Source organism: Leptospira harrisiae (assembly GCF_002811945.1).
Lineage (GTDB): Bacteria > Spirochaetota > Leptospiria > Leptospirales > Leptospiraceae > Leptospira_A > Leptospira_A harrisiae.
This window is the reverse complement of sequence record NZ_NPDX01000001.1, coordinates 1696888-1754558: the sequence shown is the minus strand read 5'-3', so window position 1 is coordinate 1754558 and position 57671 is coordinate 1696888. Positions and strand designations below refer to the sequence as shown.

At 37.6% G+C, this 57671-nt stretch carries 44 protein-coding genes (2 of these 44 only partly in view); 25 read left to right on the top strand and 19 right to left on the bottom strand.

Annotated elements, in window-relative coordinates; genetic code table 11:
- Both CH364_RS08100 and CH364_RS08095 read left to right on the top strand, forming a co-directional pair.
- Positions 1–872, top strand: the 3' portion of a protein-coding gene (locus CH364_RS08100) for a glycosyl hydrolase family 18 protein (RefSeq protein WP_100743023.1). It extends 703 nt beyond the left edge of the window; only the last 872 of its 1575 coding nucleotides appear in the window; its start codon lies off the left edge, out of view; it ends in the stop codon at positions 870–872.
- Position 873: 1 nt separating this feature from the next.
- Positions 874–1914, top strand: coding sequence for an L-threonylcarbamoyladenylate synthase (locus CH364_RS08095; protein ID WP_100743022.1), 1041 nt, complete (start codon positions 874–876; stop codon positions 1912–1914).
- A gap of 2 nt (positions 1915–1916) precedes the next feature.
- On the opposite strand, the gene CH364_RS08090 is transcribed toward CH364_RS08095, so the two are convergent.
- Positions 1917–3557, bottom strand: a complete 1641-nt coding sequence (locus CH364_RS08090) for a S49 family peptidase (RefSeq protein ID WP_100743478.1) — start codon at positions 3555–3557, stop codon at positions 1917–1919.
- Between the two features lie 40 nt (positions 3558–3597).
- Between CH364_RS08090 and uvrA the strand changes: the two genes are divergently transcribed.
- Both uvrA and CH364_RS08080 read left to right on the top strand, forming a co-directional pair.
- Complete coding sequence (gene uvrA / locus CH364_RS08085; RefSeq protein ID WP_100743021.1) at positions 3598–6489, top strand: excinuclease ABC subunit UvrA; 2892 nt, start codon at positions 3598–3600, stop codon at positions 6487–6489.
- Positions 6490–6495: 6 nt separating this feature from the next.
- Positions 6496–7575 carry an acyl-CoA dehydrogenase middle domain-containing protein gene (locus tag CH364_RS08080; protein WP_100743020.1) on the top strand — a complete coding sequence of 360 codons (1080 nt, stop codon included), beginning with the start codon at positions 6496–6498 and terminating at the stop codon, positions 7573–7575.
- Here CH364_RS08080 and CH364_RS08075 read toward each other — a convergent pair.
- Genes CH364_RS08075 through CH364_RS08065 form a run of 3 tightly spaced genes read right to left on the bottom strand, consistent with a single transcriptional unit; the run spans position 7572 to position 10252 of the window.
- Entirely contained in the window at positions 7572–8528 is a 957-nt protein-coding gene (locus CH364_RS08075) for a cation diffusion facilitator family transporter (RefSeq protein WP_100743019.1), read from the bottom strand. The genes CH364_RS08080 and CH364_RS08075 overlap by 4 nt on opposite strands.
- On the bottom strand, positions 8521–9573 hold the full coding sequence (locus CH364_RS08070; protein WP_100743018.1) for an OmpA family protein: 1053 nt from the start codon (positions 9571–9573) through the stop codon (positions 8521–8523). The genes CH364_RS08075 and CH364_RS08070 overlap by 8 nt, the downstream gene beginning before the upstream one ends.
- Positions 9560–10252: a hypothetical protein gene (locus tag CH364_RS08065; RefSeq protein WP_100743017.1), complete on the bottom strand. Its 693-nt coding sequence runs from the start codon at positions 10250–10252 to the stop codon at positions 9560–9562. The genes CH364_RS08070 and CH364_RS08065 overlap by 14 nt, the downstream gene beginning before the upstream one ends.
- 65 nt (positions 10253–10317) lie before the next feature.
- Here CH364_RS08065 and mgtE point away from each other — a divergent pair, with 65 nt between their 5' ends.
- Together mgtE and CH364_RS08055 are read left to right on the top strand one after the other, a co-directional pair.
- Positions 10318–11721, top strand: coding sequence for a magnesium transporter (gene mgtE, locus CH364_RS08060; RefSeq protein ID WP_100743016.1), 1404 nt, complete (start codon positions 10318–10320; stop codon positions 11719–11721).
- Between the two features lie 62 nt (positions 11722–11783).
- Positions 11784–12419 carry an LA_2219 family laminin/E-cadherin/plasminogen-binding protein gene (locus CH364_RS08055; protein ID WP_100743477.1) on the top strand — a complete coding sequence of 212 codons (636 nt, stop codon included), beginning with the start codon at positions 11784–11786 and terminating at the stop codon, positions 12417–12419.
- A gap of 49 nt (positions 12420–12468) precedes the next feature.
- Here the strand turns inward: CH364_RS08055 and CH364_RS08050 are convergent, their stop codons facing one another.
- Together CH364_RS08050 and CH364_RS08045 are read right to left on the bottom strand one after the other, a co-directional pair.
- Positions 12469–13440, bottom strand: coding sequence for an LEA/WHy family protein (locus CH364_RS08050; protein ID WP_100743015.1), 972 nt, complete (start codon positions 13438–13440; stop codon positions 12469–12471).
- A 30-nt stretch (positions 13441–13470) separates the two neighbouring features.
- The gene (locus tag CH364_RS08045; RefSeq protein WP_100743014.1) at positions 13471–14241 is read right to left on the bottom strand and encodes an exodeoxyribonuclease III; all 771 of its coding nucleotides are present in this window, start codon (positions 14239–14241) and stop codon (positions 13471–13473) included.
- 50 nt (positions 14242–14291) lie between these two features.
- Here CH364_RS08045 and CH364_RS08040 point away from each other — a divergent pair, with 50 nt between their 5' ends.
- The 8 genes from CH364_RS08040 to CH364_RS08005 all read left to right on the top strand — a co-directional run bounded on the left by CH364_RS08040 (position 14292) and on the right by CH364_RS08005 (position 27586).
- Positions 14292–17048 carry an adenylate/guanylate cyclase domain-containing protein gene (locus CH364_RS08040; protein ID WP_100743476.1) on the top strand — a complete coding sequence of 919 codons (2757 nt, stop codon included), beginning with the start codon at positions 14292–14294 and terminating at the stop codon, positions 17046–17048.
- A gap of 5 nt (positions 17049–17053) precedes the next feature.
- Entirely contained in the window at positions 17054–19180 is a 2127-nt protein-coding gene (locus CH364_RS08035) for a FecR domain-containing protein (RefSeq protein WP_207762219.1), read from the top strand.
- Positions 19170–20351: an LIC11435 family protein gene (locus tag CH364_RS08030; RefSeq protein ID WP_100743013.1), complete on the top strand. Its 1182-nt coding sequence runs from the start codon at positions 19170–19172 to the stop codon at positions 20349–20351. The genes CH364_RS08035 and CH364_RS08030 overlap by 11 nt, the downstream gene beginning before the upstream one ends.
- 43 nt (positions 20352–20394) lie before the next feature.
- Positions 20395–21681 (top strand): histidinol dehydrogenase, encoded by a 1287-nt coding sequence (hisD, locus tag CH364_RS08025; protein ID WP_100743012.1) that lies wholly within the window; start codon positions 20395–20397, stop codon positions 21679–21681.
- 2 nt (positions 21682–21683) lie between these two features.
- Complete coding sequence (gene panC, locus CH364_RS08020; RefSeq protein WP_100743011.1) at positions 21684–22538, top strand: pantoate--beta-alanine ligase; 855 nt, start codon at positions 21684–21686, stop codon at positions 22536–22538.
- Between the two features lie 7 nt (positions 22539–22545).
- The gene (gene mfd, locus CH364_RS08015) at positions 22546–25968 is read left to right on the top strand and encodes a transcription-repair coupling factor (protein ID WP_100743010.1); all 3423 of its coding nucleotides are present in this window, start codon (positions 22546–22548) and stop codon (positions 25966–25968) included.
- Between the two features lie 100 nt (positions 25969–26068).
- Entirely contained in the window at positions 26069–26737 is a 669-nt protein-coding gene (locus CH364_RS08010; RefSeq protein ID WP_100743009.1) for a lipoprotein LipL31, read from the top strand.
- A gap of 9 nt (positions 26738–26746) precedes the next feature.
- Positions 26747–27586: an undecaprenyl-diphosphate phosphatase gene (locus tag CH364_RS08005; RefSeq protein ID WP_100743008.1), complete on the top strand. Its 840-nt coding sequence runs from the start codon at positions 26747–26749 to the stop codon at positions 27584–27586.
- On the opposite strand, the gene CH364_RS08000 is transcribed toward CH364_RS08005, so the two are convergent.
- Entirely contained in the window at positions 27566–30115 is a 2550-nt protein-coding gene (locus CH364_RS08000; protein WP_100743007.1) for a SpoIIE family protein phosphatase, read from the bottom strand. The genes CH364_RS08005 and CH364_RS08000 overlap by 21 nt on opposite strands.
- A gap of 30 nt (positions 30116–30145) precedes the next feature.
- Here CH364_RS08000 and CH364_RS07995 point away from each other — a divergent pair, with 30 nt between their 5' ends.
- From CH364_RS07995 to CH364_RS07985, 3 genes are read left to right on the top strand one after another with little or no spacing between them, the layout of a single operon-like run.
- A complete protein-coding gene (locus CH364_RS07995; RefSeq protein ID WP_100743474.1) occupies positions 30146–31327 on the top strand; it encodes a class I SAM-dependent rRNA methyltransferase in 1182 nt (393 codons plus the stop codon).
- A gap of 25 nt (positions 31328–31352) precedes the next feature.
- Entirely contained in the window at positions 31353–32777 is a 1425-nt protein-coding gene (locus CH364_RS07990) for an MBOAT family O-acyltransferase (protein WP_100743006.1), read from the top strand.
- A gap of 1 nt (position 32778) precedes the next feature.
- The gene (locus CH364_RS07985; protein ID WP_100743005.1) at positions 32779–33915 is read left to right on the top strand and encodes a DUF1574 domain-containing protein; all 1137 of its coding nucleotides are present in this window, start codon (positions 32779–32781) and stop codon (positions 33913–33915) included.
- Here the strand turns inward: CH364_RS07985 and CH364_RS07980 are convergent.
- On the bottom strand, positions 33912–34511 hold the full coding sequence (locus CH364_RS07980; RefSeq protein ID WP_100743004.1) for a J domain-containing protein: 600 nt from the start codon (positions 34509–34511) through the stop codon (positions 33912–33914). The genes CH364_RS07985 and CH364_RS07980 overlap by 4 nt on opposite strands.
- A gap of 63 nt (positions 34512–34574) precedes the next feature.
- Between CH364_RS07980 and miaB the strand changes: the two genes are divergently transcribed.
- From miaB to CH364_RS07965, 3 genes are all read left to right on the top strand, one after another.
- Complete coding sequence (gene miaB / locus CH364_RS07975; protein WP_100743003.1) at positions 34575–35948, top strand: tRNA (N6-isopentenyl adenosine(37)-C2)-methylthiotransferase MiaB; 1374 nt, start codon at positions 34575–34577, stop codon at positions 35946–35948.
- Entirely contained in the window at positions 35941–37533 is a 1593-nt protein-coding gene (locus CH364_RS07970; protein WP_100743002.1) for an LptF/LptG family permease, read from the top strand. The genes miaB and CH364_RS07970 overlap by 8 nt, the downstream gene beginning before the upstream one ends.
- A 72-nt stretch (positions 37534–37605) precedes the next feature.
- Positions 37606–38436: a hypothetical protein gene (locus tag CH364_RS07965; RefSeq protein ID WP_100787842.1), complete on the top strand. Its 831-nt coding sequence runs from the start codon at positions 37606–37608 to the stop codon at positions 38434–38436.
- Here the strand turns inward: CH364_RS07965 and CH364_RS07960 are convergent.
- A complete protein-coding gene (locus CH364_RS07960; RefSeq protein WP_100743000.1) occupies positions 38433–39239 on the bottom strand; it encodes an FcpA-related putative periplasmic flagellar protein in 807 nt (268 codons plus the stop codon). The genes CH364_RS07965 and CH364_RS07960 overlap by 4 nt on opposite strands.
- Positions 39240–39290: 51 nt before the next feature.
- Here CH364_RS07960 and CH364_RS07955 point away from each other — a divergent pair, with 51 nt between their 5' ends.
- Positions 39291–39746, top strand: coding sequence for a methylglyoxal synthase (locus tag CH364_RS07955; RefSeq protein WP_243401291.1), 456 nt, complete (start codon positions 39291–39293; stop codon positions 39744–39746).
- Here the strand turns inward: CH364_RS07955 and CH364_RS07950 are convergent.
- Positions 39723–40199, bottom strand: coding sequence for an SRPBCC family protein (locus CH364_RS07950; protein WP_100742999.1), 477 nt, complete (start codon positions 40197–40199; stop codon positions 39723–39725). The genes CH364_RS07955 and CH364_RS07950 overlap by 24 nt on opposite strands.
- A 27-nt stretch (positions 40200–40226) precedes the next feature.
- Between CH364_RS07950 and CH364_RS07945 the strand changes: the two genes are divergently transcribed.
- Positions 40227–40787: a hypothetical protein gene (locus CH364_RS07945; protein WP_100742998.1), complete on the top strand. Its 561-nt coding sequence runs from the start codon at positions 40227–40229 to the stop codon at positions 40785–40787.
- On the opposite strand, the gene CH364_RS07940 is transcribed toward CH364_RS07945, so the two are convergent.
- Positions 40744–42780, bottom strand: coding sequence for a tetratricopeptide repeat protein (locus CH364_RS07940; protein ID WP_100743472.1), 2037 nt, complete (start codon positions 42778–42780; stop codon positions 40744–40746). The two genes, CH364_RS07945 and CH364_RS07940, sit on opposite strands and share 44 nt — an antisense overlap.
- The gene (locus tag CH364_RS07935; protein WP_243401290.1) at positions 42761–44800 is read right to left on the bottom strand and encodes a 6-bladed beta-propeller; all 2040 of its coding nucleotides are present in this window, start codon (positions 44798–44800) and stop codon (positions 42761–42763) included. Before CH364_RS07935 ends, CH364_RS07940 begins: the two co-directional genes overlap by 20 nt.
- A 123-nt stretch (positions 44801–44923) precedes the next feature.
- Here CH364_RS07935 and CH364_RS07930 point away from each other — a divergent pair, with 123 nt between their 5' ends.
- Complete coding sequence (locus CH364_RS07930; protein ID WP_100742997.1) at positions 44924–46513, top strand: peptide chain release factor 3; 1590 nt, start codon at positions 44924–44926, stop codon at positions 46511–46513.
- 1 nt (position 46514) lies between these two features.
- Here CH364_RS07930 and CH364_RS07925 read toward each other — a convergent pair whose 3' ends face one another.
- The 4 genes from CH364_RS07925 to CH364_RS07910 all read right to left on the bottom strand — a co-directional run bounded on the left by CH364_RS07925 (position 46515) and on the right by CH364_RS07910 (position 52392).
- Positions 46515–48296, bottom strand: a complete 1782-nt coding sequence (locus CH364_RS07925; RefSeq protein ID WP_243401289.1) for a PP2C family protein-serine/threonine phosphatase — start codon at positions 48294–48296, stop codon at positions 46515–46517.
- Positions 48297–48427: 131 nt separating this feature from the next.
- Positions 48428–49369, bottom strand: a complete 942-nt coding sequence (locus CH364_RS07920) for an LBF_2017 N-terminal domain-containing protein (RefSeq protein WP_100742995.1) — start codon at positions 49367–49369, stop codon at positions 48428–48430.
- Complete coding sequence (locus tag CH364_RS07915) at positions 49366–50262, bottom strand: FecR family protein (protein ID WP_100742994.1); 897 nt, start codon at positions 50260–50262, stop codon at positions 49366–49368. The genes CH364_RS07920 and CH364_RS07915 overlap by 4 nt, the downstream gene beginning before the upstream one ends.
- 27 nt (positions 50263–50289) lie before the next feature.
- Complete coding sequence (locus CH364_RS07910; protein ID WP_100742993.1) at positions 50290–52392, bottom strand: (Fe-S)-binding protein; 2103 nt, start codon at positions 52390–52392, stop codon at positions 50290–50292.
- Between the two features lie 123 nt (positions 52393–52515).
- Here CH364_RS07910 and mqnC point away from each other — a divergent pair, with 123 nt between their 5' ends.
- Entirely contained in the window at positions 52516–53625 is a 1110-nt protein-coding gene (gene mqnC, locus CH364_RS07905) for a cyclic dehypoxanthinyl futalosine synthase (protein ID WP_100742992.1), read from the top strand.
- A 127-nt stretch (positions 53626–53752) separates the two neighbouring features.
- Here the strand turns inward: mqnC and CH364_RS07900 are convergent, their stop codons facing one another.
- Genes CH364_RS07900 through CH364_RS07890 form a run of 3 tightly spaced genes read right to left on the bottom strand, consistent with a single transcriptional unit; the run spans position 53753 to position 56500 of the window.
- On the bottom strand, positions 53753–54946 hold the full coding sequence (locus tag CH364_RS07900) for a GGDEF domain-containing protein (RefSeq protein ID WP_100742991.1): 1194 nt from the start codon (positions 54944–54946) through the stop codon (positions 53753–53755).
- Positions 54947–55002: 56 nt separating this feature from the next.
- Positions 55003–55821: a GerMN domain-containing protein gene (locus tag CH364_RS07895; protein ID WP_100742990.1), complete on the bottom strand. Its 819-nt coding sequence runs from the start codon at positions 55819–55821 to the stop codon at positions 55003–55005.
- 34 nt (positions 55822–55855) lie between these two features.
- On the bottom strand, positions 55856–56500 hold the full coding sequence (locus CH364_RS07890; RefSeq protein ID WP_243401288.1) for an HAD family hydrolase: 645 nt from the start codon (positions 56498–56500) through the stop codon (positions 55856–55858).
- An 82-nt stretch (positions 56501–56582) separates the two neighbouring features.
- Between CH364_RS07890 and CH364_RS07885 the strand changes: the two genes are divergently transcribed.
- Positions 56583–57671, top strand: the 5' portion of a protein-coding gene (locus CH364_RS07885; protein ID WP_100742988.1) for a KamA family radical SAM protein. It continues 117 nt past the right edge of the window; only the first 1089 of its 1206 coding nucleotides appear in the window; it begins with the start codon at positions 56583–56585; its stop codon lies off the right edge, out of view.

The following is a 57671-nucleotide window of genomic DNA, read 5'->3' as shown; positions in this document are numbered from 1 at the left end:
TCGAAGAGTTCTTTGTTCTCCTTGCTCGTGAAGTTCATAAAAAAGGAAAACTCATTTCGGTGGCAGTACATCCAAAAACTCCTGCAGAAAAGAGCAAAAAGAAAGAACTCCAATGCCGTGGTCTCTCAAAACCAATTGCACTTGATTTTCGTGAAAATTGGAGAGGGCCAACCACCCATGACTATGCTTTTCTTGCCAAACACGCAGACCGAGTTAAAATTATGGCTTATGAACTTCATCCAAGAAAATACCATAACCCAGGCCCTGGTCCCCAAGCTCCCAATGTTTGGTTGAAAGACATCATCACTTACGCGAAAAAAAGAGTGCCAACTCACAAACTTTATATGGCGATCCCAACTTACGGATATGACTGGGCTCTGAATTGTAAGGCATCAGCCAAGGCCATTTACCATTCGGATGCACAAAGGATCAAAGCCGGAACTCATAAAAATCGCCAACCAACCGATATCAATCGCATCTTAAACGAAGAAAACAAAGTAGCGAATTGGAAAAACTTATCTAAGTTTGCTGACATCCATAAAAACCGTGCTTACGAAGATCCTTCTCTTTGGTATAGCAGTGGTGGTTGTGATCGTGTAGCTTTTTATATGAACCGCAGGGCCTTCGAAGAAAAAATGACACTTCTACGTAAATACGATTTAGGTGGATTTTCCTTTTGGCAACTTGTGACAGACAATGATCCTGAAATCAATGTGTATTTGAGTAAACTTGTCCAAGGACAACTTCCTCCTGTAGAAAAAGCAAAAGAGGAAGAAGAACCAAAAGAAGATACAGCAGTTCCTTTCAATGATACAAAAGATTCATTGAAAGTATCAGAATTCAAATCCAAATCCAAAACAAAAAAGTTTTAAAATGAAAACCTTAATCTCTTCGGATGTACGTTTGCTTGCGAACCTCATCCAAGAGGGAAAGGTGGTGATCTTTCCAACAGAAACCGTTTATGGGATCGGAGCCTCTACAAAAAACGAGGCGGCCTGTCTTCGTGTTTATGAAATCAAAGGCAGACCCAAAGACAATCCCCTCATTGCCCATTTTCATTCGATCGAATCCATTGAAGAGGTTTGCGTATTGAGTGAAATAGGCAGAAAGGTATTAGAAAGATTTTCACCGGGTCCAATCACCCTCATCCTTCCCAAAAAAGATAAATCTTTATTTCCCAAAGATTTGGACACACTCGCTGTACGAATTCCTAAAAATCCAGACATTCGTGAATGGATTAGGCTTACGGGTGGACCAATTTCTGCGCCTTCTGCCAATCTATCTGGGAGACCTTCACTGACTAAACTAGCAGATGTTGTGCGATACTTTGATGGGAAGGTAGATGGAATCTTAATTGCAGAAGAGCCAAGTTATGGAATTGAATCCACTGTGTTGAGCCTTGTGGGTGAACATCCCACTTTACTTCGGCCTGGTTCCATTGAATCCGAAGAGTTAAAAACTCTCCTTCCCGACCTTGTGGTTCCGAATCCTTTGGAAACTTCTCCCGCACTATCTATGTCTTCTGTCCCATTAAGTCCAGGAACCAAATACAAACATTACGCACCGTCAGCCCAAGTGCTTTTGGTTTCGACGGAGGAATTCATTCATAGTTTAAAAACTGGATTTGATTCCAAAGACACTGCTTGGATTGGTTTTTCTTTATCCAGCAAAGAGGGAAAAGGAAAGGTTTTGACTGAGAGAAACGATGCTGTTTCCAAAGAAGCAGGTGGCTTCTCTGAATTCGATCATTTCTCTATCGTGTCGACAAACGAAGAGTATGCGTCCAAACTTTATGCCTTTTTTGAGGCCTGTGACCTTTCAAAAATCCAAACCATCATCTGCGAAGCACCAAAACCGGGTAAGGGATGGGAGGGTTTACGAAACCGTTTGGAAAAGGCAGCGCTTAAAAAATAAAGTTAAGTTTGCTTCCTGTTTTTCCAAACAAGGCATACAGGACTTAAAAGTGATACTTCGTTTAAGGATTCCAATAATTTCAGTTCTGTTAGAAGTCCCCCAAGGAGAGGGATTTTATTTTTTAAATTATAAGTTGGGAGTTCTTCGGTTAAGATGATTGGTTTTCCACCTAACCTCTCTTTTACTTCAATTACGGCATCCAAAAGTCCCCCAATAGAATCCACAATTTTGTTTTCCACAGTCGGTAAATACACCCGGCCCATTCCAATTTTTGGAACATCTTCCAAAGGAATTTTCCTTCCTTCGGAAACACGGCGGTAAAACAATCCTTCAGTTTTTTTAATTTGAGATTCCAAATACTGAACACTTTGTTTGGAGAGAGGTTGGAATTCGGAGTGGATGTCACGGAAAGGGTAAAATCCTACTGCCTCTTTATTTAATTGGAACTTTTTATATAACTTTTGTAAGTTGGCCCGAATACTCACGGCACCAATGGAACCTGTGATACAAACTGGGGAAGCAGTGATATGGTCAGCTGCCGACCCAAGGTAATACCCACCACTGGCTACCGTATCTTTGAAGTAAGCAGTTACAATTTTAGTTTTTTTCAGTTCCATAATTTCCTGATGGATTTGTTCGGAGTAGAAGGCGGATCCCCCGGGTGAGGAAATTTCTAAAATGACTGCTTTAATTTTTTTATCCTCGGCCAAAGCTTTTAAATTGGGGATGAGGGAGAAAGCTTCGATTTTACCGTTTTCTCTATTTTTATGCAAATAGTCGCCACCGGTAATTCCACCTTCTAAAGGAAGGATGACGACTTCAGCCTTTCGTTTGGGAAGGATTTTGAATTCTTTGATGGAATGATGGAGACTTGGATAATTAGAAGAAAACAACTTTCTATCTTCAGAGAAAAATTCATTTTCTGATTTGATTCCTGTAATGACTCCAGCTGACAATAGCTCGTCTGCCGAAAGCATTGGTTTGTAAAATAAAGATTCTAAGGATTTTTGTCCATTGGTAAGGGCTGAAAGTAAAACTTTTCGTAAATCCAAAATGAGTGTTTCTAAATTCTTTTTGGCCTCTTTAGAAAATTCTCCTCTTGTGAAACTTTCAGCAAAAGATTTATAAGGTCCAGAAGCAAATGCTTGGACTTCAATTCCCCAGGTTTTTAAAAATTTACCAAAGAACATTGGTTCGGCGCTCGGAAGTAAAACCATAAATTCCGATTCGGGAGCCAAATACTTTTCTGTGGCTGCTGTGAGGAGAAGTAAAGTACCAACCCCACCTTCCTTAGCAAAGATCCGCACTTTTTTTCCCGACTCTTTAATGGCGAGGATCTGGTTTCTGACTTCATAAAATTCCGAAAGAGTCCATTCGAGTGGTGGTAAAAAAATATCGAGAGTTTTGATTTTGCCATTTTTTTGGATGAGTTTGAGTAGAATGAGAAGTTCCAGTCTAGTGACTGTTTCCTCTTTTCCTTGCAATTTTTTGACAAAATAGGATTTGTAAGAATCTTCAAAAACTGCAGGGAATTCCAGTTCATACACTTCGCGACCCGACTGAAAAATAAGGCTTAGACGTAGGTAAATCTGGTACAGAAGCCGGAAGGGAAGGAAAATGATTAAAAAAAGAATTCGAAACACGTAAGATCCTCTTCCGTCATTTCTTAAAATTCTTTCCAGAATGAAAGAGGAAAACAAGCTATCCGTTGTGGATTCCTTTATTCGTATTCGTGGCGCTCGTGAACATAACCTTAAAAACGTAAACCTTGATATCCCCAGGGACAAACTTGTGGTCATCACTGGTCTTTCTGGTTCAGGAAAATCTTCCCTGGCTTTTGATACCATTTATGCAGAAGGACAAAGAAGGTATGTGGAATCCCTTTCCAGTTACGCTCGTCAATTTCTTGGGCAAATGGAAAAACCTGAGGTGGACCAAATTGAGGGTCTAAGCCCAGCCATTTCCATCGAACAAAAAACAACTCATAGAAACCCTCGTTCCACTGTCGGAACTGTGACTGAAATTTATGACTATTTACGACTGTTATATGCAAGGGTCGGAAAACCTCATTGTCCCAAATGTGGAACTCCTATTTCCAGTCTTTCCGTGGACCAAATTACAGACAGAATCAATTTATTTCCAGAAGGAACCAAACTCCAAATTATGGCTCCTGTCATTCAGGGGAAAAAAGGGGAACACAAGGAAGTTCTGGAACGATTTAAAAAGGAAGGATTCAACCGGGTGCGAGTGAATGGGGAAGTGTATTCTCTGGAAGATGAAATTCCCTTAAAGAAAAACTTCAAAGCCGATATTGACATCGTTGTAGACCGGATTGTGATGAAACCAGGAATCCAATCTCGGTTGTCTGACTCTGTAGAAACAGCTTTAAAAACTGCCGAAGGGATTGTGGTTGTGGAAGACGGCGAAAAAGATCATTTGTTTTCACAAAAATTGTCATGTCCGAAATGTGATGATGTCAGCATTCCTGAGCTCACTCCGAGACTTTTTTCGTTTAACTCTCCGTTTGGTGCTTGTTCTAATTGCGATGGTCTTGGTGCACTACTTGAATTTGATGAATCCCTTCTTGTGACAGATCGTGAAGCCTCTCTTGCGGAAGGTTGCATTGAGGCTTGGGGTGGTTCCAAATCCAATTCCTATTGGTATATGGCCACCATACAAGCGTTATCCAAAAAACTTAAATTTAACTTAAATACGGCATGGAAAGATTTACCTGAAAAAGTGCGAAATACCATTTTGCATGGAGATTCTTCCATTCATATTGATTATGATTTTCGTGGTGCCAATTCTCATTATGAGTTTTCGAAAAACTATGAAGGTGTGATTCCTAACCTCAAACGCCGGTACAAAGAAACAAAATCAGATTCCATGCGTCAGTGGTTTGAATCCTTTATGACGAACCATGACTGTGATGAGTGTCACGGAAAACGCCTTCGTCCAGAAGCATTGGCTGTCAAAGTCCAAGGGATTGGAATTGATGCCTATACCGGATTTTCCATTGAAAAGGCATTGGCTTTTACCAAGTCCTCTGAATACAAAGGTGCGGAAGATACCATCTCCAAACCCATCTTAAAGGAGATTTTACAAAGACTTCATTTTTTGAATGATGTAGGTGTTGGGTATTTGAATTTAAGCCGGGCTGCCGGAACTCTTTCCGGTGGTGAAATGCAAAGGATTCGCCTTGCGACCCAAATTGGCTCTCGCCTAATGGGTGTTTTGTACATTTTAGATGAACCATCCATTGGTCTCCACCAAAGAGACAATACCAAACTCGTCCAAACCTTAAAAGGACTTCGGAACTTAGGAAATACCGTCCTCGTAGTGGAACATGACAAAGAAACTATGGAAGAAGCTGATTTCATTGTCGATATGGGTCCTGGGGCCGGTGTCCACGGTGGCGAAATTGTTTCCTTTGGAACCCCGGAACAAATCAAAAAGGACAAACATTCTGTCACAGGAAAATACCTTTCTGGAGAAAAACGGATTTCTATGCCAGAAACTCGCCGGATGGGAAATGGTAAGTTTTTAAAGATTACGGGTGCTACGCATAACAACCTAAAGAATATAGAAGTTTCCATTCCACTCGGAACACTCACAGTTGTCACTGGTGTTTCAGGTTCTGGTAAATCCACTCTCATCAATGAAATTCTTTATAAGGAACTCGCAAGCTCTGTGATGGGAATGAAACTTGTTCCGGGGAAACACAAAAAAATCCTAGGCAAAGACCAAATTGATAAAGTGATTAACATCGATCAGTCAGCCATTGGAAGAACTCCTCGTTCCAATCCAGCCACTTACACCGGTTTGTTTACCTTTGTCAGAGATTTATTTAGCGGATTGGAAGAAGCAAAAGTCCGTGGTTATGGCCCGGGACGATTTAGTTTCAACGTGGCTGGTGGGCGCTGTGAAAAATGTGAAGGGGACGGAATCCTAAAAATCGAAATGCATTTCCTTCCAGACATTTATGTAGAATGTGAAGTCTGTAAAGGAAAAAGATACAACCGTGAAACCTTAGAGGTCAAATACAAAGGAAAACATATCTCCGATATTTTGGATATGACCGTAGAAGAGGCAGTCGTCTTTTTCGAAAATATCCCAAACCTCAAACGAAAGTTAGACACTCTAATGGATGTGGGTCTTGGGTATATCAAACTGGGACAAGCTGCCACCACTTTTTCCGGGGGAGAAGCACAAAGGATCAAACTATCCACAGAACTTTCCAAAAGACCAACGGGCAAAACTCTTTATATTTTGGATGAACCGACGACTGGTCTTCATTTTGAAGACATAGAAAAACTTCTCTCTGTTTTACAAGTGCTTGTGGACAAGGGAAATTCTATGGTCATCATCGAACACAACTTAGATGTCATCAAAGCCGCTGACTATATTATTGACATTGGTCCGGAAGGTGGGGACGGAGGTGGTGAAGTGATTGCTACCGGAACACCGGAAGAGGTTGTTACCGTAAAACGTTCGTTTACTGGTCAATACTTAAAAAAAGTTTTGGAAGAAGAAAAGGCCCTAGATGCTAAATCTAGTAAAAAAAAATCTAAGTAAATTTTTGTGAGTGAAACAAACGAAAATTTGATTTTAAAGTATGGCAAACCTGGTTCACCTTATCCCAAGGATAGAGAGGAACTTGAGATTGGATTTTATAGGAGTTGGAAACCAATCTTAATCAAGGAAGGTTTTTATCATTTTCTTCTTGGTCTCGAATCCTATTTAGAATTCCAGAAAAAACTTTCCGATCTTGCAGAAGAGCCGGTAGGGGTTTCTCTAGGACTTTCCTGTATGGTGGAAGTGAATGTGGCAGGTGGAATTTTAACTAAAGCAAAACAAATCCAACGGGAAAACCAAGGCCAAAACGATAGTCAACATCAGGATACAAATGCAGTTGGGGTTTTAGATTCGCTTTGGCAGGCTTTTCGCGAGGGAAACTCGACAAATATTTTTGCAGTGGGGGTGAGTGAACCTGGTTGGGAAACAAAACTCCGTAAACTTAGTTCCACTGTAAAAGAAGGAAAACTATCGGGAACCAAATCCTTTATCACGAATGGGGCGGAAGCGGATATTATCTTTTGGGTGACTAAATCAGAGGAAGAAAATCCTGTTTATTTGGTTTGGAGGTATCAACACCAACCGAATCCAAATTTCGCCAGTGAGGCAGCCGACATTTCCAAACAAATGATAGAGGAATTTTTTTATACAGATTTTACTCCCTTAGTGACGCATCTCAAACTGACGTTAAACGAATATCCCATTTCCCCAGAGGACCTAGTCTTAGAAAACTATGGAAAATTGGGAATGGAACTAAGACTAAAAGAACTTCTTTCTCTAGTATCCTTGCTCATCGGAAAATCCAAAAAGGTTTCTATAGAAAATGAAATTGTAAAAATAGAAATAGAAAAACTCACAGATTGGCGAGACAACTTTCTTGGCAACTGCCAAGGAAATCCCGATGCCGATTTTTTACTCTCTGGTTTTCCCTATCCGACGGAAGGCCTTCTTCTTGCACTTTGTAAACATTGGAATTTAGATTCTCCTAAAGATTTAAAGTCAGTTGACCCGGATTACCAACTTTTTGTTTGGGAAGACCAGCTCACACAAATGTTGATCCAAAAGAAAAAACGAAAACTTTCTTAGTGGTGGTGGTCGTGCGCATGTCCGTGGCTATGACCATGATGTCCAAATTCACGTTCTGTTTCTCTGACAGAGATTTTTTCTAATTTGTCTTTTAAGGACGAGGAAAGAATTTCTACCGATACAAACGGAACGCCAAATTCTTCTTTTAGTGTTTTATGAATTTCTAATACAATTTTGTCTCTATCTGCATCTTTACCCACTAAAATTAAAAGTTCCACAGAAAACACACCTGAAGTGAGTTTCCGAACAGTGATCCCAGGAACAGAATCAATTCCTTTTAAACTGCGAATGTGTTCTAAAAGATGTTCTTTATCAAATTCACTAGTGTCAGCTTCGATGAGGATTTCGATAGATTCTTTGACAATTCCATAGGATGTGTTTAAAATAAAAATCCCAAGGATCACACTGAGGAAACTGTCAACTTCCCGAAATCCAGTGAACCGGATGATGAGAGCTCCCACCACAACCGCTAGGGTTCCTAAAAGATCGCTAAGAACATGTAAATATGCAGACTTTAGATTGAGGCTTGTTTTACTCACACCCACAAGAAGGGCAGCCGATACCAAATTGACTCCAAATCCGATGAGTGCATAGGCCAACATGGAATTAGGTTCTACATGCGCTGTTCCTGAAAATCGTAGGTAACTTTCATACAAAATGAATATTGCAATGCCAATGAGGAGTAGACCATTCAGTAAAGCGGCAAGCACCTCAAAACGGTGAAACCCAAACGGGTATTTTACGGTTGGTTTTTTAGAAGCAATGAGGAGGGCAAATAACGAAATGAGATGGGCAAACACATCGGTAAAGATATGCCCCGCGTCAGCAAATAAAGCAAGGCTCCCACTTTCACGAGAACCTATCCATTCAATGAAAAAGATTCCAATGGATAGGAGTCCAGATAGGCTTAAAAAAAATACCAATCGGGATCGTTTGGGTCTTGGTTTACTCATTGTTTGTGTTTAGAGACCCTGTGGCTCTTGGCACTACTACAATATCCACTCTACGATTAAGGGCTTTGTTTTCTTTTGAAGTATTTGGAACAATGGGTTGGAACTCTCCGTAACCCGCACTAGAAAAGTTTTTTGGGTTTAAGTTTTTATTTTGTAACATATACTCTAGAACGGATAATGCTCGTTCGCTGGAAAGATGCCAATTGTTTCGGAATTTTGTTTTGATAGGAACATTGTCAGTATGTCCTTCCACAACTATATAGTTTTCTGGATAAGACGCAAGAATATCTCTGATTTTTTCAATTGCAGGAAGGATTGCTGGTTTTAATTCGGAAGAACCACTATCGAATGAAATTTTATCATCAATATTGATGATAAGTTTGTTGTGAAATCGTTTGAGTCGAATTTGGCCCGAGGTAATTTCTTTTGCTAATTTTTCCTCAAACTCTTTGGTTTGTTCCGCAAGTCTTTCTAATTCTCTTTTTTGTTCCTTTGTAAGTTTGCGAAGGTTTGCGAGTTCCTCTTCTAAACTACGAATTCTTTCTTTCAATTCATCTATTTTTGATTCATACGTATCTCGAAGTTTTTGTTCTTTTTGGAGGCATTCCCTTTCTTTGTCTTCGAGTTTTTTCTTATAAGCATCTAAGTCAGCTCGGTCTTTTTCTTCGCGTTTTCGATTTTCATCTGCAAGAAGGCGTTCCTTATCCGTTCCTTTTTTTTCCAAACTTCTGAGTCGCATGTCGTAATCACGCATTTTATCCGAATACTCATCTTGTTCTTTGGCGCGGTTTCGTTTTTCAAGTTCCAAATCTTCTGTGAGATTTCGGTTTTGTGTTTGTAGTTCTTTCTTTTCTTCTTCCAAACGATTCAATTCGTTTTGGTGTTGTTTACGGATGTCTGCTAGTTCCAATTCCAAAGCATATTTTTCTTTGTAGATTTGGTTGTATTCATATGGGAAATAAACCCAGTCCGCAGATAAAGCTGAGAACGAAATAAAACTGATAAGGAGACTTACACTAAGTTTTTGGAATTTATTTCGAATCATCAAAACTATCCTCTAAATTGACTTTCGGCAAACTTGGGGCCTCAGCTTTTACTCTTTCGAAATCAGAAACTCGACGACGGGCATCCGATTTTTTTTCTGCGTATTGCGTTTCATAGATTTCTTTTTTGATATATTCTGGATCGGTAGGGGTTTTTCCTTGGGACTCTTGGAATTTGACTGCAATTTCAGACCGAACTAATTCCAGTTCGGCGATAAGTTCCCCAAGGGCTGCTTCTTTCATTTCCAAATAGGCCTTGTCTTCTTTTTCCTTTTGTACCCAGGTTTTGTATCTAGTTTCCTCTTTCGCCCTTTCTAATTCATGGGTTTGGCTTTCTTCCAAATATCGTTTGGATGTGGCAGAGTCTTCTTTAAGAACAAAATAAGTTTCTTTGGATCTGGCCAAATCACGTTGTACACTATGTTTTGTGACCTTTGTCTGAGAGATTTTGATTGCCTGGTTTGTGAGAGTGTTTGCCTTTCTCTGCGCAGATACTTCGTTATTTAATTTGATGATCCGATCGGTCAGAACTCTCGTAGCGTTTTTTTGTTCGGAATTCATCACTTCTTCACGAACATAAGCATCCGGAACTTTGTTAATTTTCGGTTCGAATAGAACACATTGGGAAAAAACTAGGAGAAGAAAAAGATTCGTTTTCAAAATTCGAACTCGTGCCGACATAGGATATAGCCTATGCTCCACGTGACATAACCGTCAATTGTAAATTTCAGGAAATCCGCTGATTTATGGAAGAAGAAAGAAAGAAAGAGTCCGAATTCCGAATCAAAATCGACAGAGAGAGCGATTCCTATGATGAATTTGTAAGCCAGATCAAAACTCTCGTTTCAGATGAGAATGCAAAACAACTCAAGGAGATGCTCGATGGAGCTCACCCTGCGGACATCGTCACCTTATTCCGCGACTTAGAACGAGAGGAAGAATTATACCTTTTTCGTATCCTTCCTAAAGAAGACCAAGCCTATGCTCTAGTCAAAATGGAAGAAGAGACCTTAGAGTCTTTTTTAGAAGAACTTTCCGTTGATGAAATTTCAAATACGCTTTATCATATTGAAACGGACGAAACTACTTACCTTCTATCATACCTGCCAAGCGCTAAACGGGAGTTAGTTTTAGCAAATTTAAGCAAAGCTGATAGTTTTGAAATTCGTTCGCAACTAGGATTCCGTGAGTCTTCTGCGGGACGACTGATGTCCAAAGATTTTGCGACTGTTTCCATTACAGACAATGTTAGAAAGGGAATCATCAATGTTCGAAAAAAAGCCAAAGAAATTGAAGATATCTACCAAGTGTATGTAACCGATGAAGACGGAGTACTCGAAGGTTTTATTCCTTTAAAAGATCTATTTCTCACACCCATCAATACAAAGGTAGCAAAGATTACTAATTTTTCAGTTTTTGCCTTTCATTACGATGTAGACCAAGAAGAGGTTGCCAATACCTTTAAAAAATACGACTTATTCAGTGCTGCCGTTACAGATGATTTAGGCCGAATCATTGGTAGGATCACAGTCGACGATGTATTAGAAATCGTTGAAGAAGAAGCATCCGAAGATATCCTCCTCATGGCAGGGGTATCAGAAGATGAAAGATTATCCACACCCATTTTACAATCAGTCAAAAGGCGCATCATATGGCTTAATGTAAATTTACTGACTGCCTTTGTCAGTTCCACTGTAGTTGCTTTTTTTGAAGATACCATTTCGCAAATTGTGGTGCTAGCAACGCTTATGCCTATTGTGGCAGGCCTTGGTGGAAATGCCGGTACTCAGTCTGTAACAGTTGTGATTCGAAACATTGCTACCGGTGATTTGTCTTTTTCCAATTGGTGGGAAGCCGTAAGAAAAGAATTTACCATTGGTGTTTTGAATGGACTTGTTCTCGGAACCGTCACAGGATGTATGATTTTTTTTGTAAAAGGCAATCTTGTGCTCGGACTTGTGGTTGGAACTGCTATGTTTGTGAATATGATTATAGCTTCTCTTACTGGTTCCCTTGTTCCTATTGTACTCAAGGCGATGCGTGTTGACCCTGCCATTGCTTCTTCGATATTTGTTACTGCGACTACAGATGTTTGTGGATTTTTCTTTTTCCTCGGACTTGCCACAGTCTTTGCAAAATATTTAATTTAGGGATTGCCCTTTGGATTTTAAATTCTTGCCAGTGAATGAAAGGACCAAATACTGATGACAAAATGAAATTTTTAACTTTGTTTTTACCGGTTGTTTCGATTTCTTTGATCCTTGGTTGTCAATCCACTCCCCAAACTAATACCAATGCCAATACCGAATCCAGTTTGGAAGCCCACCAAACAAAGGATATACTACCACCACCAGGCGGAGAAGGCGAAATCATTCTAAACGAAAAAGGGGAAGAGGTACAAAACCATTCCGGTGAAATTCCTTTTTTCCAAAAAAAAAGCGACCTTCCAACGGAGCTCTTTAGGGTTTATATTGCCTCTGATTCCTACATGGTGCGTCAAATTCGTCATACAGATAAAATTCGAAGAAAACCTGACGCCGGTGGGGATGAACTTTCTAAAGAAGAAATGAAGAAGTTTGACTTACTTAGTTTTGTTGATGATGGGATGATTGTCATAGGTCTCAATACAGTGACCGGTAAACTTGAATCCATTGCTTTTGACCGCAGAGTCCCAAGAATCAATGACGTAGCAAAGATCATACAGAATGATGCATCTCGTTTTAATTATGAACATTCCTCAAAAGATGGAACACCCATCATCACTAAGTTTTTAATTAGTTACCAGATTCGCCTCTATCCAGGAAAAACAAGAGACGAAATCAAACAAATGTTACAGAAAAAGAAGTAAACCAATAGAATCTTTTGATTTACTTTTCTTTTTGTTCTGGCAATCAATTTTACCACTTAAAATTCCCTTGTTTTTCATATTGAAAAGGAATATTTTCTGTTATGGATGGAACCTTAAGTCCAGAATCACCTTTTAGATCAAATTGAGCTGATTTGGATTGGATAGTTTTGTACAATGAGGAGCTAATTGAAGTTATGGGAAACTTCGTGGCAATCTTAACTGTCGAAGTTTTTCCTGAGTTGATAATTTCTTTTGGTGTTCCATTTAAAAAATTTTCACCAGCTAATTTTAAATCATAATTAAGGCCTGTTAGGTTTAGATTGGATGCGGCTTCGTTTGAAAAAATAAAATCAAATTCTGTGTTTAAATCTAATTTTAAATTTGATAAACCGGCTTTTGCTGCGGAAGTGGCAGGTTGTTTTGATCCTCCTAGGAGTCCTTTTAAAAATCCAGTAGCTGTGTCAGCCAAAACATCTGTATTGGTTGCGCTAAGAATATCGGCTTCCGATGGCATAAGGATTTTAAAATTTTTGATTTCTACATTGGGAAGGATGGCTGGGATTTCCTTTTTTTTGACAAAGGGAAAACTAAGGGAATCTTTTCCTAAAAGTTGCCATTGTTTAGGAATAGGGATTTTCATATTTCCTTCTGCACTCACTTCTAACATTGGTTTGTTTGGAAATTTTTTGTAAAGATTAAGTAAATCTGAATATTTTAGTTTCACTTCCAAAGGAAGTTGTTTGTTTTTTTTACCTTCGATGGCACCTAAGTCTGTTTTGATTTGAGAAAGTTTTAATCCTTCTATTTTGATATCCATATCAAGGAAGGAGCTGGGAAGGGAAACCGGATAGGGATTCTCAACGGAAGTCACTACATTTAAAGTGATGTCTGAGAGTGTGATGTTTTTGATCGAAAGGGATTCAAATTCAAACTCAGGCAAAGGGATTTTATCCTGAATCACACCTAGAACAGAACATTGGAGAGCAAAAAATGAGAATAGTATAGGGATGGCCAATTTCATCCCAGAACTATCTCTAAAAATTCCACTTTGTCAAGTGAATTGAATTTTCATCACTACAGGTGCATGGTCTGAGAGAACTGGTTCTTTGGCTATGGATACAGATTCGAGTTTGATTTTTGCCGTTTTTGTTATAAAAAAGTAATCGATCCTCCAACCTTTATTGTTCTTTCTTGCTTGGAACCGGTATGTCCACCACGAGTAATCATCTCGTATTTCTGGATGCAAAATTCGAAAACAATCTAAAAAACCAGAATCTAAAAACTTAGAAAGCCAGGCTCTTTCTTCTGGAAGGAAACCGGAGCTCTTTTGGTTTCCTTTTGCATTGTGGATATCCAATTCCGTATGGGCAATATTGACATCACCACAAACAACCAAAGGTTTTTTCTTCTTCGTATAGGGTTTTGCTAGTTCCAAAAAGGAATCTAAAAAACTGTACTTTATTTTTTGCCTTTCTTCGCCACTGGTACCAGATGGAAAATATAAATTCCAAAGAAAAAATTCAGGATATTCAAGGAGAAGGGACCTTCCTTCCTTTTGATAGATCCCATCACCAAAACCTACAGCCACTGATTTTGGTTTGAGTTTTGTTAGGACTGCGGTCCCGCTGTATCCAGGTTTCTCAGCAATACAAGTGTGCACTTCATATCCCAAACTCCTAAATTCAGGTCGATCAATCTCTGAGATAGGTGCCTTTGTTTCTTGGAAACAAATAATGTCAGGATTTTCGTGACGTATAAAATCTAGTAAACCTTTGCTCAAACTGGAGCGAATTCCGTTGCAATTTAACGTGATGATTTTCATCTAGAATTGAGATCGATTGAATGGCAGAATTCGTCGATACTAAAAATGGCATGATAGAAATTTCCGCTGAAATTCCGTTCCTCCGAACGTCCAAACTAACCTTTCTCTTCTGGGATGAATCTCCTGGTAGTTTAGAAACTTGGGATTGGAACGAGGGGATTACTATATTCTTCCAAACTCGGCGTGCCGGTGAATTGGAATTCCGATTTGGGCCTCCTTTATGGGGAATCCCAAAAGACACCAATCGAATTGAGTTCCCTTTTGTATCGATTCATAATATTCCAACTAATAAATATCTAGCTACCGAATTATCAAAGTTAGGGGAAGATAAAACTATCTTTGTTCTAATTCCGAAAGGTTTGGAATTAGAGGCGCGTTCTGTATTTGCAAGATTAGAATATCTTTGGGATGATAAAATATCTCCCGACCGCATTTTCCATAAATTTGGTCTTACTGGAAAAACAAGTTCTGTTTCTGAATCTTCTGTTTCAAAAGAGACAAACATTAAAAAAAATAATTATAGTCATCCTCCATTAGAGTTAGTCGGAAAACTCGGTCGTAAAAAAATACAAGAAGAGGTTTTGGTTTCAGCTGGTAACCAAAATGGTTTTTATCCAGAAACGAATTCCGATTTTCATTCAGAAAATCCAATTGAAGTATTTTCTCCTGAAGATGAGTCACCAAACCACCCTTATGATTTGATCGAATCTTCTTTTGCAGAAGAGGTAGTCACAAAAGAACCAGAAATAGAAAAAAAAGTTTCGAAGCAAGAACCTACGGAACCAAACACTGAAAATAGTAACGATTTACATACATTAGATGGTTCTTCCAATACTAAGTTTTCTCTCCAGTTAAAAATGATGGGGGTGATTAGTTTTCTTTTTGCTTTATCCGTTGGTGTGATCATCTTTTTTGCCTCTTTTTATTTTAAAAGATCCATTGAGCTTCAGTTAAGAGATAATAACATACGTATTGCGGAAATTATTGGATCTAAGGTTAAATCAGATATCCTTGGTGTTGTGGAAAAAGGTCGTCAGATTGCGATCACACTGACAACCCAAGGACTCCCTGAAGCAGAACGAAGACTTCTTATCAAAACCTTTTTTCAAAACGATAAGGAATTTATATATCTCGGGATTTTTGAAAAAAAAGAACACACTCTCATTATGAAACGAGAGGTATTTAACGAAGAAGAACTTAAAAAAAGTTCAGTAACTGAAGAAGATTTTCATAATGTTGTAAATCGAAATCGTGATGCATTGGCAGAGGCCTTTAACGGACAGGCTGTGCTTTTGAATTCGAGTCCCGGGTTTCAAGAACCATCTTTTGCTATTGCTATTCCTACATCTGAAAATGGAGAATTAGACAATGCTCTTGTTATGATTGTTAAGTTAAACAAAATCATTGGAGCTTTTTCTAAAAAGGGAATAGAAACCACTTTTATGGTGAATGGAAATGGTACGGCCCTTGCACACCCAAAAGAAGACCTAGTTTTAGCTGCCACAGATCTTACAACGATGCCCATAGTAAAAGCAATGTTAACGAGTGCGCCTAATACAGGACAAATGAGTTATGTTGATGAAGAATTGGGAGGTTCTTATTTAGGATCGTTTCAAAAAATTGGATTTGCTGATGCGGGAGTCATAACCATTGTTTCCGAGGAAAAAGCATTTGCCGATGTCTACAAAAGTCAAAAAACAAATCTTTATATAGCAGGGATTGGTCTTTGTTCAGCACTTATATTTGTATTTTTCTTTTCTAAAACCATTACAAAACCTGTATTACAACTTCTTTCTGCAACTTTAGAAATTGCCAAAGGTAATTTTAAAATCGGAATCAAACCGACGACTCAAGATGAGGTTGGTCTTCTTACCAAATACTTTATCGATATGGGACAAGGTTTGGAAGAAAGAGAAAAGGTAAAAAACATTTTAGGAAGTATGATTGATCCAGTTGTGGTGCAAGAAGCAATGGTGGATCTTGCTGCTTTGAAACGAGGCTCAGAAACCCATATCACAGCTTTTTTCTCTGACGTAGCAAGTTTTTCTACGATCTCGGAACAATTAAAATCAGCTGACCTTGCCGCCTTATTAAATGAATATTTATCGGCAATGACCCTTCTTTTGAAAAAACATGAAGGTGTTTTGGATAAATACATCGGGGATGCTATTGTTGGAATTTTTAATGCCCCAGTTCCAGTTTTGGACCATGAATTGAAAGCTGCACGAGCTAGTGTAGATATGGTAATGAAACTCGCGGAACTCAGAGACTATTGGACTAAAAACAATCTTTATTCGAAAGAAGCCCAGGTGATGGATGCGCGTATCGGGCTAAATTCTGGTCCAGCGAAGGTTGGTTTTATGGGAACTGATGCTCTCGCTTCTTATACAATGATGGGTGACACAGTGAATCTGGCAGCAAGATTGGAAGCAGCAGGAAAAGATTATGGTGTGAACATTTTAATCACAGATCCGATTCAAGCTGCCATCCAAGCAGAAATGGTGACTCGGTATTTGGATTTGGTAAGAGTGAAGGGAAAAAATGAACCCGTAAAAATTCATGAACTCATTGGTTATCGGTCAATGGTTTCACCAAACCAAATTGAAGCCGCAGAAATTTATGAATCTGGATTTAAAGCCTACTTAGAAAAAAATTGGGATTTAGCGATTCAATATTTTAAAGATTCTGAAAAAGCAAAAGGGCAAACTGATAAATCATGTCATATGCTGATTGAACGTTGTGAGGAATACAGATTGGATCCTCCGGGAAATGATTGGGACGGTGTGTTCACAAGGACACATAAATAAATCAAATGAGATGGTTAAACGATACAAAATTTGTAGTTTCTTCTCTTTTATTACTGATTCTTGTATTCTCATATTTTTTGTATCGAAACTTAAATGACCGTTTCATTGATTCTTCAAGCCCTACTATTGGAGTAATTACTTTCAAAAACAAAACAGTCCTTAGGAAATATAATGATGCGGTAGTTTGGGATTTGATTGAATCTAAAACAGAGGTTAAAAATCGAGATACAATTCGTACCGAAGGTCTTTCTGACGCCATACTTACGTTAAATGATGGGACAAAAATAAATATTTCCGAAAATTCAATGATTCTTTTGGATATTTCCGATAGAAACATCAATATTAATTTTGCTTATGGATCATTTGAGGCGGCCCGGGAAGGAACCGTTTCTGGTGACATGAAAATGAACATCACTGCCGGAGATAAAACAGTACAAGTTGGTAATGGTGATGTAAAACTTGATAAAACTAAATCCGAGTTAAATATCAAAGTAGACCAGGGTGAAGCAAAATTAACATCAAATGGAAAAGAAGAAACGATAGCTAAAGACCAAATAGCAAACGTTACAGAATCTGGTGTCAAAGTAGGAAAACCTGTGTATCGTTTGGTTTCCCCTGAAGATAGGAAAAACTTACTTTCTGAATCTGGGTCAGAAAAGATTAAATTTGCCATTTCCGGATGGAAACAAGACCAATTCAAACAAACAAACCCTGCCATTGAGATTTCTTTGTTACCTGACTTTTCTAAATCTTTGATTAAGGAAAAACTGACTTCACCAAATTTTACTAAAAGATTAAATTCTGGATCGTATTATTGGAGGGTTTCGTATGAAGACCCTAATTCCAAATCCAAACATACGACAGAGGTATTTCAGTTTAGAATTTTAAGTGATCCTGCTTTAAAAATTCTAAGTCCAAAACCAAGCGAAGTTTTTTCTTATACCCAAGAGGTTCCTGTCGTTCGGTTTGTTTGGAATCCATTGGATCTTTATTCATCGTATACAGTTCTCATTGCAAAGGATGTTAAATTTTCGGAAATCCTTGTTTCTAAACAAACCCAAAATCAATCTTTAGCCTTTGATTCTTTAAAAGAAGGAAATTATTTTGCAAAAATCCAAGCAAAATCCAATCTTCCAGGGATTACCGAGAAGGTTTCAACTATCATTAGTTTTCAGGTAAGTAAAAAAGACAATTTGACGCCTCCTGAACTATTAGAACCAACAAAGGGGAAAACTTTTGCCGAAGAACAAACCAAATCACAACTTTTCTTTTCTTGGAAAGATGACAAAGATTTCAGCCAATACGAATGGGAACTAAGTTCTGATTCAAATTTTTCATCCAAAATCAAATCTGAGTCTGTTAAAAACAATTTTTTAAAACTACCAAGTGGACTGGGAGTGGGAACTTATTTTTGGAGAGTAAAGGGAATCGGTTCTAATGGAAATTCACTAGAATCAAAATCAAATACTTTTACAGTGATCGCTAAAGAGGAAATGGAATTAGTTGCTCCAGCAAACGGAGCTGAGGTAGAAGTGGACGAACGTTCCATTGTCATTCTTAAATGGAAGAAGTTAACGGGAAAGTCGAACTATGAATTGGAAATAGCAAAAGAATCAGATTTCCAACCACTTCTAACAAAAGAAACCGTTTCCGGAAATTATTTTGAATTTAAATCCAAAGACTTGGGACGTTTTTATTGGAGAGTTAGGCCAGTGGGTGGTGATCCATCAGACACAAGTGTATCTCGAAGTTTTCAAATGATTTCCAATATGGAACCTCCCAGTTTAGTAAGTCCATCGCGAAATGAAACAGTTGATTTGTTTACTAGAAATTCTATCCTATTTACTTGGAAACCAGTAGAAAAAGTATCTGGGTATCGAATTCGTTTGATTGATATTTCTGGAATTCGCGAAAAACAAGTATTGAATGAACGGACCAATTCTACTAGATTTCAGTTCAATGAGATTCTTAAATTGAATGTAGGCAGGTTCCGTTGGGAAGTTGCTGCTCTCTACAAACAAACGGATGGTACTGAACGCGAATCCGCATATAACAAACAGGACTTTTTTATTTCTGTTCCTGAATTAAAAATTCCAAAAATCCTAACACCAGGGAAAATTTATGTGGAATAACTTTCGTTTTTATTTAATTTTATTTTTTCTTTTTAGTGTTTCTCTTTTGGCGCAACCTACTAACGAAGAAAGTACCCAATACCAGCTACGTTGGTTGGAGGTAGAGGGTGCCACTGGTTATGTATTAGAAATTAAAAATTCCAGTGGGTATCTTGTGCTTTCAGAAAAAGTGAACGGTACAAGTTATGATTTAGTTAACTATACTTCTGGAATTTATGAACACCGAGTTGCTGTGGTAAATAAACTAGGAAAAGTGGGAAGTTATTCAGACTGGGTAAGGTTTGAAGTTGTTGTTTCGAAAGTTCCCACTTTAACAAAGGATTCTGTTTATTCCGTATCGAAGGAAGAAAAGGAAAAAGTTTTTTTACTGGAAGGTAAAGATTTCATCAGCCCAATGAAAGTGTATATGGTGACAGGTGGGAAACGAATTCCTGCCAAAAAAGTTGTCATCGAATCCGATTCGGTAGCCAAAGCCACTTTTGCAGTGGATACCGATACTGACACCGGGATTTATGATTTGGTGTTGGAAAATCCGAGAAATAAAATTCTTACCGCCAAACAAAGAGTTGTTTTATCTGATTCAAAGGAAAAAGCAAATCGATTTGCCCAAAGGCAAGAAAGAATCATTCGTAAAGAAATTCCTGAAGATTACTACGAAACTCCTTACTTTTCTACTCTTTGGAGATCCACAGTTTTACCTGGTTGGGGCCAAAAGTACATTGATGGGAAAAACTGGAAACTATATGTATTTCCATTGGTTTCCCTCTCAGCAGTCGGTTTGTATGCGAACTCTTATAATAAATTTTTAAGTGCAAGATCTGATTACCAAGCGGCAGTGTTATTTGGAGTTTTACTAGTTGATAGGCAAGATACACAAGCTTTATGGTTGATCAACAGATCAAATGCAGAAGCAAAATTCAATTCCGCAAAGTCTGAGTTAGGTGTGATTCAGGTAGGAGCTGGAATTTTAGGCGTTTTTTTACTCTATAACATTGTTGATTCTTATTTTTCTGCCAAACGAAATGTAGCCAATTATGAACCTGGATTTCCTTTGGGTGAATCGACCAAACGTGTTCAAGCAACCGTCATTTCCGATTCAGGTTGGAACCAATCAAAATTCGCCTATGAATATGGATCACGTTATCAAATCGAATTCTCCTCACGTTTCTGACAAAAAGCTTGTTTAGGGAAGGTCTTCCCTCCAAGCTGATTTTATGCCGATTCCTATTTTACGTTCCAACAGAAATTCAAAGAATGAATTGGATCGTTTTCTTTCGGGAGCGAAAGAAGACCTAAGTTCTGCCACGGCAAAAATCCTTCCAATCTTAGAAGCAGTAAAGATGAGAGGGGACAAAGCCCTCATTGAATATACAGAAAAATTTGATGGAATCCATCTGAATTCAGTTTGTTTGGATCCGCATTCCATTCAAACCGATTTAGATCCAAAAATCAAAGAGGCTTTTCTTCGAGCCAAAACCAATATCGAATCATTCCATGAAGCACAGAAAAGAGAATCCTGGTCTAAAACCATTGATGGAAATCGATTGGGTGTAAAATACACTCCGATTCCTTCTCTTTCCGTTTATGCACCAGGTGGGAAGGCTTTGTATCCATCTAGTGTTCTCATGGGAGTCATTCCTGCAAAAATTGCGGGTGTCAAAAATATCCAACTGATAACCCCACCGCAAAAAGAGGGACTTCCAGAAATTCTCGTTTGGCTCTGTCAGATTTTAAATGTGAATCGGATTGTGACTGTTGGGGGAGCACAAGGAATTGCAGCCGCTGCTTACGGTACAGAAACAATTCCCAAATCGGAATTCATTGTGGGACCGGGAAATGCATATGTAGCTGCCGCAAAATCCTATTTAGCTGGTCAAGGAATCATTGGAATTGATAGTCCTGCTGGGCCTAGTGAAGTTTGTATCATTTCCGATTCTTCTGCAAATCCCAAATGGATCGCATGTGATATGTTATCACAAGCAGAACATGGGGAAGATTCTTCCGCTATTTTACTTACAACAGAAGAAGATTTTGCCAAAAAAGTAAGTGAAGAATTAGAAAAAGCTTTTGTGGAACGTCCGAAACGTTTGGAGATGAAACAAAAATCCATTTATAATAATTCTGCAATAATAGTTTTTCCAAGCATTGAAGATTGTATTTGGTTTTCGAATGAGCTTGCACCTGAGCACTTAGAAATCCAAACAAAAGATAATCAAACGGTTTTTTCAAAAATTGAACACGCAGGTAGTGTCTTTATAGGTCCGTATTCTCCTGTGGCAATGGGTGATTATATTAGTGGAACAAATCATATCCTTCCTACTGCAAGAGGAAGTAGAATTTATTCGTCTCTTGGTGTTGACACCTTTTTGAAACGAGTGACTTTCCAAGAAGTAACAAAAGAATCCTTAGAAACTCTTTATCCGTTTGTAAAACTAATGTCTGAGTTGGAAGGTTTGGACGAAGAACATGGAACAAGTGTTAAGGTTCGCACCGAGGAATGAGTATGATTGTTTTATCCAATATTCAAGAATTAAAAAATCAAATTCATATTTGGAAAAAAGAAGGATTCACCATTGGTTTTTGTCCTACGATGGGAAGTCTACATTCGGGTCATATGGATTTGGTAGATACATCAAAGAAAAAAACAAACAAAACCATTGTCTCAATATTTGTAAATCCGACACAGTTTAACGATCCTAAAGATTTTGAAAATTATCCTATAAATACAGAATCTGATTTGATGTTATGCGAAGAGCATGGAGTGGATTTGGTTTTTTTGCCAGATGTAAAAACAATATATCCGGAAACCAAAACTCCTATTCAAATGAGTATTCCTGAATTACAAAAACACCTTTGTGGTCGCACAAGGCCTGGACACTTTGAAGGTGTATTACAAATTGTTTCGAAACTCTTTCACTTAACCGAACCGACTATGGCATTTTTTGGTCTGAAGGATTACCAACAATTTCGAGTGATTTCTGCCATGGTTGAAAATCTCAATTTTCCTTTGGAAGTGGTTGGAGTTCCTACCCGTAGAGAACCAGATGGCCTCGCGATGAGTTCCAGAAATATTCGTTTAAGTCCAAAAGATAGAGAAACGGCAAACCTCATTCCGAGAATGTTTGCATTAGCAGAAAAAACGGTGTTTGGCGGGGAAAGAAACCTTCCCCTTTGGAAAGAAATTTTGAGAGATTTTTTACTCACAGGAAGTTCTGTAAGGATTGATTATTTAGAAGTTGTAGACCCCACCAATCTCCAACCAATTGAAACAATGGAAGGAGATGTTCTTCTCGCATTGGCAGTGTTTGTTGGTGACGTTCGCCTTATTGACAATCAGATGATAAAAATTCCAAATTAAAATATACATGTCCAAAGAAATAGAAGATCGTAAATTCACTCCGAAACTTGTTTTAGCTGAACTAAAAACATCATTAGTCAATATAAGTGGAATTCCAGAATCGGCACATTCTTTTGTCACTAGTTCCTTATACGAAACACTTAAGTCTGAATCGACTTTTTTAGTAGTATTACCAACCAACCAAGATGCAGAGAGTTTTTCGCGCGAACTTCTTAGTTTTTTACCACAGGAGGAAATTTTCTATTTTCCAGGCCCTGAAAACATTCCTTATGAATATACCAAATGGCAAATGGAATGGAAACGGGATCGGATTCTGACCATCAATCGAATTCTTTCAGGTAATCGTTGTTTGGTGGTTACTTCTGTATCTGCGCTTTTACGGAAACTTCCTGTAAAAGAAAGTTTAAAAGGAAAATCAATTTCTTTAAAATTGGGAAAGGATTTTCCATTAGATAAGTTGTTATTAGAGTTGGTTAATTTAGGTTACCACAGGGAAGAGGTTTGTGAACAGTTTGGTCACTTTAGTTTAAAAGGTGGGATTTTGGATATTTATACACCATATTTGGCAAATCCTGTTCGGATTGATTTTTTTGGAGATACTGTCGATGAAATTCGAACATTTGATCCTAATACTCAAAAGTCCATAGCAAAAATTCAAGAAATTGTAATTACTGCTGCAAATGAAACTATTGTTAGCCGTGAGGAAAAAACAAAATATCAGGAAATTTTAGCGTTACATAAAGAAAGACGACTTCCCATTGATTCGGAACTGGAAATCATCGAAGAACATTTGCCTTTAGTCCGAAACCACGAAGGTTTCTTGAATTTTTTTCCCAATAAACCGATAGTTATTTTTCCAAGATATTTTGATACCAAAGAACGCTCTTATGGAATGGAAAGAGAATATAATACTCTTTTTGAGAAAAAAAAAGAAGAGGCACTTTGTTTAAAACCAGATGATTTGTTATCTTTTGAAGAAGAGTGGAAAACCTTAACTTCAGAGGATACTACAGGAATTCGTTTTTCGCTTTTACCAGACAATCAGAAAAATTTCTCTTATGAACCAATTACGGAGGTTAGGGGGTTTCGCGGTAAAATCCGCGAAGCAAAAGAGTATTTTTTAGAATTATTAACTGAAGATCCAAATAATAAAATTTTTATTACATCCTCTTTTTCAGCACAGATGATGCGATTAAAAGGATTATTTTCTGAGAATGAAATAGAAACTGTTCATTCCGAATCGGAAGATCCGTTGCCACTTCCACTTAATTCTGTGAATCCTGGAATTCATTTAGTCATTTCTGATCTCAAACGTGGGTTCCATGTATTAGAAGATCAGGTTTATATTTTTACTGATAATGATTTGTTCGGTCGTCAGTACAAAAGAAAAACTCGTTATAAAAAACAAGCCTCACAAATGATCGAATCTTTTATTGATTTAAAAGAAGGTGATTACGTTGTACATGTCAACCATGGTGTGGGTCGGTTTGTTAAAATTGAAAGGACGAAAGCTGATGGAAAAGAAAGGGATTTTCTTAAATTAGAATATGCTGGTGGTGATAGTTTATTTGTCCCTCTCGATCAAATATCTTTAGTTCAAAAATACATAGGAGGGACAGATTCTCCTAAACTTGACACCCTTGGAAAAAATTCTTGGAAAAAGGCAAAAGACCGAGTCCAGGAGTCAGTTGATAAACTTGCTGAAGAACTAGTGTTACTTTATTCAAATCGTATGAAACTAAATGGGTTTGCCTTTCCGCCAGACACCATTTGGCAGGAAGAATTTGAAGCTGCTTTTGAATTTGAAGAAACTCCAGACCAAATATCTGCCATTGAATCTGTGAAACAAGATTTAGAATCCGCAAGACCAATGGACCGTTTGGTTTGTGGCGACGTTGGATACGGGAAAACAGAAGTAGCTATACGTGCTGCGTTCAAAGTGATCATGGCTGGGAAACAAGTAATGCTTCTTACTCCAACCACCATTCTTTCATTACAACATTTTAATACTTTCAAACAACGTTATGAAAATTATCCGGTAAAAATTGCATTTGTTTCGCGGTTTCGTTCGGCAGCTGAAATTCGAGAAGATCTAAAGAATTTTTCAGAAGGTAAAATTGATATGCTCATCGGTACACATGCAATTTTATCTTCCAAGGTAAAACCAAAAAACTTAGGTCTTCTTATCATCGATGAAGAACAAAAGTTTGGTGTGACTCACAAAGAGGCAATTAAGAAATTTAAAAATCTAGTCGATGTTTTGACCTTAACAGCAACACCGATTCCAAGAACTCTGCACATGGCCCTCACAGGAATTCGAGAGTTATCTATTATTTCTACAGCTCCAAAAAATCGGCAAAGTGTAGAAACCTATGTATTAGAAGAAGATGATACTCTGATCCAAGAAGCAATCCGGAAGGAAATTGAGAGAGGGGGACAAGTATTTTATCTTTATAACCGAGTTGAGTCGATTGAAGAAGAAGCAGCTTACATTCGTTCTTTGGTACCGGAAATTTCTGTGGGGATTCTTCATGGACAGTTGACAGAGGATGAAATTGAAGAAACTTTAGTGGATTTTTACGAAAGAAAATATGATATTTTAGTCACAACTACAATCATTGAATCCGGAATTGATATGCCCAATGTCAATACACTCATTGTTAAACGAGCGGATATGTTTGGTCTTTCACAGTTGTATCAAATCCGGGGACGTGTGGGTCGTTCCGACAGAAAAGCTTATGCATATATGTTTTATCCTTCCAAAAAATTAATGACTGAACTTGCTGAAAAACGTTTAAATACGATCTTCGAATACCAAGAGTTAGGTTCGGGCTTTAAAGTGGCGATGCGTGACTTAGAAATTCGTGGAGCAGGAAATCTTTTAGGTAAAGAACAATCAGGCGATATTATGGAAGTAGGATTTGATCTTTATGTGAAAATGTTGGAAGAGGCAATTTCACGGATCAAAGGGGAGGAAGTGCGAGTGGAAGTTCGTACTGCAGTCAATTTAAAAACCAATTTTTACCTTCCCGATGATTATATCCCTGATACAAAACAGAAAATTGAATTTTATAAACGTTTCGAAGGTTCTGCGAATTTGGATGAAATTGAAGAACTCTCTCTTGAGATGGAAGACAGATTTGGCGAACTTCCACAAATTGCAAAAACCTTCGTGGAATTGGAGAAAATTCGAACTTTGGCTTCTAATTTAGGATTTGAGTTTGTGACCGAAAAGCCGGAAGAAATTTTATTTAAATGTGGAACCTATTTTCGGGGAAATCCAGACCGGGTGATTCAAGCAATGGCGAAATTCAAAGGTCTACTGATTTCACCGCAAGAGCCATCTGTATTGCGTTATACGATTCCAGAGCGGGAAGACCTTCAAAAAATCAAAAAATTGCTTTCTCTATTGGAATTTTTGGCCGCTTAATTTTTAGGCAATAGATTCAATCTACTTCGGCTAAAAAAGGATGGACATTGCGGGAATTCACGAAACCATCATCACAAATCCTTTCAGGCACTAAAATAATATGACTAAAATCCTTCCTTTGTTTGTTTTTTTGGCATCCCTTTTCCTCGTTCAGTGTTCGGACTCATCGCCCGTCATCGAAACTTTGGATAACCATAAAATTACCGTAAAAGACTTTGAAGCCGCTTACGATACAGCTCTAGATTCGATCAGCCGCTTGCAAAATATCGAAAAGAAAACCCTTTTGGAGTTCATCGAAAAAGACATCAACGAGGTTCCACAAAACTTCCAAGATCTTAACTACCAATTACAAAAGAAAAATTTCTACCAAACTTACCGCCAGATGATCATGACTCGCCTTGTGGCAGAGAAAAACGGATATATTTCACGTCCTGACGTTGCAGAAGTAATCAAACAAGTAGAAATGCAAACCATTGCACAGATGTATGTTTCTGAACAAGTTGAGAAAAAAATCCAAATCACAGATGAGCAAGCAAAGGCAGAATGTGAAAGATTACGTGGATTGGATCGAAATATTGCAAACCTAACAATTGATAAATGCCTTACTTTTGCAAAAGCACAAATCAAACAATTACAAACAAGAGAACAACTTCCTTTAGTAGTAGAAAGAATTAAAGAAGAAGTAACCATCAAACGTAATGATAAATTTGATTTGGATGCCTACCTTGCACCAAAGAAAAAAGTGGAAGATTCAGCTGACAAAAAATAAAAAGTCGGAATGGACAATACTTTAAACGCGTTTCTCCGTGGCATCATTGAAGCTGCCACGGAATTCCTACCAGTTTCCTCTACAGGACACCTTTTTCTCTTCAGTTATTTTTTCCCTTTTGAAAATTTGAAAGTTGATCATGAAGCTTTTGAAGATCTGTTCGATATATTTATTCAAACAGGTGCTATCCTTTCAGTAGTTGTTTTATATTTTCAAGTTTTATGGAAACATACGAAATCCACCTTTCAGTTTCTTTCCAAATCCACAGATGACAAATCGGGGTTTGAATTTTACCGTAATTTAATCATTGGTATCCTTCCTATACTTGTCCTTGGTTTTGTTTTCAAAAATACTTTAGATCAAATTAAGATGAGGCCAGATCTTCTTCTCATTCTCGGACTTTCTTGGTTCGTTGGTGGGTTGATTATGGTATTTGTTGAAGTAAAACATTATGATGAAGGAGACGGTCGTCCCATTGGTATAAAAGAATCCATTTTAGTTGGTTTCTTTCAATGTTTTGCATTGATCCCTGGTGTTTCAAGATCTGCTGCAACCATCATCACTGCACGGGTATTAAAAGTTTCTAAAAAAGATTCGGCTGAGTTTTCGTTTTTTCTGGCAATTCCTGTATTAACACTAGCAGGCATATACAAACTTTACAAACATAGGGCCATATTGAATTCGGAAACGATTGGGCTTCTGTTTTTTGGAAGTATAATATCCTTTGTGATTTGTTACTTTATCATTCGTTTGTTTATGGCATTCATTCGAAGAAGGAGTTTTTTATCATTTGGAATATACCGAATTTTACTTGGAATTCTTGTCGTTTTATACTTTGTTCGTGCTTAAAAACTCTAAATAAAATTCTTTTTTGTCTATATTCTTTGTTAAATCAAGCAGATACAGGAACAATTTTGTGTTCTGCTTGTGAAACTTATTTCTCAAAAACAAACGTTCACACCAAATCACTGCTTCCTGTGGTTGGTTATTTTTATGTAACGCATTTGCCGTCATAAAGATATAGTCTTCTCTCATTGGATTTTCTTTTGTAGCCAGTTTTAGATTTTGAATGGCATCTTTCCAGTTTTTAAGCTGGTATTGTAATTTCCCTGCGAATGCATAAAAATTCGGATGCGAAAATTTTTCCATTAACTGTTGTAATTGTTCCAATGCGTTTTGGTATTCACCTTGTTTTGATTTTGACTTGATCTCAAGGTATTCTTTTTTAACAAAATCGGGAAGTGACATTCGTCTGTTGACTGGCGAGTAATGGATTTTCAGAAATGATAAATCGTCTGTAATTTCTCCACTCATTTCAATTTCATGAACTAAATCAGAAAGTTCTGTTTTTGAACGTTCTACAAACCTTAAAATTAATGTTTCATCCTCATTGATTGTACGAATTGAATTTTCTTCTTGGAAAAATCCTATGTCATCTCTTCCATCTGATCCAATGAGTAAGGTATCACCTGGTTCTAGTTGGAAGGTTTTGGTCTGAAAGTAATGGTCATTTTTTGGAAATCCCAACTTTCTCATTGAAAGTTCTGTTTCAATGAAGGAGGCAACTCCATCTCTATATAATATACTCCATGGGTGTTCTGCATTGATATAATACACAAACCCATCTTTTCCCACCATACCTAATACAACACTAGACAACATGGAACCATCAAAACTAACAAAAACAGATTGGAGTTCTACATATAAATCTTTTAACCAAAGTTCAGGAGGTCTAGATTTCGTATAACTTGACTTAGCTCGGGAGAGGACAGCCTGAAAAACAACACCTAAAACCAAAGCACCACCTGCACCCTGAATTGATTTTCCCATTGCATCGCCATTGGCAAAAACTGTAAATTCTCCTAATTCAAGATGAACAGTTCCTACGATACAAATGTCGCCGCCGATTTCTCCGTCTTTCCCTCGAAAGTGAAATTTTTTCTTTTGGTTCACATAAGTTTCAATTTGAATTTCTGGAATCTGATTGTCGATGCGAGCCAAAGGTTGAATGAGTAACGAAGTTAAAAAATAATCTCCATCTTGTTTTTCTTTGAGGATTTGTAATTGATTGAGTGATTCATTTAATGCATCCGTTCGTTCTTCAACTTTTTTTTCTAAGTTTTTATTTAAGTCTTCAACTTCCTCATTTAATTTTACAAAGGAATTCGCAAGGATGATGGCAAGGGAAATATTAAAAACAAGAAAAGTATAACCCATGATTCGTGGGAACACCCAATAGTTACGATTTGTTGCTGTATCAACAACTGCTGCAAAAAGTACGATTGTGATTCCAATCGTAATATATACGGCTCTTCTTTCTTTTTTTCTTAAATTTTTAAAAAGAATTACGAAAATCAAAACGACATAAAGTAACCAGGTTGGTTGAACAAAATTAGTCAGTAAAAAACTGAATGTTTCTATATTTTGAGTAAAAGCAAAATATAAAAAACAAAAAAGTTGCAGCACATCTAAAATTTTACCTAGAACATTGTATTTTTCTTCGAATAAAGTGCGCAGAAAATGATACATAAACGGTATGAGTAAAAGAATAGTCATGTATTCCAACTTTTTCATTTCTAAAAATGAAAATGCAAATTCATACTTAAGTTGGTTTCTTAGAAAATTATAAACTACGAATGAGAAAGAAAATAAGGCAAAGAATAAATTCTCTCTGTCTTTTCTTCTTCGAATGAACAAAAAGAGAAAATAACCGCCTACAGTAGAATAAATGGTTAAAAAAAGTAACTTAATAAACTCGTCTTTATAAAACCTTGCATTAACTTTATTTGTGGGACCCAGTGAAGTTTCGTCTTGTTCAATTCCTCCGGAATTTCCAAAATACGGTTGAATTTTAATCAAAAGTAAATTCTTTTTTCCATAATGTATGAATTCTGATGGAATATTGTAGAAACGTAATTTATCGTAAGCCTGTGGTTCCGTTGCATTCCATTCCCCCGTTCCTCCGATAAACTTTCCATTTAAATAGGTACGGTCGCGGTCATTAATGACTCCTAGCCGAAAACTATACTGAGTTGAATGGTCTAAAGGAAATTGAATCCATTTTGCCAAGGTAACAATTTTTTTATCTGCATAATCTTCTTTATTAGTATAAAGATTTCCGGGAACTGCAATTTGTTTCCACACCTTAGTATTGAAATTTGATTCTGATAATGATTGTATCTCTGCTTCAGTAAGATCCTCTTCACTCATGAACCATAAAGTATCTGGATTGTTTGGTATTGTATCAAGTGAGACAATGCCGGAACCATCGGGTTTTGTAGTAGAATTTGTGAATGTTTGTGAGTGGAGTAGGGAAAAAGAAAAGACAAGAAAAATGAAAATTGATTTTATCATATATAAACGAACTTGAACGTTCATAACTCTGTAATGTTTCCAAATGGATTCAAAATGGTCATTCGATTAAAAAAGAATAAAGAAAAAGCTGTATTAAATTTTCATCCTTGGATTTTTTCGGGAGCCATTGCTTCAGGAGAAAATGGATTGCCTTCTGGTTCCATTGTGCGTGTGGAATCTTCATCAGGTGCATTTTTGGCATGGGGACATTATGATCCGAAAAGTCAAATTCGCATTCGTCTGTTCTCTTTTGATGAATTGGAAAATGGAAGTGAAGAATCTTATTGGACCAAAAATTGGAATACAATCTTCCAGTCCAAAATGGCGCTCCTTCCAAAAGATACGAATGGGTTTCGACTTTTTCATTCGGAAGGAGATGGTATACCTGGGATCGTTGTTGATTGTTATCATGAAACAGCTGTTATGCAACTTAAAACTCCTGGTGCAAGAACTTTATGCGATACTTTAGTTTCATTTTTATATCAAAAAGGTTTCAAAACCATTTTAGAAAGGTTAGAAAAACCAGATGATAAATCAGGTTTGGATTTCATTTTTCATACTGGTTCAGAAAAGGAACCTGAATTTTCGGAACATGGAATCAAATTTATCGCAGACATTACGAAGGGACAAAAAACAGGATTTTTCTTAGATCAAAGAGACAATCGGGCTCTGGTATCTCGGTATGCAAAAGACAGAATTGTATTAAATACTTTTTCTTATTCTGGGGCATTTTCAGTTTATGCATTGTTAGCTGGGGCAAAAACGGTCCATAGTTTAGATATTTCAAAACAAGCCATAGAACTTTGTGAAAGAAACTTGGATTTAAATGGAATTCAGTTAAAAAATTCTCCTGAAAAACATAAAAGTTTAGTTTTGGATAGTTTTGATTATTTAAAGAATATGGATTCCAATTTTTACGATCTGATTATTTTGGATCCTCCCGCATTTACCAAAAGTATTGCAACTGTCAATCAGGCAAGCCGAGGTTACAAAGATATCAACATGAGGGCAATGTCTAAAATAAAAACAGGTGGTCTTATTTTTACTTTTTCCTGTTCACAGCATATTTCTTTTGATCTATTCAAAAAAATTGTTTTCGGTGCTGCAAAGGATGCCAAAAAGAGAGTTAGAATTTTGCACCACCTTACCCAAAGTCCGGACCATGGTTATTCTGTCTTTCATCCCGAAGGAGAATACTTAAAAGGCCTTATGATTCAGGTTGATGGAGATACATGATCTTTTACATTGGTGAAATCTTAAAATGAAATTTACTTCCCTTAGTTTTCTTTTGTTTTTTCTTGTCGTGTATTGTTTGCACTGGATATTTCGCGGCAAATTCCGGTTGGGATTTTTGTTTTTGGCCTCATTTGCATTTTACGCAGCATGGTCGATCCCTTTTGCCTTTCACTTTTTAGCGATTGTTTTGTTAAACCATATATTTAATAAACAAATCCTAAAAAACAAATCTTCGATCTGGTATCCAGTTTCTCTTTTTGTAAATTTCGGAAATTTATTTTTGTTTAAGTATTTTTATTTCCTTTGGGCTTTGATTTTCCAACTCACTGGAAGTTTATTTTTTGCGCCTGAATCCATTCAGAGTTTTTTAAATTCCCAGTTCGGAGTTGATTCCATCACTCTTCCTCTTGCTATCAGTTTTTATACATTTCAAATGGTCGCATACACAATTGATATCAAAAGAGGGACTGCCGAGGAGAATCCAAACTTTTTCCAGTTTGCTCTTTTTATCTTTTTCTTTCCTCAGTTGGTCGCAGGGCCAATTGTTCGTCATGGGGAATTCTTCTTTCAGTTAGAGGTATGGAACGCAAAGAAAGAACAGCTTTTTGAAGGATACTATTTAGTTTTTCTTGGTTTATTAAAGAAAGTTGTGATTGCGGACAATTTGTCACCTGTGATTGAACCTATTTTCCAAAATCCTGAACAATATGATGGCCTTACGAATTTCATCGCATGGTTTGGTTATGCGGCAAGGGTATTTTGCGATTTTAGTGGGTATACGGATTTAGCTAGAGGGCTTGGAAAACTTTTAGGTATTAACTTACCCGAAAACTTCCATGCACCTTATCTCTCTCGCTCTGTCCGTGAACTTTGGACTCGTTGGCATATGACACTTGCTACATGGATCAAGGATTATATTTATTTTCCATTAGGTGGATCGAGAGTTTCTGAATACAGAGGTTATTTTAATTTAATAGTAACCTTTACACTTGCTGGATTTTGGCATGGAGCCAACTTTACATTCATCATTTGGGGTTTTTTACATGGATTGATGTTGAGTATTGAAAGGAAATGGGAGGTAATTCGTAAACCGGACAAAAATGCATTGGTTCCTTATTGGAAACAGGTTTTGGGTGTAGTTTATGCTTTTTGCTTTTTTGTATTCACAATTTCCTTTTTTAATGCTCCCAGCGTCCACAATGCACTCACAATGTATGGAAGGGCTTTCACTGGAGCTTCTGGCGAACGGACGAATAAACTGGAACTAATTGTTTATAGTTTAATTCTTACTTTTTTGCTTAACTACTTACAAACGAAACCTAGTTTTCCTAGAGAAGGATGGTCTACAAAGACTTCACTCAGTTTTCTATTGGTGTTTTCATTGGTTGTCACCATATTGTTAGGTTACCTTGCTCCAGGAGGAACGGAGTTTATATACTTCCAATTTTAATATGAATTTTAAATTTAAATTTCCAGTCGTTTTGTATCCGATCCTATTGGCAGTGTCCTTATTTCTTTTGGATAAAATATTTTTTTTACCGGTAATTGTAGAAAACACCTATAGTTGGAAAAAAATTGAAAGAAAGTTTTATGAATTAAAGGAAGACCTTTTTGAAGTAATGCTTGCGGAGCAACAAAAGAATCCTTCCAGACAAATTGGTTTAATTTTAGGAAGTTCCCGTTCCGGTGAATTTGATTCCGATATGTTGGAATCTTTTTTTCCGAATACAAATACCTTTAATTTTGCAGCTCCGTTTGGCCCACCTAGTTTTCAAGCATATTGGTTAGAACGAACTCTAGCTTCAAAACTTCCATTGCGTTACGTATTAATTGAAGTGGACCCGCTTTTGTTTTCACAATCAGCCATTGATTATTCATTAAATGGATCGTATGATAATGGTTATGTTTTAAGTCAGATTGATTTATACAGAACAAAATCTAAAAATCCTTGGTTAATCAATGCAAAAGGATTTTCTGCAGACGAAGTCGAAATATATTTTTTGAAGAAACTTTTTGCATTATATAAATACCCGCTAGACCCAACTGCAATTAAAGCTAACAACAAAGAAATTGAAGTTGGTTTTTTCCCTGGTATGTCAGTGGGGATTACTGGCAAAGATCACAAACGCAATTATATCGATAAAATTAAAATGGTCAATCGAGTGAAATTTGGTGCCCTTCCTAACGAAATCAAATTTGCTAATATGGATGTTTTTTTAGAAAGAGATGCTGAAGCAATGTATAACCAGTATTTACGTGGCCAGTCCCTTGCACCTACACAAATCTATTTTTTTAAGAAGATGTTAGATCGCTTAAAAGGAACCGGTATTCCTGTATTTATTTATTTTCCTGCTGTTTCAGATGCTCTTAGAAAGCGTATGTCTAGAGATGGTCTCTTAGAAAATTTCAATGCCGAAATTTTAAAAGCAGTGGAAAATGCACAGAAAGTTCCCAACTCCAAATTCACAGTCGTTGATCCTAATGTTGATCCCCGATGGGTTTGCAAAGATTTTGTGGATTCTCTTCATCTGAGTGGAGCTTGTTTTCCGAATCTTTTACCAATTCTATTTCCAAAACCAGTTCATTAGTTCCGACTCTCTTTTCGTTTCGCTAATTCTTTGTTTAGAAAGCGAAAACGAAAGAAGAGGTAACCGATCGCACTGAATCCAAGAAAAATTCCGGTACTCCAACCAGAGGCTGTGTCCAACCAGGATTTTTCATTCTCAGGCGATTCCATGAGAAGCGAATGAAAAAGAACAAATCCTGAATACACAAGTAGATTTAAAACCATGTATATCGTGGTTTTTTTTAGGATCCAGAGTGTGTCTCCCATTTCCTCGCGGAACCTCGTAAATTCACCTAGGATTTCTTGGTAACTTTTATTATGGTTTAGGCGGTACTGGTCGTAGGCCTCTTCCATTTCTGGATCCTTTGCCTTTCCATCCAAAAGGACAAATTCGAAATCGAGTTCTGCATTGTATTCTTTTCTTTTTTTGGGATCACTGAGGGTTATATAGGCCTTTGTCAGTTCAAGAATTTTGTCCCTGGCTTCTGGACTTCCAGGTCCTTGCAACCGCTCCCAAAATTCCAATTCCTTTCGGTATATGGCTTCAATGGTTTCCTCTGTGGATTCCTTGGTCACACCCAGAATTTCATAAAATGTTTCGCGTTTGGTTGAAGCCATATACACCTTTTCGTACCCATCTTCTTTGCTTTACAAGGAAATTTTCTGGAAAAACATATCATTATGAACCTATCCCTGACTGAAACCCCAACCACAGACGCAATCCAACTCGGAAAGGTCTATGTGGAAACCTACGGGTGCCAAATGAACGAATACGATACTGGGATCGTAAAGGAACTCTTTCGAAAAGAGAAATATGAAACTACGGAATCGGTAGAAGACAGTGATATTATTTTTCTGAATACCTGCGCAGTCCGCGAAAATGCCCATGCAAAAATTTATGGTAGATTGCAGTCCTTGGGTTATTTAAAGAAAAAAAATCCCAACTTGGTGATTGGAGTTCTTGGTTGTATGGCACAGAACTTAGGGGAAGATTTATTTCATCAAGAACTTCCTCTCGATCTTATCGTTGGACCAGATAATTACCGAACCTTACCGGAATTGATCCAAAAAATTCGAGGTGGAGAACGTGATGTTCAGCTAACACGTCTTTCTCGAACAGAGACTTATGATGAATTGGAACCAAAGGTAGTAAATGGAATCCAAGCATTTGTTACCATTATGCGGGGTTGTAATAATTTTTGTACTTTTTGTGTGGTTCCATATACGAGAGGAAGAGAGCGAAGTCGTGAACCAGGTTCCATCATCACAGAAATCCAACAACTAGAGGCTATGGGTGTAAAACAAATTACCTTACTTGGCCAAAACGTGAATAGTTATTCCTTTGAAAGTACAGATTTCTGTGGTCTCGTGGAAAAGATCTTGGCTGAGACAACTGTGGAACGTGTGCGGTTTACAAGTCCGCATCCCAAAGATTTTCCGGATCACCTAATTTCTCTTATGGCAAAGGAAGAACGTTTTTCTTCACAAATCCATATGCCTTTGCAAGCGGGAAGTTCCAAAGTACTACGTGACATGAAAAGAAGTTACACTAAAGAAGAGTATTTGGATTTGGTAGCTAGCATACAAAGTAGAATTCCTGATATTGGTATCACTTCTGATATTATTGTAGGTTTTCCAGGGGAAACAGAAGAAGAGTTTCAGGAAACTTTGGAAGTTGTCAAAAAAGTTAAGTTTGATATGTCATATATGTTTAAATACTCGGAAAGAGAAGGTACGATTGCAAAACGGAAATTTATTGATGATGTTCCGGAAGAAGTAAAAAGTAAACGACTCATTGAACTTGTTGAATTACAAACAAAAATTTCTCTTGAAAAAAATCAGTCAAAGATTGGTACCGAATTTTCTGTGTTAGTTGAAAATACTTCTAAAAAATCAAAACTTGAGTTTTGTGGTCGATCTCATTGTGGCCGAATGATCGTTTTTCCAATTCCGGAAGGCTCTTCTACAAATCCAGAAAATTGGATTGGAAAAACAGTTAAGGTTTTAGTTGAATCAGCAACGAGCGCAACATTGAAAGGTAAACTCGTTGGCTAAACAAGTTGATCTACGAACTGTAAGAGTCTTTTCAAAAGATGACTTACCACCTGATTTTATGGTGGATACAGATCGTTTAGGTAAATGGAAACGATTTAAACCTTCGATTCTAAGAATCTACATACTCAAAGAAATTTTAAGCCCGTTCCTTGTTGCTCTTTCTTTTTTTACAATGATTTATATGGCGGTGGCCATTCAGAAAATGATAGGACTCTTTGTCGGAAAGAGTGTAGATTTTTTTAGGTTATTGGACTATATGGGGTATGTTTTTGGCAATACTCTTCCTATGACGATTCCCATGGCCTGCCTTATGTCTGGCATTATGGCAGCAGGTCGATTGTCGGGAGATTCTGAAATTACCGCCATGCGGGCTTCGGGCGTTTCTTTTCCATATATTTATTCCAACTTCCTAGTATTTGGTTTTCTAATGACCTTGATTGTTGGTTATTTGAATTTTTATCTAGGACCAGAAAACACTCGTAAGATGAAAGATTTTGATAACTGGATTGCTACATACAATCCACTCCTTGCCATTCAACCTGGCCAATTTTCTGGAGATAAAACCCAAGATTTTTTTTCCGAAAAGGGTAGAACAATGTATTCCGGTGGAATTGATGCGGAAGGCAACTTAAGTAATGTACAAATCCGTGAATGGGCTATTTCTGCTGATGGAACTGACTTTATTATGGTAAATAATTTGGCTGTACCAATGGGAGGATCCCGGATGTTACAAATCATCAATGCCAAAGAAGGTCTGTTAGTTGAGAAAAAAAACTTAGCTGGTGAGTATGAAAAGTCAGTTCGTCTCCGCAAAGGTTATGTGATCGAATGGGATCCGGAAACAAATGCGATTGGAGTTACCAATTTTATGGATGGAGAAATGGATTACAATACTCCAGCCAAAAAAGAGACAAAAATTATGAGTATCAATGTAAAACCTGATACTTTCTCGTTACCGATGCTCATTGAAATTCGCAATGCGATCGAATCGGAAGGACTAGAAAATATCCCGGGTTTGGAAATTTTGAAAGAGTATGGTTTATCGATCAAAGGAGTTGGTGGACTCAAACAAATGGTCGAACAGTTTAAATATGAACTACTGATGGGGGCAGGTAGCGGTAAACAAGAAGATATGGCTCAAAAATTTGCCCTGTTCACTCAGCTGTCAGAATTACTCAATGAATCGAAAAAAACTCTCACAGGGTTTAACGTTGAAATTCATAAACGGTTTGCCACTCCGCTTTCTTGCCAAATATTTTTCTTTTTGTCATTTCCACTTGGTCTTGTTGTCAAACGATCGGGAAAAGGAATGAGTTTTACACTTGCTGTAATTTTTCTTTTGATCTATTATGCATTTTTTATCTTCGGATCAGGGATTTCTTATAAAGAAAATGTTCCCGATTGGGTTGGACCATGGTCTGCAAATATTGTGATTGCCACACTTTCCGTCTACATTATGATTTCTCGGACTGATGCTAAACTTCCTGACTCCATCCGTAGCCGATTGGGATTTTATTTCCGATTTCGGGACCTTTTGGATGAGCGAATTGAACTCGTAAAAAATCGGTTTCGAAAAGCTAAATAAAATAAAATTTGCTAGAAAATTCCTCTTACTACAGTCCTATAGAATCAGTAGTTGTGGCACAGGAGATCTGATTTGAAAACTTCTTATATTTGGAATATCTCTAAAGGACGCCCCTTTCCGGTAGAACTTTGGAAACATTCAAAGATCAAAGTTCAAGTCAACCAAATGCAATTGGATGAAATGGATCGCATTACGATTGGTCCTAATGATATTCATATTTTATTCCTACAAGTCACCCTTGCAGAATGGAAACAAATCCAAACAACAGTTGCTTCTTCCTTTGAGGCAAATCCTTTTGTTTCTTTGATTTTGATTTCATCTGAAGATGGAGTAAACCAAATTCAAGAAATGGTGGAAGGGCATTCGAAATACTTGGTCTTGGAAAACCCCCTCCATGTAAGAGAACTTCGTATGATTCTTGACCGTACCATCCAATCCGAATCGTACAAAGCTGCAGCCTTAGATATTGGAAATTCCTGTTTAGAAAACGTTGGTTTTTTTGAAGGAGTTTTTAGTTTGGCTCACCAAGAATATGAAGAATCCAAAAAGGAAAATGAGGCCCTTCGTTCGATTTTAAAATATGAAGAACTTGTCAAACGCTCTCAAGCGGGAATCAACACTGCTTTGGATAAAGTGAATGATATGAAAAATCAGGAATTAATCGAACTTCATGCCCGGGTGAAAGCAAGCCAACAACTGGATGAACTTCGCGAAAAAGAGTTAAAACAAGCATTGGAACTTCAAAGGGCAACAGAACAAGTGTTAAACTATTCTAGGATTGAAGAAATGAACTTGGACAAAATACTAAGGGCCCAGGATCGACTTTTTGAATATACGGAACAAGAAATTAAAGAACTTGTCGAAGAAAATAGAGCTTTAAAAAAGAAACTCGGTATTACTTAAAAATCCCTTCCAACCTTTTCTTCTATGGTAGTGTATTCTTTTGAATCGCGACCATAGTGGATTTCTGCAAAACGTAATAAATGCTTTTTCTTTAGTTCTTTAAATTCATAATAAAGTTCTTGGTTTTTTGACCTTAGGGCAGTTTGTTCCATTTTTTCATAAGAGAGAGCAAGCAATCGATGTGGTTCCGCTTCTTTTTCATTTTTAGAAGATAGTTCAATGTATCTATGCGTAAAATCTATGACCTGGAGATAGTTTTTGAAAGCTTCCTGGTGTTTGATATACTCCCTGTAGATTCCTGATTTTAAATCTAAATAAGGTGCACTTTCCTTTACCTTTGGATTTTCTATTTTATCCAAAACATTCATGGCTTTGACTAAACGTCCTACAGTCTGTGATCTTAAATCAAAAAGTTGTTTTTGAAATTCCTTTTCTTTGTTTTCCTTTCGAATCTGTTTTTGCCATTCATATCTGTCTTCATAGTAGATTTCTTTTTTGGAATCTTCTTTCCGTTTTTCGATATTTTTCCTAACAGATTCAAAATAATCTATGGCAGATGAGTATTCCTTGTTTGCATCTTGCCATCGTTTTTGGGAATTTTTCTCATCAACTAGGTTTAGGACAGAAATTGAATCCAATCGTTCTGAATTTTCACCCCAAGGAGATCCAGATTCTGGTGTGGTGGGAAGGATAGATTCCAACCGATTTTCTGTGCTAGTTGACTGGTTTGGTTCTTTAGAACTGATGGGAAGGGCTCCAAGGAAAATCAAAGAAATCCATAAAAATAGGATGGGAAATTTCATTTACAGGGAAACTTTCCTTGAATCCTAGATATTGGCAAGAACTATCATTCTATGGTACTAATTCAAAGAAAAATGGAGATCACAAAAAAGATCGTCCTCATTGCTCATGACAATCGCAAAGAAGATTTATTAGATTGGGTAAAATACAATAAAGGCACTTTAAGCAAACACCATCTTTCGGCAACAGGAACTACTGGAAAATTAATCCATGAACAAATTGGACTTCCTGTGTTTCGATTCATCTCGGGTCCATTGGGAGGAGACCAACAAATTGGATCAAAGATTGTAGAAGATGGAATTGATTTTATGGTTTTTTTCTGGGATCCACTTTCAGCTCAACCCCATGATCCTGATGTGAAAGCTTTACTTCGAATCGCTGTATTGTATAATATTCCAATGGCCTGTAATCGTTCCAGTGCTGATTTTTTAATCTCTTCACCTTTAATGGAAAGAGAATACAGTCGACAGTTAATTGATTATGGATCAAGAATAGCGACAAAAAATTAATTCGTTACTCACTCCGAAGTGTTTTGCAGTAAGGTTGTGTCGTTTCCAAAACATTAGACAAAGAATAGGAAATATAAATATTCGAGACAAGGGCCAGAGATAAAAATTAATATTAATTTCATCTGATAGAATGCACGAGTTTTCCCCTTTTGGGCCATCTAAAAATAAATGTGTATGTTGGAATTTTAGGAATGGTCCCTTTTCTTGGTTATCTATAAAAAATGAATTTTTTTGATAAGCAGTATGTTTTGCGATCCAAATAGTTTTCCAAAATGGTAAAATACTGATTTTTAAAATGACTTCTTCACCAATTGATAATGATTTAGGAGCTTTTATGACTTCAATTCCTTTTGTCCCTCCGACCAAGGTTTGAAATCCAATCGGCTCTTCGTGGAATTGAAATAGAATTTCCTTATTGATTGGAAACTTTGATCGATAGATAAATGTATTCATATTCATTAGAAGGTGGATTCCCGAAAAATGCTTTGGTTTTCCTTTAAAAAAAAACAACAGATACTAACAATTTCAGATGAGGCCATCAATAGAATTGAAGAGGAATCGATAAAAATAGGAAAACCTCAAGTTCTGTCATTAGAAATCAAACGAAATAAAGAGGGACTTGGTTCTGTTGCCGTCGGTTTTTCTCAAAAAAAAACATCTGAAACTGGATTCATCCAATGGGTAAACAAAGCAGATGAATCATTGCTTTCTAGGGGTGAACTCAAATTCGAAAATGGAATTTTTTATTTTTATCCTAATGTGGATTTGGAATGGAAACGAACGCCTCGTCCCACCATACATAAATTAATTGCAAATTACGAATTTAGTCAGGAAACAATTTATTTGGAATCGGAAAATTTTTTCCGATTGCGACCAATTCTTAACGATTGTTTTCAAAGAGAAGGGGTCCTTTCTCTTTATTTTAAGGGTTATCTTTGCCAGTTAGAAATTCCAACTTTCAACAAAGAAAAAGAGGAACGGATCTCTGAGGTTCTCCTTACTTATCTTTCTTCTCTTTATTTGAGTCCCTGGAAAGAATGACATCGTCTCCCGTTGCCAATTCTTTTTCCCATCCACGCACACTCGGTTTGACAGAAGAAATGGATTTCCCAAGTTCCGTGATTTCTCCCTGAAACAGAGTATTTCCCTTTCGTTGGAATTCTAATTTTGAATCTTTTTTTAACCCATCATCTTTTCCAAGGGATACAATGACTTCATCTTTTTTGACTTTTAGTATTTTACCTTCTTTGGGGAGTAAGTCTTTGATTCGTTCGCCAATCCGATGAATGATGGTAGGCAAACTGTCTCTACCTCTTTGGTTTGTAGACCAAGTTGCAACATCACGTAAACTGTTTCGATCGTAAACGGAAACATCAAGACGAATATCTCCATCTTTGATTTTATACCTTCCATGAACTATATACCGAATTTTTGCGGCATTTTTCCTTTTTGCATCTAATAAGTGCAGATTGTCGATCGAGAAAGGTAATGTTTGGGAAAATGGATGGTAACTCATTTCTTTGAGTAATCCTCTGATATGTTTCAATTCATCACCATCTACAACGCGAACCATTTGCATTTGTTTCAAATTATATCGAAGTGCTTCTGACAACAATCGCCCTGCTTGTAAATGGTATGGAAAAGGCAAAGTCGATTCCATATCAAAAACATATACTTCTGGACTAAACCTGACCAAATTGTCCTGAATTGAGTTTGGATCGATTTGTAGATAACCTTCTCGGAACTCTATGGAATCTTTTAAATTTTTTATCGAAAACTCAAGTTTGTTCTGCAGTTTAAATGAATTAGGATCTTCTTCCCTTAATCTTAATAGTAAATTGGTATATTTGACGGATTCCCCGGTTAGATTATAAAATTCCAATAGTTCCTTTCGGATAATAGGGGTTTGTGGGCTCAAATCTTTTGCACGTTTTAGGTGAAATAAAGAACTTTTATGGTATAAAGAATGTTTTTCTGAATAAAATCGATCCCGTCTGTAATCACCTAATTCTCTTCTTAATTTGGATTCTTCCTTTTCTTGGGAAATAGAATATTCTTCTGCTTCAAATCTCAAAATTTCATCCAAATCATCTAACTGGAGAGCCCTTCGATAATGGTAAGTGGCAAACTTCGTTTCGCCCAACTCCCAAGCTAAGTTGGCTTCAATACTATGGTAGAGTTGGTTTTCTGGAAATTCTCTTGCTAATTCATAAATGGTGCGAAAGGCCCTTTTTTTTATATCTTTATCGCCACTTAAATTTGATAAAATAATATCATGATAAACAGAATAAAACCTAGCTTCTTCACCTTTTGGATCCAGGTTTAATGAATTTTGTAGGGAATCCTCAACCGCCGGCAGAATTGCCTTGAGTTGGTTCGGATGAAAATAGTTTTGATACAAAAGAACTTTTGCTTTAAAAGCAAATCCATCTGGATCATTTGGTTCCTTCTTTGAATAGTTGTCGATGGCATTGTAAGAGTCTGAAAAATTCTGTTTTGTAAAATATAATTCAGCTAACATGCGTACTAAATCAGAAGGATCTTCTAATCGTTTTGACAAGGTATTGATTTTATAAATGGCTGAGTCAAGTTTCCCTTGTTTTTGGAGTGATTTTGCCTCTGTAATTCTTAAGGCTGTATTGTTTGGGTATTCAACTAGTAAAGGATCAATTAACTTAGAAATGGCGGAAAAATCGGAATCTATAAGGTAAATTTCAGATAATCCAGTAACAGCAGGAATATGTTTTGTATCTCGATCCAATATTTCTAAATAGAATTTTTTACTTTCTCGATAAGCACCTAATTGAAAGCTACAATCTGCAACACCTAGCTTTGCATCGATTGAATTCCGATTTTTTTGTAATGCTGTTTGGTAGAGTTGTATTGCTTTTCTACAATTGTGTTCCGATTGGAATTTTTTTCCTTCAGCTATATCTTCTAAGGTGGTGGATTCTGCATTCAAAAGTGACGCAAAAACAAATATTCCAATACTAATAAGGAATCTATAAAAAAAATTAACGAGGTTCCGGAACAAAGTATCCCCCTTCATCTCTACCTTTGACTCCTCTATGTTCTACGCCTATGGCTAATTTGATATAACGATTGATTAGTTCGGGATTTGTATCCGTTTTATAGGAAAGTATATACCGGTAGTCTATATGAGATTTTAATTTTTTATATAATTCTCTTTCCTCACCTTCACCGTCAAGTATAATGTAGCGACCGTTGGTTGGTCCAGTCATATCTGACCAAGAATCTTCTAAGGTTTGGTTAGGATTTACTGTTAAAACGTAGATGGGAATGGAATGTGCTTTAGAAAATGCCACAATCCTTGATTTTTGATATTGTAGGAAACTATCTTCTTTACTTTCTCCGGAAACCAAATAAACCAAAGCTTTTGGGCCAGTTTCTAATGAAAGTTTTTGTAAGGCTGCAATACTTGCTTTTCCAAAATTATATTTTTCTTCAGAAACACTGTCTCTAATTTTAGCTAAGATATCACGGAGAGAGACAGTTTCCGGCAAAATTAAATTGCTGTCTTTTCCCGCACGATATAATGAAATTTTATCAGTATCGTGTAAGGAACGAAAGAAGGGGAAAAGGCCATCTTCAAGGGCAAGTTTTCCTTTTTTTAATCCTTCGCTATTTTCATAAACCATGGCAACACTAAGTTTGTCATTTAGTTTGTTTTTGTTTGCTAATGAGAAAAGCGGAGTCATATTATCGTTTTCAAAAATTCGAAAACTCAAACGGTCAATTCCAACAATTTCTTTTCCTGCACGATTGCGCACTCGAGTGTAAATGTGGATATCTGGAAATCCAGATGTGTCTATAGATTCAATTTTTAAATCAAGATTAGATAGAAGGTGATTTTTTTGGGAAAAAATATCAATTCTATGTTTTCCAAAATCAACAAAATACAAACTGCCCGTAGAATCCATATTGGTAGCAAAAGGGCGAAACAAAACTCGATACACTCCCTTTTTGTCTCTAAACTTACTTAGCTGCTTCCACTCACCATGTAACAAAGAGTAGGTCCAAATGCCTGTTAGTTCATCAGTAAGGAAAATTTGGTTATCAAGAATTCGGATACTTCGTGGTTTTTTCCATTCTGGTTTTTCAATAACATTTAATGTATTTCCATCACCATCAAAAACTAATACTCGAATGTTCTCTTTGTCTACAACATAGATTTTTCCATCATGAACAGTAATGCCTGAAGGGTTTCCTAGTTTTGAATTTCCTGATCCTTGGAATTCCAAAAGAAATTTTCCGTTGGAATTGAATTTCTGTATCCTTGCATTTCCAGAATCTGCTACAAAGACATTACCTTGCGGATCAATAAAAATAGAGGAGGGGCCTCGAAATTGTCCCGGACCTTTTCCTGGGCCTCCAAAGGAAGTCAAAAAACTTCCAGAAAGATCAAAGAGTAAAACTTCATCCCTTGCAAAATCAGCAACATAGATTTTTTGGTTATGGTAAGTTAGTGAGACGGGACGATCTAGTTTTCTGGTAAGTCCACCCCGCCAATTCGAAAGAGGAGTTCCAGCAGCATTGAATTTGATGATATTTGATGTGTCAAAACCTGCTACATAGAAATTTCCATCTTCATCAAAGGTAATGTCCACCGGATTACGAAATCGATATCCACGGATCGAATCGCCTTCGATGGTTTTAAAATACACTTTTTCTTTGTCAGTCACACCGCCAGCAATTGCCAAACGTAATGCTTCAATTTTATTCACAATGAGAAGATCATTTTTTGCTTTCGAAGTTAGAATTTCTAACTCGTCGAGAGCTTCTTCCCATTCACCTAACAGATAGTAATTGTTGGCAAGCTCTAGTCGGGCCAAATGAAAATCTTTCTTTAAATTGACTGCCTTTTGGAATCGTTCTTTGGCAGCAGAATACTCTCTTAAATTTTTATAAGTAAGGCCTCGTTTGAATTCTTCCTTGGCATTCTCTTCCCCCAAGGAAAAGTTGGGAAAGTCCAGAGGGAAAATTTGTGTGCTCACCAATAGAAAGAAAAACGATAGTAACTTTCTCAAAGACACTCCCTCCACCCCCAATCTAATGGGACATAATCTACAAGTCAACCCCTTCCTTGGGATTTGGGCCTTTAGTTTTCTCTTTATTCTCGACAGAATCTCAAATTTAGACAGCATGGAATCCAAGTTATGTCTCCTGATCTTATAGAACGTGAAGTCCGCCGCCGAAAGACTTTTGCCATCATTGCGCACCCCGATGCGGGAAAAACAACACTAACTGAAAAGCTCCTGCTCTACGGGGGTGCCATTCAGCTTGCTGGTGCTGTGAAAGCCAAAAAGGAAGGTAAGTCAGCCACATCCGATTGGATGGCGATGGAAAAGGAAAGAGGGATTTCGATTACCTCGGCAGCCTTACAGTTTGAATACAAGGGCAATATTCTTAATCTTTTAGACACTCCTGGTCACGAAGACTTCTCGGAAGACACATACCGCACTCTTATGGCAGCTGATACAGCCGTGATGGTACTCGATGCAGGGAAGGGTGTTGAACCTCAAACCATTAAGCTTTTCCGTGTTTGTCGGGACCGAGGAATTCCAATCATAACCTTCATCAACAAAATGGACCGCCCTACAAAGGATCTTTACGCTCTCCTAGATGAAATTGAAAAAGTTTTAGGAATTAAAGCTGTTCCTGACGTATGGCCGCTGGGAACAGGTTTTGATTTTAAAGGTGTATATGACCTACGAGACCAACAATTATATCTTTTTGATCGAACCCCCGGGGGAAAACAAAAAGCAGTTTTTCGTATGGCAGGCCCTAATGACCCAAGTTTAGATGAGCAGTTTGATTCAGAAATTGTAACGGCATTTCGTGAACAAATTGATTTGGTTGAAAATGGAATTGGAAAAGTAGATAAAAATTCGTTTTTATTGGGCAATGAAACACCGGTTTACTTTGGTTCGGCGGTTAATAACTTTGGGATTGAACTTTTTTTAAATAAATTTTTAGAATTAGCACCTGGCCCTGATCACATCCCGCTCCGAGATGGTAATTACTTAGATCCAATCAATGCACCATTCAGTGCTTTTGTATTTAAAGTCCAAGCCAACATGAACAAAGCCCATCGGGATCGAATTGCTTTTTTACGTATCTGTTCAGGAGTGTTTGAAAGAGGGCTCAATGTAAATCACAACCGTTTAGACAAACCTGTTAAACTTTCTTCTAGTTTTGCTTTTTTTGGACAAGATAGAAACACTGTAGATACAGCATATCCTGGAGATATCATTGGACTTGTAAATCCTGGAACTTATAAAATTGGAGATGTATTGTCTACAGGGAATACACCGCCATTAAGACCACTTCCTAGTTTTGCACCAGAATTATTTGCAACTATTTCCTGTAAGGATACCTTACAATTAAAATCCTTTAAAAAAGGATTAGACCAATTGGCAGAAGAGGGAATCCTTCATCTTTTCACCTCACGTACGATTGGTGGTGGTGTACCAATTATTGGCGCTATGGGAAAACTTCAATTTGAAGTGTTCCAACGCAGACTCAAAGATGAATATGGAGCAGATACAAACATTCATATTTTACCGTATGGGATTTCGCGTTGGGTGAAAAAGGAAGACAGAATTAAAATTCCATCTAACGCAGGTCTCGTGGAAGATCTATTTGGAAACATGGCACTTCTTTTTGATACGGAGTGGGATATGAATTATTTTCACAAAAACAACGAAGGAATAGAACTTTTAGACAACCCACCTCTGGAGGATTAATTTAAAGAACTTCAATCCCAATCCAGGTGATATCATCTAGGAATGGGACTCCTTCAGAATAAGATCGAATTTTTAGTTCCAATTCTTGTTTGATGAGGGACATATGTTTGTTTTTCATTGAGGAAAAAAAATCTAACAGTTCTTTTTCCCAGAGTTTCTCTTGTTTCGAATTTTCGACATCCTTCAATCCATCTGTAAAAAGATAAAATCGGTCACTCTTTTGGATCGGAAACTCTAAGACTTTCGGATCAATTTTTGGAATCATTCCGAACATTGGGTTCAATTTTTCTGGGCAATGAATTTCATTTCCTGTGAGATATAACATTCCAGGATGACCAGCATTTCCGTATGTTATTATGTTTTGATTAAAATCAAATAATAAAAATAGAAAGGGTACAAAGGCAAAAGGATCAGGTAAATGATTAGATACTCCCTCATTCATTTTAATTAGTATTTGTTTTGGATCAGCTTCTGTTTTTACGATTTGGTGAAAGAGTACTCGTAAAACGGTCATCATCATTGCCGCTTTCACTCCATGACCAATCACATCACCTAAAGCAAAGATATAGCGGTTGTTACCCAAATCGATATAATCGTAATAATCACCACCCACTTGGATCAGTGGTTTGTATAAAACTTCATAATCTAAATTTGGTAAAATGATGATTCGGTTAGGAAGGTATTTTTTTTGTAAATCCTTCGCATAATCCATTTCCTTTTCGAACTCCAAACGTTTTTTCGTAACATTTTGAATTAGGACAAGAGCACCACTTGCAAAACGATATTTTTGTTCAAAAAACCAAAGTTGGTAAGTAAACTCTAATAAATATACTGAACCATCTTCGGAATAAAATTCCGATTCTTCTTTTCTGAGTTTAGTTTGGTCTATTTGTAAATTTGATTCATCTTGTAAAAATAAACTTACTTCTTTTTCAATCCATTCTTTGACATTTAGTTGATCGCGATATAAGTTTGTGATCAAAAGTTTTGGCTCAATTTCTAAATTTTCTAAAAGGATTTTTCCTTTCGAGTCATATAAAATAGCTGAATGTGGATATTCTTTTAAAAGTAGTTTTAATTTTTGTTTTGATTCAATTTCTCTGAGAGAGATTGCAATTGAAAAGACAAAAGAAAAAACAAGTAAGGAAATTATGGATCCGATGTTTCTTTTTAAAGATTCTTTAATTGGAACTAATACAAGATCTTTGGGGCTAACAATGAATAACTGGATTGGCAATCCATACATCGGAAAACTTGCAACAAAATAATCCATCTCATCCTTTTTAGTTTCCCGAAGGGATGGAAGATTGGAATGAGTTTGCAGTGAAGATTTTACATCCATTTTCCAAAAGTCAGAAACTAAAAATTCATCTTCGATAAATCCTGAAATACCAAAATCACCTTGTTCCCCTAGTAAAAATAAACCTTCATTCGGATCACTAAAGGGTGAATCGAGCAAAGCTTCTTCTAAAAATGCAGCTGAGTGGACAGAAATGTTCTTTCCGTCCAGAACAAAAAGATATGATTTTTTTTCGGAACCCCAATCACATTGGCTGAAGGTAATTTCTGACAAATGTGAAAAATCCAAAGGAGTTGGATGACAATGACTCAATTCCTTTGGAAATTCATTAATTGGAAATACTCCCACAGTTTTTTTTTCAGAGATATCTCTGTTGATTTGTTCTCTAATTTGGTTTTCCAAATCGATTGCCAGGAGTTGGATTCGAATGAGTTGGAATCTCTGGTTCCAATCCAAAGCTTCTTTGTATTGAGAATGAATCATGGATGAAACTAAAAGGAAATATGGAAAAATTAAAAATGCTACAATCGAAAGGAATAATTTAAGAAAAGACTTGGTTTTAGTTACATACAAAAAGTGATCAAACAGTTCTTGAACTCTATTTCCAGAGAACACTAGTTAGGTTCCTTTCTGTGATGTTTGATTTGGATTTTTTGAGGGATTTCTTCGTTGCCTAATTTGTCAGTTGCTGAAATTTCTAATTCTATATCTTCTGTACAATTCTGAATTGTGTCTTTCCATGAAGTTTTGGAATCCCAAAGATACCAATCCGTTTTGTTTTTTTTTCCACAACTAGTTCTGAATCGTATGGAATCCAAACCTGAGCCTGCATCAACGGATGTTAGTTCTAAATTAGATTCTAATCCGACAAACAATTGAGATGATTTTTTGAATAAAGGTGAATGCCAATGAAATTCAGTTTTCGGTGGGGTGTTATCAACTCGAAACTCCCAAACTTGTATAGAATCCGAAACCCCAAGTTCGTTAGTAACCTGGTATTCTAGTTTATAATCTCCATCTTTAGAAAAAGTTAGTTCCGGTTGTTTTGTGACAAACCAAGGCCCGCCATTCAAACGATAACGAACAGAAGTTTTCATTGGTTGGCTAAGGACAGGTTTTACTTGGATTTTATTTTCGGTTAAATAGAAATGATTTGTTCCTGCTGAATTTGAAATGGGAATCAATACTTCGTTCGAATTCTCTTTTTTAGCTATAATTTTAGTTGGTTCTTTGGGTTTTGGTTTTCCAAAAGAACTCACTGCATAAAGGTCCGTCCAGAATCCACGAACTTGGCGTTTGGCAACGGCTCGGATTCGAAAGTAATCATAACCATTCGGGATAAATAGTTGTATTTTTCCTGGATTAGATACAACTCGAAATGGAATTTCTAAATCCAAATTAGGTGTTTTCCATAACTCAAATTCATATTGGATGATGTCCTCTCTGTCTGGTTCGAGGGCGAATTGGATTGTTTTTGATTCTGAAACTATAGGAATATTAGGAATCATGAATACAACAAAAATCACAAATAACTTAAAACGAATAAAAGGATTCATTCTTCTTTAGGTTTGGGTGGATCTGGTAAACTGAATGGTTTTAAAGGAGGTTTTCCTTTTTCCACAAATGTTGCAAATCCAGAAGGAACACTGACTGTTACATTCTGGGCAGTCACAGCTACAATTCCCTCGTAACAACTGAGAGTTGTATTGCCTGTTGAATCCACTTCGGTAATAAAATCGGTTCCTCGGACTTCGGAAACGGCTGCATCTGTTTTCAAAAGAAACATACGTTGGTTAGTCGTTGGTTTTTTCTGAATGATGGAACGAATCCTTCCTTTGCGAAGATAGAGTTCGTCAGGTTCCGTATCGGATTTTCCTTTTTCCATAATCACATGGCTATTTTCAGTAATTTCAAAACGAGATCCTGATAACAAAAGAAATTGGGCTTCCGATTCTTTAAAAGTGCGAACTTCATCTTTGACATAAAGTCCTTCGCCGATAGTAGCTCCCGCCCAGTCGGCACTTTTCTGCGAAACTTTCAATACTTCAGTTTTCCCTGAATATCTTTGTAAATCCGCAAGAGGTTTTTTTCCCAAACTTCCTGGAATCCATAACTTCATTCCGGGGATGATCAGGTTTGGATTATCGATCTGATTTGATTTGAGTAGTTCTTTCCATTTTCTAGGATCATCTAAATAAGTTTTGGAAATGATGCTGAGGGTTTGGCCTTTTTCTACGACAATCGTGATCCCGTCACCTTCTGGTGGATGGATGGTTTGTTTGGATTCAGAAGAAAGGGAAAAAGTAGATATATTGAATAAAATGATAATAACAAAAATAGGAAATGAACTAGGAAACCAATGCGAATCCCTAGTAAAAAAGGTGGAAGTTACCCCCCACCTTTTCCAAAAAACAAATTCATTAGTTTTGAGGAAATTCTGAATTTTCATAGTTTCCTCAAAGACCCTTTTAATTTGTTAGTCGATGTTTTCTGCAACTAACTCTGCAATGTCTTTGACTTTGACAGAATCAATTTTTTCTGCAGCCTTCACACCATCTGTAATCATAGTGATACAGAATGGACAAGCAGTAGCGATGGTAGTAGCACCTGTATCAAGGAGTTGCCCTGTACGTTTACTATTCACTCGCATACTTTCTGGGTTGGATTCATCCACGTGTTCTTCCATCCAGTACTGCGCACCACCCGCACCACAACAAAGTCCTTTGGAGTGATGGTCGACGGCTTCTTCAATTTTTCCACCGGATACTTTTTTCACAACATCACGAGGGTTGTCGTAATTATTGTTATAACGTCCGATGTAACATGAGTCGTGGTACGTATACTTACCAGTGTTTGCATCATCAGCCACTTTCACATCGATTTTACCTTCTTTAGAAAGTTGGTTGATGTATTCCGAGTGATGGATGACTTCGAAGTTACCACCAAATTGTGGGTATTCGTTTTTGATTGTGTTATAACAATGTGGGCAAGCAGTTACGATTTTTTTGATACCGTATCCGTTGATTGTGTCCACGTTTGTTTGTGCTAGTGTTTGGTAGAGGTATTCGTTACCACCACGGCGAGCCGAGTCTCCCGAACATCCTTCTTCTGTTCCAAGGATTCCAAAGTTAACATCTGCTTTTTGCATGATTTTTACGAAGTCACGAGAGATCTTTTTGTTTCTTTCATCAAAAGCACCCGCACAACCTACCCAATAGAGTACATCCACGTTTTTGTCTTCTGCTTCTGAAAGAACTTTTACATTGAGTCCCTCTGCCCAGTCTGCTCTTGTGTGAGCTCCTACACCCCATGGATTAGAATTGTTTTCCATGTTTGTGAACGCTTTTTGAAGTTCTGGACTCATTTTAGATTCGGCAAGAACTAAGTGACGGCGCATTTCAATGATGGCATTTACTTGGTTGTTTCCAACAGGACATGCTTCGACGCACGCATAACAAGTAGTACATCCCCAAAGAGCTTCTTCACTTAAACCTTCGTGTGAGTTGATGACTCCTGTGTCTAAAGCAGCAACTGCCTCAGCACCTTCTTCTTGCGTTTTTCCGGCACGAGCCGCTGCCACTTCTGGCATTTTTTCTAACATCTGGTGTTTGAGTTCTACAATGATGGCTTTCGGATTTAAAACTTTGCCAGTTCTGTTTGCAGGACATTCTACTTGGCAACGTCCACATTCAATACAAGACATACCATCAAGTAGGTTTGGCCAAGGAAAGTCTTCTACGCGGTTCGATCCCCAAACGGCATTTTCATCATCTAAGTTGAGTTTTGATAATTGGCCTTTAGGAGTGTCAGTTGCAAGGAAGTAGTTAAAAGGAGCAAAAATTAAGTGAGCGTGTTTTGATGTAGGAACATACAACATAAACGAGAACACAGTGATGATATGGCCCCACCACATAATTTGGAAAACGATATCGGCAGAAGAGTTCGCAACTCCGATGGATTCCCAAACTTTTCCAATAGCTCCGTCAATGAAACCCGCATGAGTAAAATAAGTTGCTGCAACTGTTTTGGCACCATTTCCGAGTAAGGTGGTCACCATAAGAGTGGCAATCATACTAATAACGATAGCAGAAGCTGGAGAATGAACATCCAGACCTTTTGCCTTTTTGATCCAACGTCTCCAAGCAAAGAATCCAAGACCTGTTAACACTAGAATGGAAACATAGTTTACTGCTTGTTCATAGATATGGTTTGCCGCTTCTCCGAATAAAAAATCAGGTAGAGCAAATTTGTATGGATCGTCCATTACATATCCAAATACACCAGCAACCATTTGGCTTGTTGTATGGATGGTATACACAAGAAAACCATAGAACACGAATGCGTGCATGATTCCGCGCACTGGTTCTCGGAAGTTTTTCTTTTGTAGGATAACGTTTATTAAAAAACTTTTTAAACGAAATCCGATATTGAGGTTCTTTTTTGCATCTTCATTGAAGAAAGCAGGACGACCATTGAAGATCAATCCGAGCCTGTAAAGGATGGCGCGGACAAAGACAATGTTTGCCACGACGAAAAATGCTGTGAATAATAGGTGAAAGAGTATTCTTCCGATATCCATTTATGTTTATGCCCTTAAGGTGTTTGGTATTTCCTAGGATTTGTATAGAAAAATGAATGTCCAGGAAAATTCGGTTTTTACAGGGATCTGTCAGAAGATTTCCTGTCCAAGTAGGTAGAGATTATGAACTTAGACTCGTTTTCATTTAGCCCAAATGACCCCGCAGATGCTGTCCTTTTGAACGCTGTCCAAGGCAAACGTATCTCACTCGCTGAGGCACTCATCCTCTATAAAACAGGAGATTTTTTAAAGATCCAAATGGCAGCGCGGTACCTTCGAGAGAAGATCCGACCTCACACGCAAGCCAGTTACACAATGTTCCGGGTTGTGAATTATACCAACTATTGCAATGTGGAATGCAGTTTTTGTTCCTTTATGGATGAGATAGGGAATGGAAAAGGTTACGTCCTCTCCAAAGAGGAAATCCTGCAAAAAATGGATTATGCAGTGGAAGAAGGAGCCGACCAAATGTTCCTCCAAGGTGGTGTGTATCCCAATCTACCCTTTGATTATTATTTAGATGTGATTCGGACAGTAAAAACAAAATACCCCAACATGCACATTCGTGCCTTTTCTCCTGTGGAAGTGATCAATTTAGAAACCATTACAGGCAAACCTCTCCGTGAAGTTTTACTCATTTTAAAAGAAGCAGGCCTTGATTCGGTTCCAGGGGCTGGTGCCGAAATTCTCACAGAGAGAATGCGCCAAATCATTTCCCCAAAAAAAGCAACCGTATCCGAATGGGTAAGGGCGATGGAAACCTGCCACGAAGTGGGACTTCTCGGGTCTGCCAATGTTGTTTTCGGTTCAGAAGAAACGGAAGAAGAAGTGATTGAACACTTAAGTGTGGTTCGTGACCTGCAAGATCGTACAGGTGGATTTTTGTCTTTTATTCCTTGGACCTTCCAACCACAAACCAAACGATTCAAAGTAAGGCCCGTTCCCACTCATGAGTATCTGAAGGTTTTAGGAATCTGCCGCATTTTCTTAGACAATATCAAACATATAGAAACTTCTGTGATGGTACTTGGAAAAGGAGTGGGACAACTTGCCCTGTATTCTGGCGCTGATGATATTTCCTCCGTTGTCATTGAGGAGAATGTCCTTCGTTCCTTCGGACTAAAAACAGAAAAGGAAGCTCGTAAGTTTTTAAAAGAAGGGGGATTTCAACCCATTCGAAGAAACTTACTCTACGCCGAAGAATACGACTGCAACCGAGCAGGAGTCGACTGATACTGAAAAAAAAAGACGGGCTTTCACCCATCTTTGGAAGTTTTACACCTTATCCGTTATGGACATAAACTGAGAATCAGTCTCAGTATCAATCTTTGTGGACTCTGCTAAATTTGTCGAACTTTTTTTAAGATTCGAGTAGGGTAATTCGATTTCTTCCTTCGTTTTTTGAGGTATATAGGGCCGTATCGATTTTGTGGTAGAGTTCATCAAAGCTGGGATCGTCTTCTGGCCGAAAGAGTGTAGCTCCGATGGATACGGTCAAGGTGAGTGATTCTCCAGGTTGGTTGTGGATTGGAATTTGCAAACGTTCCAATTTTTCGCGGATGGATTCAGCCAAAACTTCCAATCCTTCTCTATCAATCGGAGAAACAAGAAGACAAAATTCGTCTCCTCCGATTCGGGCGGCAATGTCCGTAATTCTTGTTCTGGATTTTACCGTTTTTGCAAAGGCTTGGATGGCGAGGTCACCTTGTTTATGCCCGTATTTGTCATTGATTGCCTTCAGTCGGTCCAAATCCAAAATCACTAGTCCGATGATAAATCCTTCTCTGTTGGATCTTTTTTTATAGAGATCAAACTGTTCTAACAGATGACGCCTGTTAAAGAGTTCTGTCATCGAGTCTACTCGTGAAAGGTCTTCGATTTTTTGATTGATGCGAAGTAACTTTCCAACAGTGATTCGTAATCTTGTTTTAACACGATATTCTTCAAACCTCCAGTAGTTGATGAGCAGATTTGCCACAAAACCAAAGGCCAGTAAAAAAGAAACAATGAGTACGTCTTGGTAAAAAACAAAACGATCAAAACCTTGGATGCGCGAAAAGTTTAAATGTAAAGGAATGAAAACAGCAATGTACAAAGTGGAAAGAAGTAAGATCCGAAATGGTTCGATCCACAAAAGAATGGATGCACTTGCAATGACAATAGCAGAACCAAACAAATAATAGGCGTGGTTTGGTTTATCATACACCATCATGGGAATATAAAGTAAAATCAGTGCGATGAGAACTAGGCTTGTGATTCCGTAGATATGCTTTTGAAATAATTTGACTCTTTTTCTTCCGAAGAGATACACGAAGTAACAAATGGCAAGAGAGGAGATCCGGAAAAAAGCAATCCAAAAACTGGCTTCTTTCGTGCGAACGAGAGAATCGACAAAAAGAAGAGAGATGATGGAAGTAAAAGCTGTCATCACACTAAAAATCTGTAAGGAAGATCCTATATCAGAAATATTTGTGGCAGTGAAACTAGGATGGTAGGTTCGTAAAAACATTTTACGAAATACAAAGAAATACCTTTTAAATGTATGCCTACGCATGAATGAACCAGGGTTCAGAATACAGAAAAACTAAGATCTGTAAACCATTTCCTGAATTAGAAAATGATTACCTTTCGTTGGGATTTGGCAAGAACATCCGGAATGGTCAGTCCATCACTTCCTAAGGTCCGGATTCTTTCACCATTCGAATATAGAATGACTCCTTTGATTCCAAAATTTCCAACCATTGTAAAGGAGAGTTGATCCAATCGGTCTTTTAAAATTTCCATACTTCCTCCGTAACCTATGTCATCGGAAAGGGAAAGATGAAGGATTCCATTTTCCAATCGGTAGTTAGGTTCCATACGGATTTTTTTGGACAATGCGGACAAAACCCCTTTTCCTTTTTCCTCTGGATTTGGACCTTTGGCGAGTTCTTGGAATAAAAATGAAATGGGATCTCCACCAGGAAATTCCCGAGAAAGTTTTACCAGCTGGGACTGGCTGTTCTTTCCTGTTCCGTAAAATTTTAAAAAATAAACAGATAAGTAACCAGCATCCGCTTGCAGGCGTTTGCCGGCGCCCGGAAACCGATCTTCAGGAAGGGTGATTTCCGGAATGGTATCATCAATTAGTTTGGGACGTTGTTTTTGTTTTGGATCAGAATCGGGGAAGGTTTGGGTCAGAACTTCTTCTTCCCAGTTCAAATCGTCTTCCCAAGTTTCTTTGGCAAATGGATCTGAGGGTTCTGCAAATTTTGACTTGTCCAGGGACTTTCCTATATTTCGAAAACCCTGTTTGGGAAGGAAACTTCCTGTGGCTTTCGGATCAAATCCCATGGACTTCTCAATAAGAACAAGTACAAGAAAAATCCCGCCAATTAAATAGCGTAACGATTTCCATTTGTCTTCTTGGATTTGGGGGTGTACCGCCACAGTATCAATGTCGGAAAAGCTAAGAGTTTCGAATTTAAAAAAATTCTTTTAAAGTGGGTAAATCATCGAATTTCCAATCGAAATCAGGTATTTCGCCTGGTAGCCCGTGTCCGTAGGTACAAAAACCAAAAGGACATCCATTCTCTCTGGCTGCTTCCCAATCGCTGTGTCTATCTCCAATCATAGCAATGGCATTTGGTTCTAAATTGTATTTGCGTACATATTCAGCGAGGATTTCGCCCTTAGTATGAATGGTGTCTTGGTTGATGACAACGATAGGTTCAAAGTATTGTAAAACGCCTGCTGTATCCAAGACGGTTTCAATATAGGCTTTTCTTCCATTGGAGGCACAAGTGATGGTGTATCCTTTTTCTTTGAGATAATGGATGGTAGAACCAACACCCGCATAAAAGTCTCCGCCACCGCTTCGGATGGAGTCACAGAGAAGGTCTAGAACCCTACCTGAAATTTGGTCTCGTTCAGATTCAGGAAGTTCCGGTAATAAGTTTTTAAATATAGTGCGAACCGGCTTACCAATTTCATTCATAATCTGGTCGTGGCTGGGTAAAGACGTGATTTTTCCCGTCTTTTGTGCAAACTCTTCGATTGCCTGCACATAGGTCTTAAAGATTATGGATTCTGAGGAAAATAAGGTCCCATCAACATCGAAGGCGACCATGCGGATTTCCCCCAGGCGGTTTTCTTGCATTACCACCAGAAAAGAATTTGGCGGTCTCTTGGCAAGTAAGGAATTGGAAGTTATGCTCGTGCAAAGCAGTTTATCAGAAGTTCTTCGGGCGCGCGAAGAGTTGTATTCCCGGACAAATTGGACGGATCATACCTCGCAGTTACAAAATCGTGTGAAAGGAGAAGACCTATCTCAGTATTTTGTTCTCACCGAATCAGAAATCACAGGAATTAAGGAAACCATTCGTTTGCATGTTTCCACCACCCCTTATTATCTTTCCTTGTCGAGTCCAGATGATCCCAATTGTCCCATTCGAAAAATGATTGTCCCTAGATCCGAAGAAGCCGTTCTTTCCTCGGAAGAAAGTGCCGACCCTTTGGATGAGGAACGACTAAGTCCTGTTCGTGGACTTACGCATATGTATCCCAATCGGGTGCTTTTATTTTCCAACCATTCTTGTAGTGTGTATTGCCGTCATTGTATGCGTGGTCGAAAGGTTTCCTCGAGTGAAGAAAGAATGGAAAAAGGGGATTTGGAAAAGGCATTTGAATACATTCGAAACCATACGGAAATAGAAGACGTAGTCATTAGCGGTGGAGATCCACTAAACTTAGCAGATTCAAGACTAGAATGGATCCTTACGGAATTAAATTCGATCCCTCATGTAAAAATTTGTAGATTGGGAACAAGAAATCCAGTGACTTTGCCATTTCGCATCACAGAGTCTTTATGCAAAATCATAGAAACTTATAATAATGATAGGTTATCAATATTTTGTAATACACAGTTCAACCATCCCAAAGAATGTACAACAGAAGCAAAAGAATCCATCCTCCGATTGTTAAAAGCGGGAGTTTCTGTGGGCAACCAATCCGTTCTTTTGAAAGGGATCAATGATGATGAAGAGACTATGCTTAACCTTCATAAAAAACTTTTGGAAATGCGTGTCCGTGCTTATTACCTTTATGACCCGGAACTCATTCCAGGCTCTAGAGGTTTTCGGACGCCTCTGGCACGTGGGATTGAAATTATAGAATACATGCGGGGTAAAATAGGAGGGATGGGAATTCCTCAATTTGTAAACGACCTTCCTGGCGGCGGTGGTAAAATCACTATCGCACCTAACTGGTATTTGGGTTATATTCCCAAAACTCGCCAACAT

What these genes read in the sequence shown, in the direction of transcription:
- CH364_RS08095 (WP_100743022.1), top strand. Translation starts at nt 874, where the DNA reads ATGAAAACCTTAATCTCTTCGGATGTACGTTTGCTTGCGAACCTCATC.
- uvrA (WP_100743021.1), top strand. Translation starts at nt 3,598, where the DNA reads ATGAAAGAGGAAAACAAGCTATCCGTTGTGGATTCCTTTATTCGTATT.
- CH364_RS08075 (WP_100743019.1), bottom strand. Translation starts at nt 8,528, where the DNA reads ATGAGTAAACCAAGACCCAAACGATCCCGATTGGTATTTTTTTTAAGC.
- CH364_RS08070 (WP_100743018.1), bottom strand. Translation starts at nt 9,573, where the DNA reads ATGATTCGAAATAAATTCCAAAAACTTAGTGTAAGTCTCCTTATCAGT.
- CH364_RS08065 (WP_100743017.1), bottom strand. Translation starts at nt 10,252, where the DNA reads ATGTCGGCACGAGTTCGAATTTTGAAAACGAATCTTTTTCTTCTCCTA.
- mgtE (WP_100743016.1), top strand. Translation starts at nt 10,318, where the DNA reads ATGGAAGAAGAAAGAAAGAAAGAGTCCGAATTCCGAATCAAAATCGAC.
- CH364_RS08055 (WP_100743477.1), top strand. Translation starts at nt 11,784, where the DNA reads ATGAAATTTTTAACTTTGTTTTTACCGGTTGTTTCGATTTCTTTGATC.
- CH364_RS08050 (WP_100743015.1), bottom strand. Translation starts at nt 13,440, where the DNA reads ATGAAATTGGCCATCCCTATACTATTCTCATTTTTTGCTCTCCAATGT.
- CH364_RS08045 (WP_100743014.1), bottom strand. Translation starts at nt 14,241, where the DNA reads ATGAAAATCATCACGTTAAATTGCAACGGAATTCGCTCCAGTTTGAGC.
- CH364_RS08040 (WP_100743476.1), top strand. Translation starts at nt 14,292, where the DNA reads ATGATAGAAATTTCCGCTGAAATTCCGTTCCTCCGAACGTCCAAACTA.
- CH364_RS08035 (WP_207762219.1), top strand. Translation starts at nt 17,054, where the DNA reads ATGAGATGGTTAAACGATACAAAATTTGTAGTTTCTTCTCTTTTATTA.
- CH364_RS08030 (WP_100743013.1), top strand. Translation starts at nt 19,170, where the DNA reads ATGTGGAATAACTTTCGTTTTTATTTAATTTTATTTTTTCTTTTTAGT.
- hisD (WP_100743012.1), top strand. Translation starts at nt 20,395, where the DNA reads ATGCCGATTCCTATTTTACGTTCCAACAGAAATTCAAAGAATGAATTG.
- panC (WP_100743011.1), top strand. Translation starts at nt 21,684, where the DNA reads ATGATTGTTTTATCCAATATTCAAGAATTAAAAAATCAAATTCATATT.
- mfd (WP_100743010.1), top strand. Translation starts at nt 22,546, where the DNA reads ATGTCCAAAGAAATAGAAGATCGTAAATTCACTCCGAAACTTGTTTTA.
- CH364_RS08010 (WP_100743009.1), top strand. Translation starts at nt 26,069, where the DNA reads ATGACTAAAATCCTTCCTTTGTTTGTTTTTTTGGCATCCCTTTTCCTC.
- CH364_RS08005 (WP_100743008.1), top strand. Translation starts at nt 26,747, where the DNA reads ATGGACAATACTTTAAACGCGTTTCTCCGTGGCATCATTGAAGCTGCC.
- CH364_RS08000 (WP_100743007.1), bottom strand. Translation starts at nt 30,115, where the DNA reads ATGAACGTTCAAGTTCGTTTATATATGATAAAATCAATTTTCATTTTT.
- CH364_RS07995 (WP_100743474.1), top strand. Translation starts at nt 30,146, where the DNA reads ATGGTCATTCGATTAAAAAAGAATAAAGAAAAAGCTGTATTAAATTTT.
- CH364_RS07990 (WP_100743006.1), top strand. Translation starts at nt 31,353, where the DNA reads ATGAAATTTACTTCCCTTAGTTTTCTTTTGTTTTTTCTTGTCGTGTAT.
- CH364_RS07985 (WP_100743005.1), top strand. Translation starts at nt 32,779, where the DNA reads ATGAATTTTAAATTTAAATTTCCAGTCGTTTTGTATCCGATCCTATTG.
- CH364_RS07980 (WP_100743004.1), bottom strand. Translation starts at nt 34,511, where the DNA reads ATGGCTTCAACCAAACGCGAAACATTTTATGAAATTCTGGGTGTGACC.
- miaB (WP_100743003.1), top strand. Translation starts at nt 34,575, where the DNA reads ATGAACCTATCCCTGACTGAAACCCCAACCACAGACGCAATCCAACTC.
- CH364_RS07960 (WP_100743000.1), bottom strand. Translation starts at nt 39,239, where the DNA reads ATGAAATTTCCCATCCTATTTTTATGGATTTCTTTGATTTTCCTTGGA.
- CH364_RS07955 (WP_243401291.1), top strand. Translation starts at nt 39,291, where the DNA reads ATGGTACTAATTCAAAGAAAAATGGAGATCACAAAAAAGATCGTCCTC.
- CH364_RS07950 (WP_100742999.1), bottom strand. Translation starts at nt 40,199, where the DNA reads ATGAATACATTTATCTATCGATCAAAGTTTCCAATCAATAAGGAAATT.
- CH364_RS07945 (WP_100742998.1), top strand. Translation starts at nt 40,227, where the DNA reads ATGCTTTGGTTTTCCTTTAAAAAAAAACAACAGATACTAACAATTTCA.
- CH364_RS07930 (WP_100742997.1), top strand. Translation starts at nt 44,924, where the DNA reads ATGTCTCCTGATCTTATAGAACGTGAAGTCCGCCGCCGAAAGACTTTT.
- CH364_RS07925 (WP_243401289.1), bottom strand. Translation starts at nt 48,296, where the DNA reads ATGATTCATTCTCAATACAAAGAAGCTTTGGATTGGAACCAGAGATTC.
- CH364_RS07920 (WP_100742995.1), bottom strand. Translation starts at nt 49,369, where the DNA reads ATGAATCCTTTTATTCGTTTTAAGTTATTTGTGATTTTTGTTGTATTC.
- CH364_RS07915 (WP_100742994.1), bottom strand. Translation starts at nt 50,262, where the DNA reads ATGAAAATTCAGAATTTCCTCAAAACTAATGAATTTGTTTTTTGGAAA.
- CH364_RS07910 (WP_100742993.1), bottom strand. Translation starts at nt 52,392, where the DNA reads ATGGATATCGGAAGAATACTCTTTCACCTATTATTCACAGCATTTTTC.
- mqnC (WP_100742992.1), top strand. Translation starts at nt 52,516, where the DNA reads ATGAACTTAGACTCGTTTTCATTTAGCCCAAATGACCCCGCAGATGCT.
- CH364_RS07900 (WP_100742991.1), bottom strand. Translation starts at nt 54,946, where the DNA reads ATGCGTAGGCATACATTTAAAAGGTATTTCTTTGTATTTCGTAAAATG.
- CH364_RS07890 (WP_243401288.1), bottom strand. Translation starts at nt 56,500, where the DNA reads ATGGTCGCCTTCGATGTTGATGGGACCTTATTTTCCTCAGAATCCATA.